This is a genomic window from Pseudomonas sp. MTM4 (assembly GCF_019355055.1).
Taxonomy (GTDB): Bacteria; Pseudomonadota; Gammaproteobacteria; order Pseudomonadales; family Pseudomonadaceae; genus Stutzerimonas.
Genome location: NZ_CP048411.1, coordinates 4585816 through 4642692, shown reverse-complemented (window position 1 = coordinate 4642692; position 56877 = coordinate 4585816). Strand labels below are relative to the sequence as shown.

Sequence of the window (56877 nt, the reverse complement as noted above, 5' to 3'; positions counted from 1 at the left end):
CAAGCGCGACCTACTGCTCAGCACCGCCGAGCGGCTGTTTTACACAGAGGGCTACCACGCCACGGGCATCGACCGGATTCTCAATGAGTCCGGCGTGGCCAAGATGACGCTGTACAAGCACTTCAAGTCGAAGGAAGAACTGATCCTGGCGGTGCTCGACGCACGCCAGCAGCCGATGCTCGAGCGTCTGCGCGAAGCGCGCGACAAGCTGCCGCCGCGCAAGGCGCTGCTCGGCGTTTTCGATGGGTTGAACAATATGATTCACAGCCCGAACGCGTTCTGTGGCTGCTTGTTCATCAACGCCGCGGCTGAATATCACGACCGCGATCATCCGATTCATCAGCGCTCGGCGACTTACAAGGCTCAGTTTCAGACGCATCTGCGCGAACTGCTCGAAGCGCTCGACGCACCGCAGCCGAAGCAACTTGCGCGGCAACTACAATTTTTGATCGAGGGTGCGCTGAGCATGGCGCACATCGAGGGGCCAGCTGATCAGGCGCTGCTGGCCAAGGCGGCGGCCGATCAGTTGCTGCAGGCTGCCGGCGTCTGAATAAACGCCGGTGATGCGCCCTTACGTCGTGCGCTCTTCCTTCACGCGGAACCAGGCCGCGTAAAGTGCCGGCAGGAACAGCAGCGTCAGTGCGGTCGCGACGATCAAGCCACCCATGATCGCCACCGCCATCGGTCCAAAGAACACGCTGCGTGACAGCGGAATCATCGCCAGCACCGAGGCCAGCGCGGTCAACACGATGGGACGGAAACGGCGCACCGTCGCGTCGATGATCGCATTGAAGCGATCTTGGCCGGCGCCGATGTCCTGTTCGATCTGGTCCACCAGAATCACCGAGTTGCGCATGATCATCCCCGACAGCGCGATGGTGCCGAGCATCGCGACGAAGCCGAACGGCTTACCGAACAACAGCAGGAACAGCGCAACGCCGATCAGCCCTAGCGGCGCGGTGAGGAACACCATGGCCGAGCGCGAGAAGCTCTTGAGCTGGATCATCAACAGGCTGACCACGACGATGATGAACAGCGGCATACCGGCATTCACCGACGCTTGCCCACGGCTGGAATCTTCCACCGTGCCGCCAACTTCCAGCAGATAACCGCTGGGGAGCGCATCGCGAATCTCACTCAACGTCGGTTCGATCTGCTGCACCAACGAAGCCGGCTGCTGTTCTCCGTAGACATCGGCACGCACCGTCACAGTCGGCAGGCGATTGCGGTGCCAGATCACGCCTTCCTCGAAGCCATATTCCAGCGTGGCGACCTGTGACAAAGGCACGCTGAGGCCGCTGGCGGTAGGAATCGCCAGGCTGGGCAGCATCGACAACATCTCGCGCTCACGTTCGGTGCCGCGCAGCAGAATCTCGATCAGCTCGTTGTCCTCGCGGAACTGGCCGGCGGTGGTACCGGTGAAGGTGCGCTTGAGGAAACTCGATAGCTCGACCGTGCTCACCCCAAGGGCGCGGGCGCGATCCTGGTCGACATTCAGCCAAACCACCTTACTCGGCTCTTGCCAATCCAGGTGTACGTTGGCCACGCGGGGGTTCTCACGCACCTTGGCTGCGACCTGACGCGCCAACTTGCGCACCGCATCAATGTGCTCGCCGGTCACTCGGAACTGCACCGGATACCCCACGGGCGGGCCATTTTCCAGCCGGCTGACGCGCCCACGCAGGGTCGGGAAATCTTCGCGCAGGCGATCGATCAACCAGCTGCGCAGGGCTTCGCGTTCCTCAATGCTTTCGGCCAGCACCACGATCTGGGCGAAGCTCGTAGCGGGCAGCTGCTGATCGAGCGGTAGATAGAAACGCGGTGACCCGTTGCCGACATAGGCCACGTAGTTATCGATACCTGCACGATCCTTGAGCATTTCTTCGAGGCGGTGCACCTCGGCTTCAGTGGCCTTGAGCGAAGCGCCTTCGGCCAGCTTGAGATCGACCATAAGCTCCAGACGCCCAGACGCCGGAAAGAACTGCTGCGGGACGATGCGGAACAGGCCGATCGCACCGACAAAGAGCAACAGCGTCAGCACGATCACCGTTTTGCGCCGACGCACGCAGAACTGGATGAGGCGCCTGACCCGCTGGTAGAACGGCGTCGAATAGGGATCGTGCCCTTCGTCGCTACCGCCGTGTTTCTGCGCGTGACGCTTGGCCAGATCCGGCAGCAGTTTCGCACCCAATAGAGGGACGAATACCACCGCGGCGATCCACGAGGCAACCAGTGCGATAGTCACCACTTGAAAGATTGAACGGGTGTATTCACCGGTACTCGACTGCGCCGTGGCAATCGGCAAGAAACCCGCCGCGGTGATCAGGGTGCCGGTCAGCATCGGAAAAGCCGTGCTGGTCCAGGCGTAGCTCGCCGCCTTGAGCCGGTCGAAGCCCTGCTCCATTTTGATTGCCATCATCTCTACCGCAATGATCGCGTCGTCCACCATCAGCCCGAGCGCCAGCACCAGCGCGCCGAGCGATATCTTGTGCAGACCGATGTTGAGGTAATTCATGGTCGCGAAGGTCATCGCCAAGACCAGCGGGATCGATAGCGCCACCACCAGACCGGTGCGCACGCCGAGCGAGAAGAAGCTCACCAGCAGCACGATCACCAGCGCCTCGATGAGCACCTGAACGAACTCGCCAACACCAGTCTTCACCGCCGCCGGTTGGTCGGACACCTTGCGCAGCTCCATGCCGGCCGGCAATTCCTGCTGCAATCGCGCGAATTCGCCCTGCAGTGCCTCGCCCAGCATGAGGATGTCGCCACCGTCCTTCATCGACACCGCCAGACCGATCGCCGGCTCGCCCATGAAGCGCATACGGGGCGCCGGCGGATCGTTGAAGCCACGATAGACGTCAGCCACATCGCCGATACGGAAGGTGCTGCCAGCCACGCGGATGGGGAAGTCGCGAATTTCCTTGACCGTCTCGAAGCTGCCCGTCACACGTAGTTGGACGCGGTCGCTCGAGGTCTCGACGAAGCCCGCCGACAACACTGTATTCTGCGCTTCGAGCGCCTGTTGCACGGCTTCCAGCGGTACTCCCAGGTTGGCCAGTTTGACGTTGGAAAGCTCGATCCAGATCTTTTCGTCCTGCAGGCCGATCAGCTCGACCTTGCCGACATTCGTCACGCGCTGCAGCTGCAGCTGGATGCGGTCGGCATAATCCTTGAGCACCGCATAGTCGAAGCCCTTGCCGGTCAGCGCATAGATGTTGCCGAAGGTGGTGCCGAACTCGTCATTGAAGAAAGGGCCCTGCACGCCGGCCGGGAAGGTATGGCGGATATCGCCGATCTTCTTGCGAATCTGGTACCAGAGTTCGGGAATCTCCCCGGAGCCCATCGAATCGCGCGCCATGAAGGTCACGTTGGATTCGCCCGGTCGCGAGAAGGAAACGATGCGCTCGTAATCGCCCGTCTCCATCAGCTTCTTCTCGATGCGCTCGGTGACCTGACGGGAGACTTCCTCGGCCGTGGCGCCGGGCCATTGAGTCTGGATCACCATCGCCTTGAAGGTAAAAGGCGGGTCTTCGCTCTGGCCGAGTTTGCTGTAGGAAAGTACCCCGACGACAGCCACCAACAGCATCAGATAGATCACGATCTGCCGGTTACCCAGCGCCCAGGCGGAGAGATTGAAGCGCATCGCGATTACTCCTGGGCCGCCAGCACGACCGGTCGGTTGTCGCGGTCCACCGCCCTTACCTCTTGATTTTCGTGCAGCATCTGAACGCCGGCTAGCACGACCCAGTCGTCAGCTTGCAAGCCATCCAATATGGGTACCAGGGTTTCGCCGAAGGCACCGGTGCGCACAGCGACTCGCTCCAAGGTGGCGCCCTTCGTCACTCGCCAGACATAGGCCTTGCCCTGCTCGGCCGTGACAGCCGAAAGCGGCACGGCCAGCGGCACCTCGCCGTTTTTGCGGATCGACACCAGGGCGCTCTGACCCAGATCGGCCGGCACCTCGGCATCGGCGAACGCGACGCGCGCCGAGTAGGTACGCGATTGCTGATCGGCCGCCGGCGATAACTCACGAATGTGTCCGGGGTACTGCTTGCCGGGATGCGACCAGATTTCCACAGAGACCTTCTGCCCCACCGCATAACGATCCAGCGCCTGCTCCGGCAAATGGATCGCCACCTCACGCTCGCCATCAGCGGCCAACACGAACGCGGTCTGCCCTGCCGCGACCACCTGGCCGACCTCGACCCGACGTTGCGCGATCACTCCATCGCGGGTCGCCCGCAGAACGGCGTAGTCGACCTGGTTGCGCGCCACGTCGAACTCAGCGCGCGCCTGCTGCAGACGCGCCTGGGCCGAGCGAAAGGCGTTTTCGGAAGAATCGAACTGCGAGCGGCTGACCAGTTGGCGATCCATGAGCGTCTTGTAGCGCTCGTGCTCGGCGCGCGCGACGCGAAGGTTGGCCTCGGCGGCGGCTACCTGGGCGCGCAGACCTTCCAACTGCAATTGCACGTCGCGCGGATCGAGCTTGGCCAACGGCTGATCCTTGCGCACCCGTTCACCGGCTTCGACCAGACGCTCGGTCACCTTTCCGCCGATTCGGAACGACAATTCAGGCTCGTAACGCGCATGCACCTCGCCCGGATAGCTTTCAACCGCCTCGCTGGCCGGCTGCGGTTGAACCACCATGACCGGCCTTGCCGAGAGCTGCTCGGGCTCACCATTGCCGCAACCGGATAACAAGGCGAGACCAATGACACCAAGGAAAGGCAAGGCATGTCGGAACACGTTTGGTTCTCTCTCTGTCGCAAGGCGGGCTTTAATACCTATACTGGCCGGCATAGTAAAAATACCGAACTCACCAGTCTAGTATTAAAAACACTTATGACAGAAAAACCATCCGTGCCCTCTGGCCCGGGCCGCCCGAAGGATCCAGCCAAGCGCGAAGCGATTCTCGCCGCCGCTCAGGTGTTGTTTCTGAGCAACGGCTATGAAGGCAGCAGCATGGACGCTATCGCCGCCGAGGCGGGCGTCTCGAAGCTCACGCTGTATAGCCACTTCAAGGATAAGGAGGCGTTGTTTGGCGAGGCGATAAAGACCACCTGTGAGACGCGCCTGCCGCGCACGCTGTTCGTACTCGAAGACGGTTGTTCGATCCGGCAGGTGCTGCTGGATCTGGGCCGCGCATTCCATGCGCTGGTCAACAGCCCGGAATCCATCGGACTGCACCGTGTCATGGTCGCCTTGGCCACGCAGAATTCCGCGCTGTCACGCATGTTTTTCGATGCGGGACCGCAGCGCTTGCTGGTGGATCTGGAGCATCTGCTGATTCAGGCCAACCAGCGCGGACTGCTGCAGGTAAGCGAGCCTATGCGCGCCGCCGAACACTTCTGCTCGTTGATAAAAGGCGTTGCGCACTTCCGCTTGCTGATCGGCTACACGGATGCGCCCGATTCGGAAGAGGCCGACGAACATGTGCAGGACTGCGTCGCGCTGTTCATCCGCGCCTATGACTGCGCGCAGTCTGCGGAGGGCTGAGCCGGCACGAACATCCCGGCTCGAACAATCACGACGCAGCGGGAGCAGCCGTAGGATCTACAGCGCGGAAAGCGTTCGAAATTCGTCCTGCGCCAGCTGATCGGTCATACCACTGACGAAATCCTGCAGCATTCGGCAGCGGTAGTAGAACTCCCACAACGGCTGGTCAGGCGACTCCATGGGGTGGGCTTTCATGGCCTCGTGGTAGGCCTTGATCAGTTGGCTTGGCAATCGCCGCGCCAGCATCTGCAGATGTGGTTCGCTGCGGCAGCCGCCCTCGGTCAAGGCCTGGAAGGTTTCCGGGGCGACACGTAGCAGTGGTGCATAGGCGTCGAGCAAGCCCTGCAGTATCCGATAGCCCTGCAATTGCAAGGTTTCCACTTCTCGATGGCAGAACACGCGGTCCATCGCAACGTCCTTGAAGGTCTGCACGATGGCGTTGGCCAGACTGGAATCTTCCAGCAGTGCTCGGTCCAGCGTGCCGTGGTAGACGGATTCGATGTTGTCGACGAACTGCTGAGCCGCATGCTGCACCAGCGGATGGACCATGTTCACCCGCAACCAGATGAAGAACTCGCCAACCTTGTTGATCGGCTCCTTCCGCGCCCGCGACTCGGCATAGGCGACCATGCTGCGGAAGCTGCGCCCAGCTGCCGCGATCGGCTCGTCCGGCGACCCGTGCTCGGCGAACTTGGCCACCAGCAGATCTGCCAGCTGTTCGATGGTGAAGATGCCCTTCTCCACCGAGTCCTCGATATCGGCCAGGCAATAGGCGATGTCGTCCGCTGCTTCCATGATGTAGGCGACGGGATGGCGCGTGCCGGATTGCAGACCCAGCGCGGTGCGCAAATCATCCACGAACGGCTCTTCGGATAGATAGAAACCCGGCTTCTTGTGCAGATAGGCGCCAGGCGTGCCCTTCTCAGGCTTGGGCGCGTAGGCAGCCCGCACGTACTTGAGCAGGCCGGCCGTCTGGGTATAGGTCAGATTGAGCCGCAACAGGCTCACCACCAGACGAATCGCCTGAGCGTTGCCTTCGAACTGTTTGAGATCGAGCAGCATGCGTGCGCGCAGCTCGATACCGCCCTGCTCCACCGGCACGGCCGAGTCGAAAAGCGTCTCGAGATGGCGAGCAAACCACTCACTGATGGCGAACTCGCCGAAGTGCCCAAAGGGCGGATTACCGATGTCGTGCATCAGGCAGGCCATTTCCACCAAGCTTTCCAGTGCCCCTTCCAGATCATCGAGGCCATACAGGCTGGCCTTGTTGCCAAGCTGCTTATATAGCGTACGGACGATGAAACGACCGGTCTGTTGGACCTCCAACGAATGCGTCAGCCGGCTACGCACCGCCGCGTTGCGCTCCAGCGGGAACACCTGCGTTTTCTGCTGCAGGCGACGCACCGCCGCCGAATTTATGATGCGGCCGCGGTCGCTCTCCAGCTGATCGATGACCGCCTGCAGGTTGCCGTCCGAGGCGCGCATCCCCTGCTCCATCTGGCCATAGGGCCGTTGACGGGTGATCTTGTCCTTGAAGTTCAGGGGCACTGGCATGGATCGCACTCGATAAATAAGAAAGCCGAGCCTAGCGCGGCATGACGGCTTTACCAAGACCGCTGCCCCGCCCTAGCCCTGCTGGACTAGAATCGCCCGCTCAGCCAGGAGCGAAGCATCATGAGCAGAGCGGATTTCATCGCCAACATGCCGAGCGGGCGACCGCCGAAGCACGGCGGCTGCTCGACAAGCGACCCGAACTGGGAGCTCGCTGGCTGTCCTGGGTCGCCTCGGAACTCTACCAACTCACCCCACCGGAATACGCGGCGATGGTTCGCCATGAGCTTGCTCGCCTGAACGAAGGCTGAAGCGCAGCCAGTCCGGCACCAACGCCTTCAACCAGACCTCAATCGCCTCGCCTCAACGGCAGGCGATGCGTTGTGAGCAGAAAAAACCTTTGTAGTCATCAGACGACATACTCAAGTAAAGGCTTATTCTGCCGATGTCATATTACGACTAACTTCAGTGGCATCCTGCCTTGAGGAAACAACAATGAAAAATCTGAAGGTCAGCTACAAGCTGGCTCTGGGTTTCGCAGCCGTACTGCTGTTGACCGTCTGCGTCGCCGTTATCGGCGTGTTCAGCATGGACGCGCTGATCTCCCGCAGCGACAAGGCACAGACGGCTGAGAGCCTGCTCAACGAAGCCAACGAAATTCGCTACGCGCAGGTGCGCTTCGAGGAGCGCAGCGATCCCAGCCACGTCGCTCACGTCACGGATTCGGTGGCCAACATCGTTCAGATCATCGAAAGGGAAAGGGCCAGCTTCTCCGAGCCGCAAGACCTTGAGTATCTGGAAACCATCGCCAGTGAAGCCCGCCATTACCAGGACGCGTTCGAAAAACTGGTAGCCCTCCACGCGCAGAAAACGCAAACCCGCGCCAACTGGGTCGAAACTGGAAACAACACTGACAAACTGATCGGCGACCTGGAGCGACGCTGGAACGGCGTCCAGGGCAACCCGGTACTGCATCCAGCCAGCGATACCGCCAACATCGCCCTGCTCACCAGCGAACTGTCCAAGCAGAACCGGCTGCTGCGCTACACGGTGCGTGGCTACCTGATGGAAGAGTCCGAGGCCGCCCTGCAGGCGCTCAATCAGCAGTTCGACAGCCTCAACGCGGCCATCACATCCCTGGAAAGCGAGCTGATCGGGCCTCAGGCCGAACGCCTGAAGATACTCAAGGCCAGCGCGAACGAATACGTCGAGCTGGTCAAGAAGTTACCGCCCATCGTCGCTCTGCAACAACAGGCGCACCAGGACATGGAGGCGATCTTCGCCAGGCTCTATGAACAGGCTCAGGGCATCATCGCCAGTCAAACCAGCAAACGCGCCGAGGAAGCCCAGACCAAGAAGGTGCAAGTCATTGGCATCACGTTGCTGGCTATTGCCCTAGGTGTGCTGATCAGCGCCTTGATCGTTCGGCAGATTACCCAGCCGCTGAATCAGGCCGTGCGAATGGCCGAGCGTATCGGCGCCGGCGACATGACCGGACAGGATGTGGATAAACGCCACGACGAGTTCGGTCAGCTGCTCGATGGGCTGGGCAAAACCCGCAGCAACCTGCAATCGCTCATCGGCCATATTGGCGGTATCACCACGCAGCTGGCGGCCGCCTCGGAAGAACTGTCGGCGGTCACCGCCCAGGCCAGCGCAGGCGTGAACAGCCAACGTCAGGAAACCGATCAGGTCGCCACCGCCATGCATGAAATGACCGCCACGGTGCAGGAAGTGGCGCGCAACGCCGAAGAAGCATCCGGCGCTGCCAGGCGCGCGGACCAACAGGCAACCAAGGGCAACGCCGTGGTGCAACGGGCGCTGGCACAGGTCGATCGATTGTCCGCGGAAGTTACGCTTTCCGCCGAAGCCATGACCCAGCTGAACCAGGAAACAGATGGCATCAGCACCGTGCTGACGGTGATCAACGGCATCGCCGAACAAACCAATCTGCTGGCACTCAACGCGGCAATCGAGGCGGCACGTGCAGGCGAGGCGGGTCGTGGTTTCGCCGTGGTCGCCGACGAAGTCCGCGGCCTGGCACAGCGCACCCAGCAATCCACCGCGCAGATCGAGGAGCTGATCAGCAACCTGCAGAAAGACGCGCGTACCGCCTCGGGGATGATGGACAGCAGTAGCAGTCTCGCCAAGGACACGGTCAGCCTGGCGCGTGATGTCGGTGAGGAACTGCAGGCGATCACCGAGACAGTGTCGATCATTCAGGCGATGAATCAGCAGATTGCCACCGCTGCAGAGCAGCAAAGTTCAGTGGCCGAAGAGATCAATCGCAGTGTGCTCAACGTGCGCGACGTAGCCGACCAATCCGCCGAAGCGGCGCAGGAAACGGCCGCGTCCACGGCGCAACTGGCCCAACTGGGCAGCGAGTTGCAGACGCTGATTGGCCGCTTCAAGGTCTGATGTGAAATCTGCAGAACCGGATCGGGCATGGAAGTCGCGATCCGGTTTCTTCAGGCAGCCGAACCGCCCAGCGCCATGCGCACCCGGCCCAGCAGCCAGCCGCCGCCTACGTTGATCATCAGCCCCAGCATTACCAGCAGCGCTCCGATCGCCTGCATCACACCAAGATGCTCATCGAGCAGCAGCGCTGCGGAGGTAAGCCCCACCACCGGTACCAGCAGCGAGAAAGGCGCCACGGTGTTGGCCGGGTAGCGCGACAACAGCCGGCTCCACAGGCTGTAGCCGAGGATAGTCGCACCGAAGGCCAGATAGAGAAGCACCAGAACCGAACTCCAGCCGATGCCGCGCAACGCGCTTTCGATCACTTGCGGGCCTTCCAGCATCCATGAAAGCGCAAAGAATGGGATCGGTGGAAACAGGCTGCCCCACACCACCAATCCGACCAGATTCACTTTGCCCACCTTGCGCGTCACGATATTGCCCAGCGCCCACATCGACGCCGCACAGATGGTCAGCACGAAGCCGGCCAAGGTCATGCTGCGATCGCCCTGCATGCCGATCAGCAGCAGCCCGCCCGCCGCGATCAACAAGCCGATGAAATTGGTCGCCCGCAGGCGCTCGCCAAGAAACAGCGCGGCGAAGAACAGCGTGAAAAATGCCTGCGATTGCAGCACCAACGAGGCCAGCCCGGCCGGCATGCCGACATTCATGGCCGAGAACAAAAAAGCGAACTGCCCAAGCGAGATAGTCGCGCCATAGGCCAGCAGCCAGCGCAGCGGCAGTTGCGGACGTTTGATGAACAGAATCGCCGGGAAGGCGGCAAGCAGGAAACGCAACGCGCCCAGCAGCATCGGCGGAATATCGTCCAGACCGACTTTGATCACTACGAAGTTCATGCCCCAGACAACGATTACCACGAGGGCCAGCAGGAGGTCTTTGGGTGCCATGGCGCACTTCCCAAGTTAAAAAATCATTAAAGCCCTCCACAGCGATCGTGCACTCATACAGCGAGCAAAGGATTCGGCAATACAGTCGCAGCGCGGCAAACCTGCGCCGCGAATGGCTCTTTCCGGCATGGGTCGATGCCATGCACTCCGTGCCAGCTTCGGGTGCAAAGAGCTAGAATCGCTAGCGAACGAATCAACCCGCACGAGAGCAAGCATGGGCGCACAGTGGAAAGCGAAGCATAAAGAAGCGGCAGCCAACGCCAAGGGACGCACCTTCGGCAAGCTATCGAAGGAGATCATGATCGCAGCCCGCAGCGGCGCCGATCCGGATATGAATCCCCGCTTGCGCCTGGTGGTGGAACAGGCCAAGAAAGCCTCGATGCCGCGAGAAACCCTGGAGCGCGCAATCAAGAAAGGCGCCGGCCTGCTCGGTGAAAGCGTCAACTACGAGCGCACCACCTATGAAGGTTTCGCCCCGCATCAGGTGCCGGTGATCGTCGAGTGCCTGACCGACAACGTCAACCGCACCGTCGCTGAAATCCGCGTACTGTTCCGCAAGGGTCAGCTCGGTTCGTCCGGCTCGGTCGCTTGGGATTTCGACCACTGCGGCCTGATCGAAGCGGCGCCGGACACAGCTGATGCCGATCCGGAACTGGCCGCCATCGAAGCCGGCGCGCAGGATTTCGAAGCCGCCGAAGACGGGGCCACGCTATTCATCAGTGACCCTAGCGATATGGATGTGGTCTGCCGTGCGCTGCCCGAACAGGGCTTCACCGTACAGTCGGCACAGCTCGGCTATCGACCCAAGAACCCAGTCACCAGCCTGTCGGACGCGGAACTCGAAGAGGTCGAAGCCTTCCTCGCGGCCATCGATGCCCATGACGATGTGCAGAACGTTTATGTCGGCTTGGCGGGCTGACTCTGGATTCAATGGAGGGCAAAGGTCATGAGCACGAACAAACCGAATACGCCGTATGCCCAGCGCGAACAGGGTTACCGCGAGAAGGCGCTGAAAATGTACCCCTGGGTCTGTGGACGCTGTGCGCGGGAGTTCTCAGGCAAGCGGCTGAGCGAGCTGACGGTCCACCATAAGGACCACAACCACGACAACAACCCCGAGGATGGCTCCAACTGGGAGCTTCTCTGCCTGTACTGCCACGACAACGAGCATTCCCGCTATACGGACAATCAGTATCAGGCCGAAGCCAGGCCAGGCAGCGATCTGGGCCCGAAGGAAACCTTCAAGGCCTTCGCCAACCTGGGTGACCTGCTCAAGGGCAAGTCGGATTGATTCAGTGACTTCGGGATTTGTTCCCGTTTCGCCGTGAGCCGCGACGAAACGGGCGCAGCTCACACGTCCCGGTTACTTGACCAGCAGGACCGGCACCGAAACCTCATGGACCACACGGTTGGCAACCGAGCCCAGCAACATGCCGGTGAAACTGCCCAGGCCGCGTGTGCCCATGACCACGGTGTCGCACCCGAATTGCTGCACCGCCGTATTCACCTGCGCTGCGACATCGCCTAGAACGGCATGGGTCTGGTGCGGTATGCCGGCGGCCTGTAGCTCCGTAGCGGCTTCCTCCAGAGTACGGTGAGATTTTTCGAGAAAGCTCTTGTTCAGATCTTCAACCGTACTTGCAGTGACGAATTCGCCATAGATAACCGGTTCCTGCTGCGCATTCAGGACGTGCACCTGAAGCGGTATAGGCGCATCGGCGGCGAAGTCGACGATGTATCGCAGCGCCCGTTTAGCGTTGTCCGAACCGTCGAAAGCTAAAAGAATATTGCGCATGGCGGGTCTCCATTGAACATTTGAAAACAGCATAGACCACCGCCCAATGCACCCGAGCGCCAGGAACATATCCATTGCGCTGGATCAATTCCGGCACCGGAAACAATCAACTCCTTTGCGAGACAGTCGATGAGTACAACCTCCAACGCTCCGTTCGGCGTCGGCGACGCCTCTTTCAAGGCAGCCGGCGGCGAAGCCGGCATCCAACAGTTGGTCACGGACTTCTACCGGATCATGGACGAGCACGAAGCCGCCCATTGCGTACGTCGTTTATATCCGCAGGATCTGAGCGAGGCGCGCGAACGTCTGGCGGCGTTTCTCTGTGGCTGGCTGGGTGGGCCGCGCCGTTACGCCGAAAAATTCGGCAGCATCAGCATCCCGCAATTCCATAGACGCTGGACTGTGGGCGAAGCTGAGCGGGACGCCTGGCTCGAATGCATGGCGCTCGCCATTGCCAGGCAGGGCTACTCAGCGGGCTTCGCCGACTACCTGTTGGTGCAGTTGCGGGTACCGGCGGAACGCATCCTGCAAGCCGGACTACAGCCGTGTCCGGCGCACCCGCACTCGCCGCTCCCATAGCCGACGCGGATCGACAGGCCGAACCCTGGGCACATCGCTGCGTCATAACTCTGTGGGATAACGATGCTCGGATGCGGCATCCGCAGCTTCGAACAGCAGTCAGGGTGATTTAGATGAAGATCCGCTTTGCCTCGGTCAACGAGCAGAAGATTCGCGACGCACGAGAATTCCTCGAGCAGAGCGGCATCGAGATCATCAGCTTCCCGGTGCGCATCGTCGAACAGCAAACCGAAGATCTGCATCAGTTGGTCAGTGACAAGCTGATGGACGCCTTCAAAATGATTGGCAAACCGGTCTTCGTCGAGCACTCGGGCCTGTTCATCAATAGCCTGAACGGCTTTCCCGGCGGGCTGACCCAGACATTCTGGGATCGCTTGCACGCTGTGCGCTTCTCCGAACTGATCGGCAATCTGGACGACCCTTCCGCGGTGGCACGTTCGCTGATCGGCTACTGCGACGGTCGCAAGCGGCATTTCTTCGAGGGAGAAGTTACCGGCAGGATTTCCCGCGAACCGGCGGGTGCAGAGGGCTTCGAGTGGGACAACGTGTTCATTCCCGACGGTTATTCCTGCACGTTCGCCGAGTTGGGTGGCGTCCATAACGAGCTTTCCATGCGTAAGCGGGCACTGGATGCCTTCATCAATCACTTGCGCCGGGTCTGAGAGGTATCGATGCAGAAGCTTCTGGAGGCGTACCGGCATAACCGCCTGATTCTTTTCGTAGGCTCCGGCGTGTCGGCCAATATCGGATTACCGCCCTGGCGCGACCTGATCAACGAAATTGCCCAGCAACTCGATTACGACCCCGATGTCTTCGATACCTATGGAAACTTCCTCTCGCTTGCCGAGTACTACCGCATCAGGAAAGGCAACATCGGGCCACTGCGCAGCTGGATGGACCGAGAGTGGCACAAGAGCATCGAGATCCGCGATTCGGAGATTCACCGGCTGATCGTTCAGGGCCGGTTTCCAGCCATCTACACGACCAACTACGACCGCTGGCTGGAAAATGCCCATGACGCTCATGGCGTCGGTTACATCAAAATCGCCAATGCCAGTGACCTGGTAAAGGCCCGTGATGGCGTCAGGCAGATCGTCAAATTCCACGGCGACTTCGATGACGATGACTCGATCGTGCTCGACGAAACGAGCTATTACGAACGCCTGCAATTCGAAACGCCGCTGGATATCAAGTTACGCGCCGACACATTGAGCAAAGCCGTTCTGTTTATTGGCTACAGCCTTTCGGATACCAACATTCGATTATTGTTCTACAAACTATCGAAGATCTGGAACGAACACGAAACCCTTGGCGTCCGGCCGATATCCTATGTCTTTTCGCACAAACCCAACCCGGTGCAGGAAGAAATTCTCAGCCAATGGGGAATTCAGATGATTACTTCGGAAGATGACGAACCGGGGTTGGCCTTGCAGAACTTTTTGCGAAATCTGGTTGAAGGCTAACGGGCAATGGTTATATCAAGCGAAGCGAAAGAATAAACAAACGAAGCGATAAAAGTGCGATGCCGTCTGGCATCGCACTCGCATGCATCAGTAGTTGTAACCAATACCGACGCTATAGAAGAACGCTCCATCGTCATAACGATCTCGCGCATCGCTTCCGCTCTTGAACAGGAACTGATACTCAGCCATCGCGGTGATGAACGTCTTGTCCTGAACCCAGTATTTGATGCCGAGTTCCGGTCCACCCATGAAGGTCTCGTCCACTTCTTCGCCGTAGACCCCACCCACGCTCAGGCCAATGAATGGGCGAGTGTTTCCACTACCGAAGTGGTAGTCATAAAACACGCGGGTCGAGCCGTCGAACTGGACGCTTTCATCTTCCGAGTCTCTGGCATTCACCGTTTGCCGGATGCCCCACATGGATCGCTCATCAAGATAAGTACCCCAACTACCCTGTACCGAGAACACTGTATCGTCGAAATCCTTATCGCTACTTCCCGCACCACTCAAGGTAACTTCACGATCACCCGCCACCGGAGCGGCAACTGTGATAGCGGGAAGCATGGCGGCAACCAGGAGAGAAGTTTTGAAAAGTCGTTTCATGACAACACCCTCTTGTTCTTACTATGGCGGAATACGCAGTAACGCTCACGCGATGCGTATTTTAATGACAAGAGGGCACAACCACTGTTCATTTTATTTTAGGTATGTCAAGCAACCCGTTATTTTAATTGATTATTTATTTTTTATCGCCGCTTCGCTAATTAGGCCTGACCGGCTGATCCCCCTAACAACAAACGGAACGAATCTATGCAACCGGTCCGCCGACATGAATCCGAACTTAAAATGGATGGTTAATATCACGCCGAGCCACTTTTTCGTGCCGACACGTCTTCCGGCAGTGGTTCATCTTCTGGGTCCGTATCGAACTGTCGCCCCATGGCGATTCGTAGCCAGACCGGTATCAGCAATAACCCAACCGCCAGGCACAGCCAACTGATGAGGGAGCTTCCCTGTGGTGGAGGGAACATCAAGCGGCCAACACCAATCAGCAATGTAAAAAGCGAAACGGCGGTTACCACCACGGCGAACAGCCGAGTCCCCAACGCCTTGACCGACACCGCAGCCCCAATGCCGTTGAGCATCGCTGCGTGCCGCCAGAAGCCGAAGGGGCGAACACGGCGATAGAAGCGTTTGAGCGTGGCGTCGTCGGTCGCCGGAGTGATGAAGGTAACCAGGATCGCGGCGGATGTAGTGGTCAAGGCCATGATCCCGAGACGTATCCATTCGCGCTCCGGATCGGTGCCCAGGTAATAGAGAAGCAAAGGCGCCGTAATCAGCGATACCGCCATGGCGGTTAGCTCCGAGTACAGATTGATTCGCTCCCAGAGCCAACGCAGCACTAGTACCGAACCCATCCCCGCGCCAAACAGCAGCGAAATGAACCAGGCGGTCTGGATCGAACCGAGATTGGCCATGATGATCATCGCGATCACCAGAATCAGCACGTTGGACAACCGCGCCACCAGCACCAATTCGCGGTCCCTTGGCTTGCGCTTGAGCACATGTGGTGCGAATACGCCGCCATAGACGTCATTGCTCCAATAAGACGCGCCCCAGTTGAGGTGTGTATCGACGGTAGAAGCCAGCGCGGCCAGCAATCCGACGAGCATCAGGCCGCGCACACCGGGCGGTAACAAATCTTCGATACCTTGCACGAACAGTGCTTCTCGCCCGGCCGTGAAACCATCGCCGGCCATTTCGGCTGGAGTGAACGGATACAGCACCAGCAGCCCAACCGCGATCGCCAGCCAGAATAGGCTGCGCAAAAAGATCTGTAGCCAGGCGAAGACCAGACCGGCGATTCGAGCGTCGCGGTCGGTCGGGCACGCCATGCTTCGCTGCGCAAGATAGCCAGTACCATCGGAGTTCATCTGGAAGAACCACTGCAGACCGATGATGACCAGGAACGGCATCAGCGCCTCACCCGCATCGGCTGGAGGGGCGAAGGACAACATTCTGCTTGCCTGCTCGGCTCCGTAGATTTCCACGATGCGATCCGTCAATCCGCCTAACCCACCGGCGGCGTCGACGACGAACCAGGCATAAAACAGCGTGCCGATCATCGCCAGGCTGAATTGCACCACATCGGTCTGGACGACAGCGCGTAGCCCCCCGGTTATCGAATACATCGCGGTGAACGCGAGAATCAGCAGGATCGATATCAGGTTATTGGCGCTCATCATCGCCGGCTCCAGCCCGGTAATACTTTCGCCGAGCTGTATGCCTGTAGTGGCGATGAAATCCACGATGGGCTCGTAGACTCCGGAGGGCAGCCACAGGTGCCATGGCAAGAACACCTCGGCGATACGAATGGCAGCCACCAGCACCATCGCCAGCACCACGCAATTGATCACCGTGCCGTAGTAGATCGCCTTGAGCAAACGTAGCGGAGTGACGCCCTTGCCGCTGTATCGCACTCGGGTCAGCTCGGCATCGGTCAACACGCCGGCCCTGCGCCAGCCAACCGCGAAAACGAACGCCATGAGCAGAAACGCAAGGCCGTAAATCCACAATCGCCAAAGCGCGAAGATGCCAGCCGTCGCAACGAGACCGGTAACGAGCAGCGGCGTATCGGCAGCGAACTGAGTCGCCCCCATGGAAAAGCCGGCCTTCCAACCCTTGATCGTCTTGCCGGCGAGAAAATACTCATCGAGGCTCTGAGAAGCCTTTCCGCGCGCACGGAGGCCCGAACCCAGACCGTACAGGATGAAAACCACCACTATCAGGAGATCTATCATTGTTATGGCCCTGTGGAGTAGTTCTCTTCAGAGCCTTCACTGCAGCGAAAAATTGCGGCCATCGGATAAACGGATCGGACGGGCCGGCTAGCCAGCTGACGGCGCTCATCGGGTACCATGCGCTGCGTCATCGGATACCACTCATGTTCGAACTCCAACCGCGCCAATTACCTGCCGAATGTCAGCCGCTACTCGACAAGTTCTACCGAGCCCATCGCAGCCACATGCGGGTACCGGCCGGTGCGCATTGCTGGGTCGTCGGGCACACCGATATCGTTGCCGGTCTCTGCTTGAGCGGCATTGCCGATGGTCACTGGTTGACCGGATTGCTGGTCGCGCCAAGTCAGCGCAACCAGGGTCTGGCGACGCGGTTGGTAACCCGGGCACTGGCCGCAAATCACGGACCTGTCTGGCTGTTTTGTGAGCTCAAGGTAATTGCCTTCTACCGACAGCTGAACTTCACCGAGGCCACCGTTCTGCCTGAAGTGCTGGCATCCCGTCTGCAGCGTTACAACCGAAACAAGAAGCTCGTGGCGCTATGGCACGATAACGAGAATTCCCATGTCACATAACGTTTTGAAGATCGCTACAGCCTGCCTGCTCAACGAAGCCGGTCACATATTGGTTGTCCGCAAGCGCGGTACGCGGATGTTCATGTTGCCGGGCGGCAAGATCGAGGCGGGAGAAACGCCGTTGCAGGCGTTGCGGCGCGAGCTTCACGAGGAGCTGGGTTTACGGGTCGAGGAATCGCAACTGCAGGCGCTTGGACATTTCCAGTCGCGCGCAGCCAACGAGCCAGATCATTGGGTTGAAGCAGACGTTTTCGTGAGCCGTGTTGAAGGCGAGGTACAGGTACAGGCAGAAATCGAAGCGCTGGACTGGCTGGTACCTCGTACGCAGCAGCAGGAACATCTCGCCCCGCTGTTGCGCGAACAGGTACTCCCCGCTCTGCTCCAGCGACTAGCAGCGAAAGAAAGTTGACACCATCATCTGGTGCTGGCGCTAGGCTATGGAGAGATGGGATCACTTGCCGGAAAAGTTTCTTCTAGCGCCTCGTCCAGCTTATCTTCATCGGCCTCGTCTGGACGGCGTTCGATGTGGTCTTCTTGATCTGATCCCGGCTGGGTAGGTTGATTCGAGTCTTTGCCGTTCATGGTGAGCTCCTCTGAGTTTGAATCAGAACGTTAGGCCACCCAGCAATGCAGTCGTTCGGCGGGATCGAATACCTATTCGCAGGCAAAAAAAAGGGGCGGGGTTTAATCCCCGCCCGCCTCCTTCCCTGCTTCCTTTATTCCCAGCTCGTCTTCCTGACGCACCGCATCCAGCGATTAATCCTGACCAACATCCTTGCCGGCCTGCACTTGTCCTTAAGCACAGGTGCGATATTAAAGTTTTGGACGACAACTACAACTCCCAAAAATTCGTAATGGCTTTTTGATAGGAATATGAGATTTCACTTTTCCCCTTTAAAATCAATCAGTTAAAAAATATCTTTTAGTAAAGAGAGTATAGCCAGCAAAGCTCTTCACTCTTTTCTTACACGCCGTGTAAGTAAATGCGTACATAGCAAAGAGCTTTCGAGGAAGTACGACGAAACCAGGACTAACCCTGTTGGTTAGCCCGACATGTAGAAAAAATAGAAAGCCTGGGAACGCCCCTTACGTTGCCGGTAAGGGGCGCCGTTCCTTAGTGGAACAGGGACTCGCTCGATAAACCGTTACGCTCGAAGATCTCGCGTAACCGCTTAAGCGCTTCGACCTGAATCTGCCTTACCCGCTCGCGGGTCAGCCCGATTTCCTGGCCGACCTCTTCCAGCGTGCAGCTTTCATGGCCACGCAAACCGAAGCGCCGGATGACCACCTCGCGCTGCTTCTCGGTCAGGTCAGACAGCCATTGGTCGATGCTTTCCGACAAGTCGTCGTCAAGCAGCAGATCGCAGGGATCGCTGGGCCGGTCATCGGTCAGGGTATCTAGCAATGTTTTGTCGGTGTCCGGTCCGAGAGACACGTCCACGGAGGTCACTCGCTCATTCAGCCCCAGCATCCGCTTGACCTCCGCAACCGGCTTCTCGAGCAGGTTGGCGATTTCCTCCGGGCTGGGTTCGTGGTCGAGCTTCTGGGTAAGCTCGCGCGCGGCACGCAAGTAAACGTTCAGCTCCTTGACCACGTGGATCGGCAGCCGAATGGTGCGGGTCTGGTTCATGATCGCCCGCTCGATGGTCTGCCGGATCCACCAGGTGGCGTAGGTAGAAAATCGGAAGCCACGCTCGGGGTCGAACTTCTCGACAGCCCGTATCAGCCCCAGGTTGCCCTCTTCGACCAGGTCCAGCAAAGACAGCCCACGGTTGACGTAGCGCCGGGCGATTTTCACCACCAGCCGCAGATTGCTTTCGATCATGCGCTTACGCCCTGCCGGGTCACCCTTCTGAGCCAGACGCGCGAAATGCACCTCTTGCTCGGGAGTCAGCAGGGGAGAAAATCCGATTTCGTTGAGATACAGCTGTGTGGCGTCGAGCGCACGGGTGTAGTCGATGAACTTGTGTTGCTTGAGGGTCGCGGTCTTGGATCGGGTGCCCGTTGAACCGGCGCGGGAGATATCGCTGATTGGATCGGCGTCCGCGGACGGTTCCATGAGTAGAACGGCATCGTCTACGTCAAACTCCGGCACTTCTTTTTTGAGAGCCATTATTGTTTTCCTGTTCTGAGTTCGACAACAGGCTCGGGCGGCACGCACTCCCTGGTAACGCTCAAGCCCCTCCTAGTGCCGGAACAGGTAGTAGCAAATCAGCGCTTTGGCAGGTATTGCAACGGATCTACCGGTTTGCCTTGACGGCGAATCTCAAAATGCAGCTTCACCCGGTCGGTTCCAGTCGATCCCATCTCGGCAATGGTCTGCCCAGCTTTGACTTGTTGACCCTCCTGAACCAGCAGCCTGCGGTTGTGGCCGTAGGCACTTACATAGGTATCGCTGTGCTTGATGATCACAAGTTCGCCGTAACCCCGTAAACCACTGCCGGCGTACACAACAGCCCCATCAGAAGCAGCTAAAACAGGCTGTCCTAATTCCCCAGCGATATCAATGCCTTTATTCAAACTGCCGTTTGAGGAAAAACGACCGATTACAGCGCCGTTCGTAGGCCAAGCCCAACCGCTTGCAGAGCGCGCTACAGGCTTGACCGGCGTAGTCGCAGCGGGAGGCTTGGCCGCCGGTACGCTGGGCCTCGTCAGCGGTGGCGGAATGGGCACAGGCGTAGTCACCACGGATGGCGATGTGCTTGCTGGCGGGACGGGAACAGGAGTCGGACGAGCGGCTACCGTCCGGGATTGAGTATGCCGAGTGAAGCGAATCGTCTGTCCCGGATGGATGACGTGCGGCGGGGGAATATTGTTGACTTGAGCCAGCTCGCGCCAATCCCAACCGAAGCGAAAGGCGATCGACCAAAGGGAGTCACCCCGCTGGACAATATAGTGACCGCTAGTGACACGGTCGCGGCTATTGCGATCGACGACATGCACGCCTCCCGACGGAGGACTGGCGCAGCCAGCAAGTAATGCACCCGCGAGCAGCGCGACAAGCGCACAACGGAAAGGCGGAATGCTCATCCACCGCATGCTGGCTGTGGCCTTCACGGCGCGCTCCTTTTGATCAACAAGGCCGTTCAGACCGTTTGCACCGATGGCTGGCGCCGCCCGGCAAACCATTCGAGTCCAAGGACGAGAACGACACCAGCTACTGCCAGTACTATTGCCAGCGCAAGTTGCGGGTCCTGTCCGGTCAGCTCGCCATAGGCGCCCGGTAGCAGGTTCTGCTCCAGCATCGGGATACGTGCGCCATGCGAGTCAATGCGCCAAGTCAGCGCCTCCTTCCATGGCCAAACCTTGTTCAGCGAACCCAGCATCAGGCCCGTCAGGAAGGCCAGCGTGAGGTCGCGCCAACGGACGAGCATCCAGCTCAACACACGGGCGAAACTGAGAATGCCCACCAGACAACCTGCCGCAAAAATCGCCATGACAGCTAGATCTAGATCCTTCACCGCGCCGAGTACGACCGGATACAGTCCCAGCAGCACAAGAATGAAGCTACCGGAGATACCCGGCAGGATCATCGCGCAGACCGCAATGGCACCGGCGAAAAACAAACTCAAACTACTGCTGCTCCACTGCATCGGAGCGGCCACGGTTATCACGTAGGCAAAGACGACACCGAGTATCAGACCGACGATGCGTGACAGATCCCAGCGCTGGATGTCTTTGCCGACAAGATGCACCGAAACCAGGATCAGGCCGAAGAAGAACGACCACACCGGGATTGGGTGTGCTTCCAATAGATAGGTGATCAGTTTCGCGAGGCTGAACACGCTGGTAAGAATGCCGCCGAATAGAACCAGAAGGAAATTCGCATTTGCCGTCGCCCATGCTTCCCGAATGCGGCCACGAAACAACAGCATCGCAGCGCCGGGTATAGCGCCAATCGATCGCAGCAATTCGTCATAGATGCCGGTAATAAAAGCGATGGTACCGCCAGAAACTCCCGGCACCACATCCGCCGCGCCCATCGCGATGCCCTTGGCGTACAACAACAACGTGTTTTTCATGCTTCCTTCCGCTGAGATCAAACTACAGGTCCATTGAGCAGCGGCACGAAGCGTACGGTATCCAGCAGATGGCGGGAAAAACCGTCTTCCTCTCGAATGATCAGCATCAGTTGCTGGACTTCGCCGACCCCGACCGGAATCACCAGCCGCCCGCCGGGAGCCAGTTGATCGAGCAAGGCTTGTGGCACGTCGGCTGCCGCCGCGGTAACGATGATGCCGTTATAAGGCGCCAATGCAGGCCAACCTTCCCAACCATCACCCCAGCGAAAGACCACATTACGCAATTTGAGTTCGACCAGACGCTCTTTTGCACGATCCTGCAGCGCCTGGATGCGCTCGACCGAGAACACCCGCTCGACCAGTTGTGCCAGCACAGCGGTCTGATAACCGGAGCCGGTACCGATTTCCAAGACCTTATCCAGCGGGCCGTCCGCAAGCAGCAGCTCGCTCATGCGCGCGACCATGAACGGCTGCGAGATGGTCTGGTTATGACCGATTGGCAGCGCGGTGTCTTCGTAAGCGCGATGCGACAGCGCCTCGTCGACGAACAGATGACGCGGCGTGCGTCGAATGACCTCGAGCACGCGAGGATCGGACAGGCCCTCCTCATACAACCGCTGAATCAGGCGATCGCGGGTGCGCTGCGAAGTCATGCCGGTGCCGTGGCGCAGCAGATCATCTTGTCCACGGTGATTCACAGTACGTCCTCCAGCCAGTTATCGAGCCCCTTGAACGCTTCATGGAACGTCCGATCGAGCTGCAAAGGAGTAATCGACACGTAGCCCTGCATCACTGCATGAAAATCGGTCCCTGGCCCACCATCTTCGACGTCGCCGGCAACCGAGATCCAGTAGCCGTCCTTGCCGCGCGGGTTGGCCTGCTTAACCGGCGGTTTGGCCCGGCTACGGTGACCAAGGCGGGTCAACTGAATGCCGCGGATATGATCCAGGGGCAGATTGGGCACGTTGATGCTGAGCACAGTCCGTGGCGGCAGGTCGAGCTGATCGTGTTTCTCGACCAGCTTGCGAGCGATGTAGGCAGCCGTGGGCAGATTGTCCGGAGCGCGCGAGATCAGCGAAAACGCAAATGCCGGTTTGCCAGTGAAGCGGCCTTCGATTGCTGCAGCGACGGTGCCTGAGTACAGGACGTCGTCCCCCAGATTGGCGCCCAGATTAATACCGGAAACCACCATATCGGGTGCTTCGTCTAGCAGCCCGTTCATGCCCAGGTGAACGCAATCGGTAGGTGTGCCGTTCACACCGATGAAACCGTTCGGCATGGTCGTAGGATGAAGCGGGCGATCCAACGTCAGCGCGCTGCTGGCGCCGCTCATGTCTTGGATGGGGGCGACTACGCGGCACTCGGCATAGTCGGCCAGCGCGTCATAAAGCGCGGCGAGCCCGGGTGCATACACCCCGTCGTCGTTGGCGATCAGAATACGCATCAGATGTCCGTCTGCCCTGCCAGGCTGACCAGCTCGCGCACCACAGCTGTGGCAAAGCAGCCGGTCGGCAGGACGAATTCAAGTTGCAGAATGTCAGGCTCGGGATAATGCCACGACAAGCCGCCAATGGGGAGGCGAAGAATGCGCCGTTCATGCTTCATTCCAGCTTCTGCGAGCCACTTGGCGATTGCCGGTTCTGCCCCCGCGACATTCGATTCCAGCGCAGGTATTCCGCCGCCTGCGGGCGACTCACCAACGCCCCACAAGGGGCCGGTAGGGTGCAGGTCGAGAATGCTCAGACGCGGGTCGCTGCATTCGGCCTCGCCTGCTGGGAAGAAGCTGCGGCTGTCGGTAAAGGCCAGTAGATCGCCCACCTGCGCCTTATCCCAGGTCCCGCTTGCGACACGCTCGGCCAAGACCCGATTGAACAAATAGCTGCGCCCCGCCGAGAGCAGCCGCGAGCGCAGGTTGCGCTGCACGGGAAGCTCCTGTCGCTCGGCATATTCGCGTGCGCCAAGAACGTTGCCGCCTTCGAAGCCGAAGCGTTGCAGGCCGAAATAATTGGGCACGCCGTGCGTCATGATTCGCTCTAGGCGCGCGTCCAGTTCAGCGTGTTCGGCCTGCAGTTGGGTCAGGCGCAGGGTGAAGCCGTTTGCCGAGTGGGCGCCGCGCTGCAGTTTGCGCTGGTGACGACAGGTCTTGAGAATCTTCAGCGTTTCGTCTTCAGCTCTATCCAAATTGGGATCGGCCTTGCCCGGCAGATGCAAGCTGAACCACTGACGGGTCAGCGCTTGGCGATCCTTCAGACCGGCGTAGCTGATATTGCGCACCGGAACTCCGGCGGCGCGGGAGATGCGGCGCGCCGCTTCCTCGGTATTGAGGTTGCGCTTCTCGACCCAGAGCCAGAGGTGCTCGCCTTCACCGGACAACGGAATGTCCAGCACTTCATCGACTTGAAAGTCCTCGGCCACGGCCTTGAGCACCGCGCGGCCACATGGCCCGCCGTGCGCCTGCGACCCGAGCAACTGATCTTCGGTCATGCGCGGACCAGCAGAGCGACGGCGTGCACGGCGATACCCTCTTCCCGCCCGACGAAACCCAGCTTCTCGGTAGTGGTGGCCTTGACGTTGACCTGATCCAACTCGACCTGCAGGTCCTCGGCGATCAGGCCGCGCATGGCCTCGATATGCGGCGCCATCTTCGGTGCCTGGGCAATGATGGTGGCGTCGACATTACCGACCTCCCAGCCCTTGCTCTTTACCTGTTCCAGGACATGGCGCAGCAGTACACGGCTGTCGGCGCCCTTGAATTGCGGGTCGGTATCCGGGAAATGCTTGCCGATATCGCCCAGCGCGGCGGCACCGAGCAGCGCATCGCTGAGCGCATGCAGCAGCACGTCACCATCGGAATGCGCCAGCAGACCGAACCTGTGAGGAATCCGTACACCACCGAGGGTGATGAAGTCGCCCTCGCCGAAGCGGTGCACGTCATAGCCGTGGCCAATACGCATAGTCAGAACACCCTTGAAAGATCAGCGGCGGATTCTACAGGAGACGTCATGGCTTGGCTCATCGGCTCCGGCGCCGCATCAACGAGCACGATAGTCACCATCAACCGAAACGATCTCATATCGTGATTCGACGATATATAGTTCGCTCCATTGCGATATACCGAACCAGACGAACACATGCCCGACAATTTCGACGACATCATCAAGGCCCTCGCCCACCCGCTGCGCCGGGACATCCTGCAGTGGCTGAAGGAGCCGCAACGGTACTTTTCCGAGCAGCATCACTCCCTGGAGAACGGCGTCTGCGCCGGACAGATCGACCAGCGGGCCGGTCTTTCGCAATCGACGGTATCGGCCCACTTGGCCACCCTGCAGCGAGCCGGGTTGATTACCAGCCGCAAAGTCGGCCAGTGGCATTTCTTTCAACGCAATGAGCCGGTCATCCAGGACTTTCTGGCCCGCATCGGCCAGGAACTCTGAATCCCTATATAAGGAGCAACACCACCATGCCCACACTTTTCGATCCGATCCGCATTGGCGAGCTGGAACTGGCCAACCGCGTCATCATGGCGCCCCTGACCCGCTGCCGCGCCGAGCCCGGCCGCGTACCGGGCGAGCTGATGGTCGAATACTACGCCCAGCGCGCCGATGCTGGCCTGATCATCAGCGAAGCCACCTCGGTAACGCCCATGGGCGTCGGTTACCCGGACACGCCCGGCATCTGGTCCGCCGAGCAGGTGCAGGGCTGGAAGAAGATCACCGATGCCGTGCATGCCAAGGGTGGCAAGATCGTGCTGCAGCTCTGGCATGTCGGCCGCATCTCCGACCCGCTCTACCTCGACGGCCAGCTGCCGGTCGCCCCTAGCGCCATCAAGCCGGCCGGGCATGTGAGCCTGGTACGGCCGATGAAGGATTACGAGACCCCGCGCGCGCTGGAAACCGAAGAAATAGCAGGCATCGTCGAGGCCTACCGCAAAGGCGCCGAGAATGCCAAGGAGGCGGGCTTCGACGGCGTGGAAATCCACGGCGCCAATGGCTATCTGCTCGACCAGTTCCTGCAGGACAGCACCAACCAGCGTACCGACCAGTACGGCGGCTCGCTGGAAAACCGCGCACGCCTGATGTTGGAAGTCACCGATGCCGCGATCAGCGTTTGGGGTGCCGGCCGCGTCGGCATGCACTTGGCACCGCGCGCAGACTCCCACGATATGGGCGACTCCAACCGCGCCGAGACCTTTGGCTACGTGGCTCGCGAGCTTGGCAAGCGCGGCATCGCATTCATCTGCACGCGTGAAAAAGCCGGCGAAGACAGCCTCGGCCCGCAGTTGAAGCAGATCTTCGGCGGCAACTACATCGCCAATGAGCGTTTCACTGGCGAACAGGCCAACGCCTGGCTGGGCGACGGGAAAGCCGACGCGGTGGCCTTCGGCATTCCTTATATCGCCAACCCGGACCTGGTCAAGCGCCTGCGCCAGGATGCGCCGCTCAACGAGCCCAAGCCTGAGCTGTTCTACGCCCAGGGCGCAGAGGGCTACACCGATTATCCATCGCTCTAGCTCCCAGCGGTGGAAAGGCCCGGCCGGTTATTCCGGTCGGGCCTTTTTTCGTGTTGATCGTTCCCACTCCCGCGGGGGAACGCCCTCCTGTCAGGATCTCAACGCCTCGGCATGATGTCGCAGATGATCATCAATGAAGCTGGCGATGAAGTAGTAGCTGTGGTCGTAGCCCGGCTGTATCCGTAGCGTCAGCGGATGTCCTGCCGCTTTGGCCGCAGCCTCCAGCGCCTCGGGCTTGAGCTGGCTTTCCATGAAGTCGTCGCGGTCGCCCTGATCCACCAGCAGCGGTAGCTTCTCGCCGGCTTCGGCCAACAGCGCGCAGGCATCCCATTCGCACCAGCGCGAGCGGCCCTCGCCCAAATAGCGGGAAAACGCCTTCTCGCCCCAGGGGCAACTGGCGGGATTGGTGATGGGCGCGAAGGCCGAAACCGATTGATAACGTCCCGGATTCTTCAGCGCACAGACCAGCGCACCGTGGCCGCCCATGGAGTGCCCACTGATGCCGCGCCTGTCGGACACCGGAAAATTCGCCTCAATCAGCGCCGGCAGCTCGCCGACCACGTAGTCGTACATGCGGTAGTGCTGCGCCCAGGGCTGCTGGGTGGCGTTCAGATAGAAGCCTGCGCCCAGGCCGAAATCCCAGGCACCGTCCGGGTCGTCCGGCACGTCCGGCCCACGCGGGCTGGTATCGGGTGCGACGATGATCAGCCCCAGCTCGGCAGCCAATTGCTGCGCACCGGCCTTCTGCATGAAGTTCTCGTCGGTGCAGGTCAGGCCCGACAGCCAGTACAGCACCGGCAGCTTCTCGCCCTGTTCCGCCTGCGGCGGCAGGTACACGGCGAACACCATGTCGCAGTTCAGGCTGCTGGAGCGGTGACGGTAGCGTTTGTGCCAGCCGCCGAAGCTTTTCTGGCAGGAAATGTTTTCAAGGGTCATGGCTATGCCTCGCGTAGGGTGGAAAACCGCGAAGCGTTTTCCACCAGTCGAGGTGAATAAACCGTCTGACGACGGCGTTATCCACCCCTACGATCAGAAATGAATGACGGTGCGGATGCTCTTGCCTTCATGCATTAGGTCGAACGCCTGGTTGATCTCATCCAGCCCCATGTTGTGGGTGATGAAGGTATCCAGCGGGATTTCGCCGCTCTGGGACTTTTCGACGTAGCTGGGCAGTTCGGTGCGGCCCTTGACGCCACCGAAGGCGCTGCCGCGCCAGACGCGACCAGTGACCAGCTGGAACGGACGGGTGCTGATCTCCTGCCCCGCACCGGCGACGCCGATGATGATCGACTCGCCCCAGCCCTTGTGCGCGCATTCCAGCGCGGCGCGCATCAGCTGCACGTTGCCGACGCACTCGAAACTGTAGTCCACACCGCCGTCAGTCATCTCGACGATGACTTCCTGAATCGGCCTGTCGTGATCCTTCGGATTGACGAAGTCGGTCGCGCCCAGCTCTTCGGCGATGGGGAACTTGGAGGGGTTGATGTCGATGGCGATGATACGGCTGGCGCCAGCCATCTTCGCGCCGATGATTGCCGCCAGGCCGATGCCACCGAGACCGAAGATGGCCACCGTCGCGCCCGCCTCCACCTTGGCGGTGTTAAGCACCGCACCGATGCCGGTAGTGACGCCGCAGCCCAGCAGGCAGACCTTGTCCAGCGGCGCTTCCTTGGGAATCTTCGCGACCGAGACTTCAGGCAGCACCGTGTACTCGGAAAAGGTCGAGGTGCCCATGTAGTGGTAGATCGGCTGGCCCTGGTAGCTGAAACGGGTGGTGCCGTCCGGCATCAGGCCCTTGCCCTGGGTGGCGCGTACCGAGCTGCAGAGGTTGGTCTTGCCGGAGGTGCAGAACTTGCACTGGCGGCACTCGGCGGTATACAGCGGGATCACGTGGTCACCCACCGCCACCGAAGTCACGCCCTCGCCCACGGCCTCGACGATGCCACCACCTTCGTGGCCGAGAATGCAGGGAAACACACCTTCGGAATCCTCACCGGACAGGGTGTAAGCGTCGGTATGGCAAACGCCGGTGGCAACGATGCGCACCAGTACCTCGCCAGCCTTGGGCGGCTCGACATCTACTTCGACGATCTGCAGAGGCTGGTTGGGGGCGAAGGCGACGGCGGCGCGAGATTTGATGGTCATGAAGGACTCCTCTTGGTGAATGAAGCAAAGTGTAGTTTCATCCTTACGCTGGGTTAATGAGCTAAACGCGAAAACATTGTTGCCGCACAGGGATAATCAAGTTCTTCAAACAGGAGCCCGACATGAACCGCTGGGAAGGTCTCGACGAGTTCGCCGCCGTAGCCGAATGTGGCAGCTTCATGCGCGCCGCCGAGCAGTTGCGAGTGTCTTCTTCGCATGTCAGCCGCCAAGTGGCGCGCCTGGAAGAGCGCTTGCAGGCCCGCCTGCTCTACCGCACCACGCGTCGCGTCTCGCTGACCGAAGCCGGCCACACCTTCCTGGCGCGCTGCCAGCGCTTGATCGAAGAACGCGACGAAGCCTTCCATGCCATCAGCGATCTGCACACGGCGCCCACCGGTCTGTTGCGCATGACCGCAGCCGTGGCATACGGCGAGCGCTTCATCGTGCCGCTGGTGAACGACTTCATGGCGCAGCATCCACAGTTGCGGGTGGAGATAGAACTGTCCAACCGCACTTTGGACATGGTGCAGGAAGGCTTCGATCTGGCCATCCGCCTGGGCCGCCTCGGCGAGTCGCGGCTGGTGGCGACCCGCATCGCGCCACGCGCCATGTACCTGTGCGCCGCACCGGCCTACCTCGAACGCTACGGACGCCCGCACACGCTTTCCGAGCTGGCGCGACACAACTGCCTGGTGGGCACGGGCGATACCTGGATGCTGCAGGTCGACGGCCGCGAACAGCCGTTCAAGCCCAGCGGCAACTGGCGCTGCAACAGCGGTCAGGCGGTGCTGGACGCCGCTCTGCGCGGCTTCGGCCTGTGCCAGTTGCCGGACTATTACGTGCAGGAGCCGCTGCGCCGAGGTGAGCTGGTGTCGCTGCTGGAAGCCAATCAGCCACCCAATACCGCCGTCTGGGCCGTCTACCCGCAGCGCCGCTATCCGCTACCGAAGGTGCGCCTGCTGATCCAGGCATTGAAGGAAGGCCTGGCCAATCGCCCGGAATACCGCAGCGGACGCAACTGAGGTGCTACGGCGCCGCGCGTCTGACTGCCTATTTCGGGAGGAACCCGCTTCCGTAGGCCACGTCGATATTGTGTAGCCGGTGCCCTTTGCGTTTTGCCTGGAGCTACCCGGCGATTCAATCAGGAGGACATCATGCAGATTCTGGTGAACAGCAATCACAGCGTCAGCGTAACCAGCAACCTCGAGGAACACGTGAAGGCAACCGTGGAGAGCGAACTGGAGCGTTTCGATGATCAGCTGACCCGAGTCGAAGTTCATCTCAACGATGAGAACAGCGGTAAAAGCGGCCCTCAGGACAAGCGTTGCCAGATGGAAGCCCGAGTGAAAGGCCATGAGCCGATTTCGGCCACCCACAAGGCGGACTCCATGACGCTCGCAATCGACGGAGCCGCGGAAAAGCTCAACCATGCCCTGGCGCATGCCCTGGACAAACTCAACCATCACTGACCCGTCTTGCCGAACCAGGCCATCAATGCCCGAGGGACCGAACCACCCGATTACGAAAGAGGCCATGCATGAACAGATTGCTCGATCGTGAAACCATGTCCCAGCTGCTGGCGAAGCGCGAGGCACCCTGCCTGTCGCTGTACCAGCCCACCCACCGTAGCTTTCCCGAGCGCCAGCAAGACCCGATCCGCTTCAAGCATCTAGTGCGACAGCTGGAAGACTCCCTCAAACAGCAAGGCCGAGGCGATCAGGCCAAATCGCTGCTCGAGCCGTTTTATGCGCTGATCGATGATGTCGATTTCTGGAATTCCAACCGCGACGGACTGGCTGTGTTCGGCGCCAAGGACTATTTCGAGGTGTTCCGCCTCCAGCGCAACGTACCGGAGCTGGCGGTCGCCAACGATCGTATGCACCTTAAGCCGCTGCTGCGCATCGCCCAATCCGCCGATCGCTACCAGATCCTCGCGATAACACTGGATTCGGTGCGCCTGTTCGAAGGCAACCGTGACGGTGTCGATGAAGTTCCGCTTGCCGAGGGTGTACCAAAAACCGTGGAAGAGGCGCTTGGGCGCGAACTAACCGAGAAGGGTCAGACCGGATTCGCTCAAGGCTATGGCCGCGCCAGCGAACGCGGCGATGCGATGCAGGTCGAGAGCGGCGGAGCCGGTCGGCAGGACGAGATCGATCGGGATCGCGAGCGCTTCTTCCGTGAGGTGGATCGCGCCATCCTCGAACACCATAGCCGCAAGACCCGCCTACCGTTGATTCTTGCCGCACTCCCCGAGCATCAGTCCCATTTCCGCAAGCACAGTCACAACGATCTACTGCTACCTGAGGGCATCGAGAGCGATGTTTCGCTGCTCAGCCAGAAAGAGCTGCGGGAAAAAAGCTGGATGGTCATGCAGCCGCGTTACATCAAACGCCTCGAAGGCTTTATCAACCAGTACGGCGAATCGCATGGTCAGGGCCTGGCCACCGATCAGCTCGAACAGATCGGCCAGGCGACCCTGGAAGGACGGGTGGCGACGTTGCTGGTCGAAGCTGATCGGCAGATACCAGGGATGGCGGACAAGCAGGAAGGCAAAGCGATGGCGGTCGACGATGAGTCCGCCACCACGCCCGATCTGCTCGACGAGTTGACGATCTGGACGCTGGAGCAAGGCGGCGAAGTGATCTCGGTACCCACCGAGCGTATGCCAACCGCGAGCGGCGCGGCGGCGATATACCGCTACTAGTAAGCCATCTGCCACGAAGTTGCGAAAGAATCGCGTTTCAGGATGCACAGCGCTGCGCAATCACGATTGCCAGCGCTGTTGCAGCCATTGCAGATCTTCCGGACGCGTAATCTTCAAATTATCCGAGCGCCCTTCTACCAGTCGCGGACTGAATCCCGCCCATTCCAGCGCGGACGCTTCATCAGTAACGGCTGCGCCAGCTTCGAGCACATTGGCAAGCGCATCGCGTAACGCCCCGAGGCGAAACATTTGCGGTGTGAAAGCCTGCCATATCACGCTGCGATCGATGGTTTCCACGACCCGTCCGTCGGTACCCGCTCGTTTCAATGTGTCCCGGGCCGGTACGGCGAGTAGCCCACCGACTGGATCGTCGCCCAGTTCGACCAGCAGTTTGTCGAGATCCTGACGCGAGAGATTGGGCCGAGCGGCATCATGCACCAGCACCCAATCGCCGTATCGTGCGCCCTGCTCGGACAGACGGTGCAACCCAGCCAGTACCGAGTCGGCGCGCTCGGCGCCGCCGTCAGCGCGTTGAATGCGAGGGTCCTTGGCGCAGTCCAGATTCGCCCAGTACGGATCATCGGCCGCCAGGCTGACGACCAACCCAAGCAAACCGGGATGGTCGAGAAAACAGCTGAGTGTATGTTCGATGACGCTCTTGCCGGCCAAGGGCAGGTATTGCTTAGGCCGATCGGCGCGCATGCGGCTGCCGACACCGGCGGCCGGTATCACGGTCCAGAACTCCGGGAACATGGCCGTCTTTACTCCGTGAGCTGGAATAGCGTCTCGCCTTCCTTGACCATCCCAAGCTCCTGTCGAGCACGCTCTTCGACAGTTTCCATACCTTGCTTGAGCTCCATCACCTCAGCCTCGAGGATGCGATTGCGCTCGAGCAGGCGCTGGTTCTCGCCCTGCTGTTCAGCGATCTGCTTGTTCAGTCCACTGACCTGAGCGAGGCTCCCCTCGCCCACCCACAGACGGTACTGAAGACCGCCCAACAACAGGATCAAAACGACGAACAACCAGTAGGGGCTACGCATGGACGGCATGGAACGGCTTCGGTTGGTTTCAGATGACGAGATATAGGCAGCGGTCAGCGACATGGCCTGGCTTTCCTTTGCTGGCGGGCGCATCGCCTCATTTCGGCGACGACCTTATCAGTGCTAAACGTTATCCACAAAAAAGGGCGACTAACGCCGCCCCTTTCTAGCATGCGAAGTATTAGCCGCGAAACTCGGCACGCCCCTTATAGGCCGCTTTTCCGCCGAGCTGCTCTTCGATACGCAGCAGCTGGTTGTACTTGGACACGCGGTCCGAGCGGCACAGCGAGCCAGTCTTGATCTGACCTGCGGCAGTACCAACAGCCAGGTCAGCGATGGTGTGGTCTTCGGTTTCGCCGGAACGGTGCGAGATCACCGCGGTGTAGCCGGCGGCCTTGGCCATCTGGATGGCTTCGAGAGTCTCGGTCAGCGAGCCGATCTGGTTGAACTTGATCAGGATCGAGTTACCGATGCCTTTCTCGATACCTTCTTTGAGGATCTTGGTGTTGGTCACGAACAGATCATCGCCGACCAGCTGAACCTTGCTGCCGATCTTGTCGGTCAGGACCTTCCAGCCGTCCCAGTCGGACTCATCCATGCCGTCTTCGATGGAGATGATCGGATAGCGCTCGGACAGACCAGCCAGGTAGTCGGCGAAACCTGCGGCGTCGAATGCCTTGCCTTCGCCAGCCAGGTCGTACTTGCCGTCCTTGTAGAACTCACTCGATGCGCAGTCCAGCGCCAGGGTCACGTCGGTACCCAGCTTGTAGCCGGCTTTCTCGACGGCTTCAGCGATAGCTGCCAGGGCATCTTCGTTGGACGCCAGGTTCGGCGCGAAGCCACCTTCGTCACCTACGGAAGTGCTCAGGCCACGGGCTTTCAGCACGGCCTTGAGGTTATGGAAGATTTCAGTACCCATGCGCAGGGCATCGGCAAATGTCTTGGCGCCGACCGGCTGCACCATGAATTCCTGGATGTCGACGTTGTTGTCGGCATGCTCGCCGCCGTTGATGATGTTCATCATCGGCACCGGCATGGAGTACTGGCCCGGCGTGCCGTTGAGGTTGGCGATGTGCGCGTAGAGCGGCAGGTCCTGATCCTGGGCAGCAGCCTTGGCGGCAGCCAGGGACACGGCGAGGATGGCGTTGGCGCCCAGCTTGGCCTTGTTGTCGGTGCCGTCCAGCTCGATCATCGCGCGATCCAGGGCTTTCTGGTCGACAGGGTCCTTGCCCAGCAGCAGATCGCGAATCGGACCATTGATGTTGCCGATAGCCTTCAGCACGCCTTTGCCCATATAACGGCTGTTGTCGCCATCACGCAGTTCCAGCGCTTCGCGCGAACCAGTGGACGCACCGGACGGCGCACAGGCGCTACCGATGATGCCGTTATCGAGGATAACGTCCGCTTCCACGGTGGGATTGCCACGGGAGTCGAGAACTTCACGCCCTTTGATGTCGACGATCTTTGCCATTTTTATTAACACTCCGTAGATAGCTTCAAGGCTTCAAGCAGTTTCGATTGGCGAAAAATTCTTGATCAGATCATCCAACTGTTTGAGTTGGGTGAGGAAAGGTTCGAGCTTATCGAGGCGCAAGGCGCACGGGCCGTCGCACTTGGCATTGTCTGGATCGGGATGCGCTTCGAGGAACAATCCGGCAAGTCCCTGGCTGAGTCCAGCCTTGGCCAGATCGGTAACCTGGGCACGACGACCGCCGGCAGAATCGGAACGACCGCCAGGCATCTGCAACGCATGAGTGACATCGAAGATCACCGGATACTGCATCCGCTTCATGATGTCGAAGCCGAGCATGTCGACGACCAGATTGTTGTAGCCGAAGGACGAGCCACGCTCGCAGAGAATCAATTGATCGTTACCGGCTTCCTCGCATTTGGCGAGGATGTGCTTCATTTCCTGGGGTGCGAGAAACTGAGCCTTCTTGATGTTGATCACCGCACCGGTCTTGGCCATGGCGACGACCAGATCGGTCTGCCGCGACAGGAAAGCCGGCAGCTGGATGATGTCGCAGACCTCAGCCACCGGCTGCGCCTGATGCGGCTCATGCACGTCGGTGATTACCGGCACGCCGAACGTCTTTTTGACGTCCTCAAAGATACGCATGCCTTCTTCCAGGCCTGGACCACGGAAGGAGTTGATCGAGGAGCGATTGGCTTTGTCGAAACTTGCCTTGAAGATGTACGGAATACCGAGTTTCTCCGTCACCTTCACATAGGCTTCGCAAATCTGCAGCGCCAGGTCGCGGGACTCCAGCACGTTCATGCCGCCGAACAGCACGAACGGCTTGTCGTTGGCGATCTCGATGTTGCCGACGCGGATGGTCTTCTGACTCATGCCTTGCCCGCCTTGTAATCCAGCGCTGCCTGGACGAATCCGCTGAACAGCGGATGACCGTCACGGGGCGTGGAGGTGAATTCGGGGTGGAACTGGCAGGCCACGAACCAGGGATGGTCTGGCGCCTCGACAACCTCCACCAGCGCACCGTCGCCGGAGCGACCGGTGATCTTCAGGCCAGCCTCCTGCAACTGCGGCAGCAGGTTGTTGTTCACTTCGTAGCGATGGCGGTGACGCTCGACGATGCGCTCCGCGCCATAGCAGGCAAAAACGTTCGAGCCGGCTTCGAGACCGCACTCCTGGGCGCCCAGGCGCATGGTGCCGCCCAGGTCGGAAGCATCGGTGCGAGTTTCCACGGCGCCGGTGGCATCAGCCCACTCAGTGATCAAGCCCACCACCGGGTGGGTGCTGTCCTTGTCGAATTCCGTAGAGTTGGCGTCGGTCCAGCCGAGTACGTCCCGGGCGAATTCGATTACCGCAACCTGCATGCCGAGACAGATGCCCAGATAGGGAATCTTGTTCTCGCGAGCGTACTTGACGGTGGCGATCTTGCCTTCCACGCCGCGCAGACCGAAGCCGCCCGGCACCAGAATCGCGTCCATGCCTTCCAGCAGACCGGTGCCCTGATTTTCGATATCTTCGGAGTCGATGTAACGGAGATTCACTTTGGTACGGCTCTGGATGCCAGCGTGGCTCATTGCCTCGATCAGAGATTTGTAGGCGTCCAGAAGTTCCATGTACTTGCCGACCATGGCGATGGTGACTTCTTTTTCCGGGTTCAGCTTGGCATCGACCACTCGATCCCACTCGGAGAGGTCGGCGCCGCCGCATTCCAGCCCGAAGCGCTCGACGACGAAATCATCCAGCCCCTGCGCATGCAGCATGCCGGGAATCTTGTAGATGGTGTCGGCGTCCGGCAGGCTGATCACCGCGCGCTCTTCGACGTTGGTGAACAGGGCGATCTTGCGGCGCGAGGACAGATCGATCGGCACTTCCGAACGGCAGACCAGCACATCCGGCTGCAGGCCGATGGAGCGTAATTCTTTTACCGAATGCTGGGTCGGCTTGGTCTTGGTTTCGCCGGCAGTGGCGATGTAAGGCACCAACGTCAGATGCATCAGCATGGCGCGCTTGGCGCCGACTTCCACACGCAACTGGCGAATCGCCTCGAGGAAGGGTTGCGACTCGATGTCGCCCACGGTGCCGCCCACTTCCACCAAAGCCACGTCGGCATCGCCGGCGCCCTTGATGACGCGACGCTTGATTTCGTCGGTGATGTGCGGAATGACCTGAATGGTCGCGCCCAGATAATCACCACGGCGCTCACGGCGCAGCACGTCTTCGTAGACGCGGCCGGTGGTGAAGTTGTTGTTCTGGGTCATGCGGGTACGAATGAAGCGTTCGTAGTGACCTAGGTCGAGGTCGGTCTCGGCGCCGTCATGGGTGACGAACACTTCACCGTGCTGGAACGGGCTCATGGTGCCCGGATCGACGTTGATGTAAGGGTCCAGCTTGAGCATCGTGACCTTCAGGCCCCGCGCCTCCAGGATGGCCGCCAATGAAGCCGAGGCGATGCCTTTCCCCAATGAAGAAACAACACCACCCGTGACGAAGATGTAGCGCGTCATGAAAAACCCTAGAAGTCTGCGTTAAGCGGCTGGCGCCGCCGGGGGAAAGCGAAGGTGCCATTGCGCATCGAGCGGCAATAGCGCAACTGCCACGGATTCGAAGAAACCGTAGAAGCTGTATTGAGACGGGAGCGTAGTCTACTGGAAAGACCCCATCAGCTCAAACGCGCATCACACTGGTGGCGTCCAGACGAGTGACACCTGGGCGGTATCGAATTGCGGCAGATTGGCAACGGCAACCAGCTCGCCATCGAGATAGAGCAGCGGCAGGCGTGAGCGGACGAACCCCGGCACCTGGACTTCGTTGAGCAGGCGCTTCAGATCGCGTCTGCCACGTCCGGACAGTGCCATGCTCTCGCCGCCTTGCCGATAACGAATCTCGAACGCGCCCTGCATCGCTCCTCCGAGGCTCACCGCGCCATTACCGGGCAATGCCAGCGTGGTGACTCTTCGCTCCCACGGAAACGCACCTTCGACCGCTTCGAGCCAGGGCCCGGAAAGCCACCACAGCCGGTTTCCGGCACGATGAAGCTCGCCGCCCTCCAAACGCCAGCGGGGCGTAGCATCCACAGCGGCATCGCGCAGCGCCTCCCAGCCGGCCCAGTGGTCGGTATCCGGCAACAGCGTGAACTCAGCCAGCCAGTGGCGTAGCGCATTGCGCTGTCTAGCCGAACTCAGTGAGCGCAGTACCGATAAGTCCAGGCTCGGCAGGGGCAGCCATGACCAGTTTTCCGGCGTTCGAGCCGCCAGTAGATCCATCTCGGCGAGCTCATCGAGCAGCGACTGCGCTTCGGCCAGATGCCCAGCGGTTCGAGCCATACTGGACGGCGCGCGCGGCCAGCGCTGTTTCAGCACCGGCATCACCTGATAGCGAAGGTAGTTGCGTGAATGCACAAGGCTTGCGTTGGAGGGATCTTCGATCCACTCCAACTGTTGCGTGCGAGCGTAGGATTCCAAATCGGCCCGATCGATCGCGAGTAACGGTCGCACCAGCTTGCCCTGCCCTAGCTCGCGACTCACTCGCATCGCGCCAAGGCCGCGCACGCCGGCGCCACGCAGCACACGAAACAGCAGTGTTTCGGCTTGGTCATCCTGGTGCTGAGCCATGAGCAGCACCTCATCCTCGCCAAGTCTGTCGGCGAAAGCTTTGTAGCGAGCCACTCGGGCGGCGCGCTCGATACTCGCGCCTGCCGCTACCTGCACCGGCACGACTTCAAGCGGAACACCCAAGCCATCGCAGATCTTCGCGCAGTGTGCAGGCCAGCTATCGGCCACCGCCTGCAAGCCATGATGAACATGAATGGCACTGAGCGGCGGCAACCGGTGCTGCCGCCGCAGATAGACCAATGCAGTGAGCAGCACGGTCGAATCCAGCCCTCCAGAAAAGGCAACACGCCATGCCGGCGCATTGAGCCACGGTTTCAGAAAGCAAAGAAGATGAGATTCAAGTGCCATGCGCATACGCTCGGAAAGGCGAAACGCCAAGGATGGGCTGAAAACGCGCGAAGCAGCGCCGCCTGACCTGCAAAAAGAAACGGCGGGCCTATGCCCGCCGTTTTTGTCATGCCGTCACGCTCAAGCGATACCGTAGCTCATCAGACGGTCATAGCGACGGGCCAGCAGCGCGTCGGTATCGAGGCCCTTGAGCATTTCAAGCTGCGAAGTCAGCTCGTCACGCAACGATGCGGCCGTAACCGCAGGATTCCGATGCGCGCCACCCAATGGCTCAGGGATGACCTTGTCGACGATGCCCAGATCTTTCAAACGCTCGGCGGTAACGCCCATGGCCTCGGCTGCTTCCGGCGCCTTTTCGGCGGTACGCCAGAGAATCGAGGCACAGCCTTCCGGAGAGATGACCGCATAGGTGGAATACTGAAGCATGTTCAACTGATCGCAGACACCAATGGCCAACGCGCCACCGGAACCGCCTTCACCAATGACAGTCGCGATGATCGGCGTCTTCAAGCGGGACATCACGCGAAGGTTCCAAGCGATCGCCTCGCTCTGATTGCGCTCTTCTGCATCGATGCCCGGATAAGCACCCGGCGTATCGATGAAGGTGAGGATCGGCATCTTGAAACGCTCGGCCATTTCCATCAAACGGCAGGCCTTGCGGTAGCCTTCAGGACGCGGCATGCCGAAGTTGCGGCGCACTTTCTCGCGGACTTCGCGGCCCTTCTGATGCCCGATGATCATCACCGGCTCACCGTTCAGGCGAGCCGTACCGCCAACAATCGCGGCGTCATCGGAGAAATGCCGGTCGCCGTGCAGTTCCTCGAACTCGGTGAACAGATGTTTGACGTAATCGAGGGTATAGGGGCGCTGCGGGTGACGAGCCAGACGAGCGATCTGCCAGCTGGTGAGATTGCCGAAAATGCTCTCAGTGAGCGACTCGCTCTTGTCCTGCAGTCTGGCAATCTCATCGCCAATATTCAGCGAGTTGTCGTTACCAACCAGGCGCAATTCTTCGATCTTGGCTTGCAGGTCGGCGATCGGCTGTTCGAAATCGAGAAAATTCGGGTTCATAGTCATCCGTCATGCGTCGACGGCCAGGCGGCCGGGAAGCTGTTCCGTTTTTTGCGCCCTACCTTACGGGACGGACGCATTCAGGTCGAACAAAAAATGTTCGCAATTTGACCGATTCAGGATCGGATCATATCGGCGGTCATCCGGACCGGCAGCCAGCATTGGCACGCCGATCCGTTACGTTCCGCTATCGGTATTGCAAAAAGACGTTGTCGCGCCCGAACTGGTCACGCAATGCCTGAATCAAGTTGTCTGCTGGGTCGATCCGCCAGCTCTCGCCGAACTGCAACAACGCTCGCGCGTCGCTCCCGGTGTACTCCATTGTGATTGGGCAGGCGCCGCGGTGACGTCCGCAGACATCGGCCAGCCAGCGCACCCGGTCGCCTTTCAGCGCATCGCCAGCGACTTTGACACGCAAGCTCTCAGCGAGCCCGGTACGTGCCTCCTCAAGACTCATGACTCGCTTGGCACGCAGACGTAGACCGCCGGAAAAATCATCATTACTGACCTCGCCCTCGACTACTACCAGGGCGTCAGTCTGCAGCAGCGCGTGAGCGCTGTTGAAAGCTTCGGCGAACAGCGAGGCCTCGATCCGCCCCGAACGATCATCGAGGGTGATGAAGCCCATCTTGTCGCCCTTCTTGTTCTTCATTACCCGCAGGTTGACGATCAAGCCGGCAATAGTCTGCTCACCACGTGCAGGGCGCAGATCGACGATCCGCTGCCGGGCGAAGCGGCGAACTTCGCCCTCGTATTCATCGATCGGATGGCCGGTCAGATACAACCCCAGCGTGTCTTTCTCACCCTTCAGACGTTCCTTCAGTGATAGTTCGCGCGCATTGCGATGGTTGGCATAAACATCTGCCTCAGGCTCGGCAAACAGGCCGCCGAAGAGGTCCATGTGGCCACTCTCCGCGCTACGTGCCGTCTGCTCGGCCGCCTGAATAGCTTCTTCCATGGCCGACAACAGCACCGCACGGTTGCGGTCGATATTGGCTTGATATGCCTTGGGCTCATCGGAGAAGTACGGACCGAGGCGATCCAGCGCGCCGCCCCGGATCAGCGCTTCCAGGGTGCGCTTGTTGATTCGCTTGAGGTCGACGCGACTGCAGAAATCGAACAGATCCTTGAATGAACCGCCCTCGTTACGGCACTCGCAAATCGCTTCTACCGGACCCTCGCCGACACCCTTGATCGCTCCGAGACCGTAGATGATCCGTCCATCGTCGCTGACCGTGAACTTGAACTCGGAATTGTTCACGTCCGGCGCATCGATGCGCAGCTTCATGCTGCGACATTCTTCGATCAGCGTGACCACCTTGTCAGTGTTGTGCATATCCGCCGACAAAACCGCGGCCATGAACGGCGACGGGTGATGCGCCTTAAGCCAGGCGGTTTGGTACGAAACCAGACCGTAGGCAGCCGAATGCGACTTGTTGAAACCATAGCCCGCAAACTTTTCCACCAAGTCGAAGATGTTGCCGGCCAGATCGGCATCAATACTGTTATTGGCACACCCCTCGATGAAGCCGCCGCGCTGCTTGGCCATCTCCTCGGGTTTCTTCTTACCCATGGCACGGCGCAGCATGTCAGCCTGGCCGAGCGTGTAGCCGCCCATCACCTGGGCGATCTGCATCACCTGTTCCTGGTACAGGATGATGCCGTAGGTGGGCGCCAGCACCGGCTTGAGGCCTTCGTACTGGTAATCCGAGTGCGGGTAGGAAATCTCCGCACGACCGTGCTTACGGTTGATGAAGTCATCGACCATGCCCGATTGCAGCGGCCCCGGACGGAACAGCGCAACCAGAGCGATCAGATCTTCCAGGCAGTCCGGCTTGAGCTTCTTGATCAGCTCCTTCATGCCGCGTGATTCGAGCTGGAACACCGCGGTGGTCTCGGCCTTCTGCAGCAGCGAGAAGGTGGGTTTGTCGTCCAGCGGGATGAAGTCGATGTTCAGCGGTTCAAGGCCTTTCTTCGCCTGCTCGCGGTTGATCGTCTCCATGGCCCATTTGATGATGGTCAGGGTACGCAAGCCGAGGAAGTCGAACTTGACCAGGCCGGCTTGTTCGACGTCATCCTTGTCGAACTGGGTGACCAGACTGCCGCCCTCGTCATCGCAAGCAATAGGCGCGAAATCCGTGAGTTTGGTCGGCGCGATCACCACCCCGCCCGCGTGTTTACCCGTGCCGCGCGTGATGCCTTCGAGCTTGAGCGCCATGTCCCAGATCTCTCGGGCGTCCTCATCGACGGCAAGGAAATCGCGCAGCGGCTCTTCCATCTCGTAGGCTTTTTCCAGCGTCATGCCTACTTCGAAGGGAATCATCTTCGACAGCCGATCGGCCAGACCATAGGACTTGCCTTGTACCCGTGCCACGTCGCGCACTACCGCCTTCGCCGCCATGGTACCGAAGGTGATGATCTGGCTGACCGCGTTGCGGCCGTACTTTTCCGCCACGTAGTCGATGACGCGGTCGCGGCCATCCATGCAGAAGTCGACGTCGAAGTCGGGCATGGAAACCCGCTCGGGATTGAGGAAGCGTTCGAACAGCAGGTCGTAGGCCAGCGGATCGAGGTCGGTAATCTTCTGCACGTAGGCAACCAGCGAGCCCGCGCCCGATCCACGTCCGGGGCCCACCGGCACGCCGTTGTTCTTGGCCCACTGGATGAAGTCCATGACGATCAGGAAGTAACCTGGAAAGCCCATCTGGATGATGATGTCGAGCTCGAAATTCAGCCGGTCTATATAGACCTGCTTCTTCGCTTCGTAGTCCGGCGTATCCTTGGGCAGCAGCACTTCAAGGCGTTCTTCGAGCCCTTCGAACGAGACCTTGCGGAAATACTCGTCCATGGTCATCCCATCCGGCACGGGGAAGTCCGGCAGGAAGTAGGTGCCCAGCTGTACTTCGATGTTGCAGCGCCTGGCGATCTCGACCGTGTTTTCCAACGCCTCGGGCAGATCACTGAACAGTTCCCACATTTCCTCGGGCGTTTTCAGGTACTGCTGATCGGAGTAATTTCGCGGCCGCCGTGAGTCATCCAGGATGCGGCTCTCGCCGATACAGACACGGGTTTCGTGGGCTTCGAAATCTTCCTGTTTGAGAAAACGCACGTCGTTGGTAGCCACCAACGGAACGTCACAACGCTGAGCCAGAGCGACCGCCGCGTGCAGATGCTCCTCATCATTGACGCGACTGGTGCGCTGCACCTCGAGATAAAAGCGCTGGGGGAAAACCGCTTGCCACTCGGCCAGCAATGTCTCGGCTGCCGCCTCTTCACCGGCGAGCAGGGCATGGCCAATTTCCCCTTCCTTTGCGCCGGAGAGCGCGATCAATCCTTCGGCTGCGGCCTTTACCCAATCACGCTCGATGATGATCTGATCGTTGCGCTGCCCCTCGGTCCAGCCGCGAGATACCAACTCGGTGAGGTTCCGATAACCTTTGCCGTTCATCGCCAGCAACGTCAGCCGACTGAGTGGGCCGTCTTCGTCGCGACCGGCAAGCCAGATATCGGCACCACAGATCGGCTTGATCCCGGCTCCTTGAGCAGCTTTGTAGAACTTGACCAGCGAGCACATGTTGCTCTGGTCGGTGACGGCCACCGCCGGCATGCCCGCGCCAGCAACCGACTTGACCAGCGGTTTGACCCGCACCAGACCATCGACCAGAGAATATTCAGTGTGCAGGCGAAGATGGACGAAGGAGACGGGCATGAAAGAACCTTGGACTGGTGAAACGACAGGCCGCAAATTGTACCGGAAAGCCTGAACGATGAAGGCGACGGGTGATCACCAGTCGCGTAACGCGCCGGCTCAGACCGGTAAGGCAACCATGACGCTGGAAGACTCTGCGAGGGCGGCCTGCTCCAGCAGATTGCGTACCGGTGCAAACGAGCGCCGATGGATGACGGTCGGACCGAGCCGTTGCAGCGCTTCCAGATGATGCGGCGTCGGGTACCCCTTGTGAGCCGACAGGCCGTAGCCCGGATAGCATAGATCCAGCGCACACATCTCCCGGTCACGGCTGACTTTCGCCAGAATCGAAGCGGCTGCGATGGAAGGCACTTGGGCGTCGCCCTGAATCACCGGGGCACTGGGCACCGCCAGCTGGGGACAGCGATTGCCGTCGATGAGGGCCAACCGCGGCGTGACACTCAGCCCCTCGACCGCTCGCTGCATCGCCAGCATGGTAGCGTGCAGGATGTTCAGCTGGTCGATCTCGTGTACCTCGGCGCGGGCGATGCACCAAGCGAGCGCCTTCGCGCATATCTCGTCGAAAAGCGCTTCACGCCTTGCTTCGGTGAGTTTCTTCGAATCATTGAGCCCTTCGATCGGCCGCGCGGGATCGAGGATCACCGCAGCCGTCACGACAGGTCCGCACAGGGGGCCGCGGCCGACCTCGTCGACGCCAGCCACCAGCTCTTCGACGAGGTTGAAGTCGAGACCGATCTGCATCAGCTTGCCTCGGCCAGTTCGAGTACCGCACTGGCGGCCTGACTCGACGCATCGCAGCGCAGCGTCCGATGGATGGCGTCGAAGCCTTCGGTTTGTATATCGCCGTTATCCAGCAGGGGCGACAGCAGTTGCGCCATGGCATCCGGGGTCGCGGCGTCCTGCAGAAGCTCTGGCACCAGCAGGCGCTGGGCAAGAAGATTGGGTAATGACACGTACGGACTTTTCACCATGCGTTTGAGAATGCGAAAGGTCAACGGCGCAACGCTATAGGCCACGACCATCGGGCGCTTGAATAACAAGGCCTCGAGCGTCGCGGTACCAGAGGCAATCAGTACCGCATTGCACGCCGCCAGCGCCTCATGGGACCGCCCATCGAGCAGTGTCAGCGGCAGGTCACGCCTAGCCAGCATTTGTTCCAGCTGTGCACGACGCTCAGGACTGGCGCAGGGAACGACGAAGCGGATACCAGGGCGCATCGAACGCAGTCGGTCAGCGGCGTCGAGGAAAAGCTCACCAAGACGACCCACTTCGCCACCTCGGCTGCCCGGCATCAGCGCAACGATCATTCCTTCCTGCGGGAGGTTCAACGCAGCTCGTGCCACGGCGCGATCGGGTTCCAGCGGGATGGTATCGGCCAACGGATGACCGACGAAACGCACCGCAACCTGGTGCGCGTCGTAGAACTTCGCCTCGAACGGAAAAAGGGTAAGCATCAGGTCGCAGGCGTCTCGGATCTTCATCACGCGTTTCTGCCGCCACGCCCAGACCGAGGGGCTGACGTAGTGCACAGTCCTGATACCGTTGCGCCGCAGCTTGAGGGCCAGATCCAAGTTGAAATCCGGTGCGTCTATACCAATGAACACGTCGGGGCGGATTTCGAGCAGCGTTTTCAGCAAACGCTTGCGGCGTGCAAGAAGTTCGGGCAGCCGACCGAGCACCTCCACCAATCCCATCACCGCCAGACGTTCCAGCGGGAAATAGGATTTAAGCCCTTGCGCCTCCATGAGAGGACCGCCCACGCCAATGAATTCGACCTCAGGGTGCTGCGCTCTGAGCGCCTGCATCAGACCCGAACCAAGAATGTCGCCAGAGGCCTCACCGGCCACCAGCGCGACTGTCAGCGGCCTGGACATATCAGCGCGTGATGCCACGTTTCGAGGCTTGCACCGAATCACGGAACAGCGCCACTTCGGGAAACGTCTGCGCATCGGCGGTGAGCGCGGTCAACGCAGCGTCGACCGTCAGCCCTTTGCGGTAGACGACCTTGTAGGCGTTGCGCAGGGCTGTGATGGCCTCGGCGCTGAAACCGCGGCGGCGCATGCCCTCGAAATTCATGCTGCGTGCCTCGGCGGGATTACCGAATACAGTGACGAACGCCGGAACGTCTTTGCCAATGGCGGTACCCATGCCCGAAAAGCTGTACGCGCCGATATGGCAATACTGATGAACCAAGGTGTATCCCGACAGAATCGCCCAATCACCGACGTGCACATGTCCCGCCAGCGCGGTGTTGTTCACCAGGATGCAATGGTTGGCGATCACGCTGTCATGACCGATGTGCGCGTAAGCCATGATGAGGTTATGGTCGCCGATGGTGGTTTCGCTTCGATCCTGCACGGTACCGCGGTGAATGGTCACGCCTTCGCGGATCACGTTGTGGTCACCGATCACCAGACGCGTCGGCTCGCCTTTGTATTTAAGGTCGGGCGTGTCCTCGCCAATCGAAGAAAACTGAAAAATACGATTATGGCGGCCGATGCGGGTCGGCCCCTTAATGACCACATGCGACGCGATCACCGTCCCCTCGCCTACTTCGACGTCCGGGCCGATGATCGACCATGGCCCGACCTGGACGTCATCAGCCAGCTTGGCCGAAGGATCGACGATAGCGCGAGGGTCGATCAAATTCATATCTTCTGTTCCGCGCAAATGATTTCGGCGGAGCAGACGAGCTTGCCTTCAACACTCGCGCGGCAATCAAACTTCCAGATTCCGCGCTTGGCACTGATGAAAGACGCTTCAAGGCTCAACTGATCGCCCGGCACGACCGGCTGGCGGAAGCGCAGCTTATCCGAGCCGACGAAGTAATACAGCGTACCGTCAGCCGGCTTGGTGCCCATCATCTTGAAACCAAGCAGTCCGGCCGCCTGCGCCATGGCTTCGATAATCAGCACTCCCGGCATGATGGGATGCTGTGGAAAGTGACCATTGAAGAACGGTTCGTTGACGGAGACGTTCTTGTATGCGCGAACACGCTTGGCGTCCGTATCCAGCTCCGTCACCCGATCAACCAACAAAAAGGGATAACGGTGAGGAAGGTATTCGCGAATCTCGTTGATATCCATCATATGAAGAAAATGCCCGTAAGAATTATGGGAGCCAGCACGGCCAGGGCCGTGAACCCGCGGTGAAAGCCTCTAGCAGGGACGATCAGGCGATAGGGTCAGGCATCAGAAGCCGCATCCCCGCGCGGGGTCACGGAAGCCAGGCGTTTTTCCACTTGCTGCAGGCGACGAGCCATATCGTCGAGATGACGAATCCGGGCGGCACTCTTACGCCATTCCGCAGCGGGTTGCATGGCCGTCCCAGAAGAATAACTTCCCGGCTCGGTGATTGACCGGGTGACCATGGTCATGCCGGTAATGAACACGTTGTCGCAAATCTCGATATGCCCGACGAGCCCGACGCCCCCGGCGAGCATACAGTTACGACCGATCTTGGTACTTCCGGAAATCCCGGCACAACCTGCTACGGCAGTGTTTTCGCCGATCTGTACGTTGTGCGCGATCATGATCTGGTTATCCAGCTTTACGCCATTCCCGATGATCGTGTCGGAGAGCGCACCGCGATCGATCGTGGTATTTGCACCAATCTCGACGTCGTCGCCAATGCGTACGCCGCCGAGCTGAGCGATCTTTTCCCAACTGCCCTTTTCGTTGGCGAAACCGAAACCTTCGCCACCGATCACCGCACCCGGCTGAATCACGACCCTCTCACCGATACGGACGTCGTGGCAGAGGGTGACGCGCGAAGCCAGACGCCCTCCGGCACCCACACGACTGCGAGCACCGATGAACGATTGAGCACCAATCACCACATCCGCACCGATCCAGGCATCCGCCTCGATCACGACCTGGGCGCCAATGCTGGCGCTGGAGTCGACCTGTGCACTTGGATCAATGATTGCGCTTGGGTGAATGCCGCTGGCAGCCTTCGGCCGTGTCTCGAACAGGTGCGAGACACGTGCATACGCCAGATAGGGATTGTCGATAAGCAGCGCGTTGCCGCTGTAATCCTCGGCGTCCTTCGGCGTAAGCAGTACGGCTCCGGCGCAAGTATTTTCGAGAAACTTGCGGTACTGGGCGTTGGCCAGAAAGCTCAGCTGTTGCGGACCGGCGTCCTGCAGTGTAGCCAGGCCCGACACCGGTTGTGCCGCATCGCCACGCAGCGTGGCGCCCAGCTGCTCGGCGAGTTCGCCGAGCGTATAGACGACCGTATTCATTAGCGCAGCTGATTCATGCGCTCGATGACTTGGCGGGTGATGTCGTACTGCGGCTTGACATCAACCACCGCACCGCGTTCGAGCACCAGATCGTAGTCACCCTTTTTGATGACTTCTTCCACAGCTTTATCCAGCTTCGGCTTGAGCTGCTTGAGCATGTCGCGATCGGCAGCGGCCTTGGATTCGTTCAGTTCCTTGGAGAGGAACTGGAAATCACGCGCCTTCTGTTTGAATTCCAGCTCGAGGCGCTCACGCTCCGCCTGCTGCATCTTGTCCCCATCCTTGCCTAGACGGTCCTGGATGCGCTTGGCATCGCTTTCCAAACCTTTGAGCTTGTCCAGTTGCGGACCGAACTTCTTTTCCGCATCGACGGAGTAACGCTTGGCAGCGTCCGACTCGAGCAGCGCCATCTGATAGTTCATCACCGCAATCTTCATGTCGGCGAATGCAGGCGTCGCCGCTAGAGCAGCAGCCACAAGGAGCAATTGAGTCAACTTACGCACGGTATATACCACTCTTCAGGAAACACTGGAGCAACGCTCCGGATGATTAAAAGGTTTGGCCCAGCGAGAACTGGAAAACCTGGGTATCTGCATCGTCGGGCTTCACGACTGGCATCGCCAAGCTGAAACTCAAGGGCCCCATCGCGGTGATCCAGGTCAGTCCTACGCCGACCGAGCTGGCCACATCGCCGAAATCGATATCGCTGCATTTGGCTGATTCCGACGGGCAATTGGTATCGTAGACGTTACCGACGTCCCAGAACACCGAAGTACGCAGCGAACGCTGATCCTTGACGAAGGGCATCGGGAATAGAACTTCCATGCCCCCTTGAATCAGCACGTTACCACCAAAGGGCAGCTCATCCTGATCGGGATCTCTGATGGTGCCTGGGTTCGAGCCATCACTCGGCGTACTACGCGGCCCAAGACTGCTGTCTTCAAAACCGCGAACCGAGTTGAAACCGCCGGCATAGTAGTGCTCATAGAACGGCAGACGCGATGTCGAGCCGTAAGCATCGCCATACCCTAGTTGAGTATGCAGACGCATGGTGTAGCTCTCGCTCAACGGCACGAAAAGCTGACCGTTGTAGTCGATCTTGTAGAACGACAGGTCGCTGCCTGGAATGGTGGTTTCCAGCGAGAGACTTTGCGAGTGACCGCGCGTCGCCAGTACGCCGCGGTTCAGTGTGGATTCGGACCAGCCAACGGACGCCTTGAAGTTGAGGTAGCTGTCACCCTCCTCCTCCATGAAATCGAAAATCTCGTCGACGGTGTAGCGACCACTGTCGATGGTGTCCTGTTGCGCGGACAGACCAAACGACAACCGCGACGTCTCGCTGATCGGATAACCGATATTGACCCCGCCGCCCAGACTGTCGACCGAGTAGCTGGACACGTCATAGTCCAGCTCGTCGTAGTCGGTGGTCCGGTAGAAGGCGTTATAGCCAAGACTGACACCGTCTTCGGTCCAGTAGGGATCGACGAAGCCGAAGTTGTAACGCGACTGGTATTCGCTGCGGGTCAAACCGATGCTGACCCGGTTACCGGTACCCAGGAAGTTGTTCTGGCTGATCGAACCACCCAGAATCAGACCAGCATTCTGAGCGAAGCCAATGCTCGCCATGATCGAACCGGAAGGCTGCTCTTCGACACTGTAATTCACATCGATCTGGTCATCGGTGCCAGGCACCTGCGGGGTTTCGACGTTTACTTCCTTGAAGAATCCCAAGCGCTCCAGACGGGTCTTGGACTGATCGATCAAGTAGGTCGAGGCCCAGCCGCCTTCCATCTGGCGCATTTCGCGACGCAGTACTTCGTCTTCAGTTTTGGTGTTGCCACGGAAATTGATGCGATTGACGTAAGCCCGCTTACCTGGATCGACGACGAAAGTAATCGATACGGTGTTGTCTTCATCGTTGGCTTGCGGCACGCCGTTGACGTTGGCGAAGGTATAACCTTCATTCCCCAGTCGTCGCGTGATCAATTCGGAGGTGGTGGTCATCACCTTTCGTGAGAAAACCTGGCCTTCTTTCGCCAACAGCAGAGACTGTAATTCCTCCTGCGGAACCTTGAGATCACCGCTCAGTTTTACGTCGCTAACCGTGTAGCGATCGCCTTCGGCGATATTTACAGTGACGTAAACGTCTTTCTTGTCAGGCGTGATGGATACCTGGGTGGAGGTGATATCCATATTGATATAGCCGCGATCCAGATAGTAGGAACGCAGGCGCTCAAGGTCACCGGAGAGCTTTTCCCGAGCGTATTTGTCGTCGTTACGGAAGAACGACAGCCAATTGCTGGTCTTCAACTCGAACAGATCGGTAAGGTCCTCATCGGGGAAGACCGAATTGCCAACGACGTTGATGTGTTTGATCGCAGCGACCGAGCCTTCGTTGATGTTGATCTTCAGCGCGACGCGATTACGCGGTTGCGGGACGACCTCGGTCTCGATGGTGGCCGAGTAACGGCCCTGCGCAACGTATTGGCGCTGCAACTCGTTGCGTACGCCTTCGAGCGTCGCGCGCTGAAAGATCTCACCCTCGGCGAGGCCAGACTGCTGCAAACCGGAAAGCAAATCCTCGGTTTTGATGGCCTTGTTGCCGTCGATTTCGATACCGGAAATCGATGGTCGCTCGACCACATTGATTACCAGCACATCGCCTTCGCGACCAAGCTGGATATCCTCGAAGAAGCCGGTACGGAACAGTGCGCGGGTTGCGTCTACCAGACGACTGTCATCGGCAGCCTGACCGACGTTCAACGGCAACGCGCCAAAGACACTGCCTGCGGAAACGCGTTGCAGGCCATTGACACGTATATCGGAGATGGTGAAGGACTCGGCGTGAACTTCGGCAATCATCAGTGCGGAAATAACCGCAGGTAGCAGCAGACGTTTCATGAAGTCCTTTCTTTTCAAACCTGATAATTGAACCTGCGCTTTGCGCGGCGACATCAAGGTATATGGCAATTAAAGGCGGCCAAGGTCGTTGACCAGCGCAAGTAGCATCACCCCAACAACCAGGCTGATACCGATCTGTACTCCCCAGCCCTGGACCCTGTCCGACAAGGGACGTCCACGGACCCACTCAACCAGATAGAAGAGCAAATGCCCCCCATCCAGGACCGGGATAGGCAATAGATTGAGTACCCCAAGGCTAATACTCAGGTAGGCGAGGAAGTTCAGAAAGTCGCCCACGCCCGACTGTGCAGAAGCGCCCGCCACTTTAGCAATGGTTATCGGGCCGCTCAAGTTTTTTACCGAGAGCTCCCCGAAGAGCATTTTTTTCAAAGAATCGAGCGTCAGAACGCTCATCGTCCAGGTCCGCCGGAGTCCTTCGACCACCGCCTCAAGCGGCCCGTAACTGACGTTTCGCAGCATTTCCGCCGGCCACTCACCGGCTGCGACTCCTGCACCAAGATACCCACGACGGCTACCGTCTTCACCCCGCTCGGCTAGCGTTAGAGGCAACTCCAACCGCTGCCCATCACGCTCGATTTCGAGCTGAACAGCCTGACCGTACAGCGGCTTGACACGATCGATAACGTCCTGCCATTCATTAAGCGCCTCACCATCGAGGCTGAGCAGCCGATCGCCAAGACGCATGCCGGCCGCTTGAGCAGGTCCTTGCGGATCGAGCTGAGCGACTACCGGGGCGATTTCCGGACGCCAGGGACGTATACCCAGCGAACCGATCGGGTCCGGTTCCTCGGCGCCTTTCAGCCAATCGTTCAACTCCAACTGCAGTCGCTGCGACTGACTGCTATTACTATCGCGCACAAGCAATTCGAGCGAGCCGCTTTCACCCAGCCGCCTGATCAGTTGAAGATTCACCTCTGACCAGCCCGAGGTAGCTTTGCCGTTGACCTCTACGATTTCATGCGCGGCCATCAGCCCGGCGCGGTCGGCGAGGCTGCCCGCTTCAACAGCACCGACTACCGGTCGAATCTGCTCGGTTCCAAGCATTGCCAGCGCCCAGAAAAACACCAGCGCAAGGAGGAAGTTCGCCAACGGCCCGGCCGATACGATGGCGAAGCGTTGTTTCACTGACTTGCGGTTGAATGTCTGATTCAGCAATGCGGGCGGGACATCACCTTCACGTTCATCGAGCATCTTCACATAGCCGCCGAGCGGAATCGCCGCTATGACGAACTCGGTACCCTGGCGATCGTGCCAACGCAACAGTGGACGACCGAAGCCTACCGAAAAACGCAGAACTTTGACGCCGCAACGACGTGCGACCCAGAAATGCCCGTACTCGTGAAAGGTTACCAGCACACCCAGCGCCACGAGGGTGCCGATGATCATGTACAGCGCGCTCATATTTTCCTCTGCCTCGAAAGGCCTGGTTAGCTACCGACTCCGATGAAGTCAATTCCGCGCATCGCCGCTGCTGGCACGGGTTCAGCCACTAGCGATCTCGATTATGCAACCAGCGCGAAGCCAATGTGCGAGCCTGGGCATCGGCAGCAAGCACATCTGCCAAGCAGCGAGCCGGAACCGATGCTTCCTGGTCGAGTACGGCCTCGATGATACTCGCGATTTCAGTGAAGCGAATGCGACCCTCGAGGAACGCGTCCACCGCCACCTCGTTCGCGGCATTGAGCATGGCCGGCGCCGTTCCGCCGTCCTGAGCAGCCTGCCGAGCAATGCGAAGGCACGGGAACCGCTGCAGATCTGGAGCTTCGAAATTCAGACTTCCTGTCTGCAACAGGTCCAGCGCCGAAACACCTGAGTCGATTCGCTCCGGCCAGGCCAGCGCGTGCGCTATGGGAGTACGCATGTCGGGGTTACCGAGCTGCGCCAGCACAGAGCCGTCAACATAGTCGACCATAGAATGAATGACGCTTTGCGGGTGAATGATCACTTCGACCTGCTCAGGACGTGCGTCGAACAGCCAGCACGCCTCGATGAGCTCGAGCCCCTTGTTCATCATGCTTGCCGAATCTACGGAGATCTTGCGCCCCATGGACCAGTTCGGATGCGCACATGCCTGCTCGGCGGTCACGGCTGAAAGCTGTTCTAGCGGCAGCTGGCGGAACGGTCCTCCGGACGCGGTTAGCAGTATCCGCCGCACCCCGACGCTGCTGAGCCCTTGCGAATAGTTGCCCGGGAGGCATTGGAAGATAGCGTTGTGTTCGCTGTCGATTGGCAGCAAAACGGCCTCACTGTCCCGAAGCGCCTGCATGAACAGCGCGCCGGACATTACCAGCGCCTCCTTGTTCGCCAACAGCACGCGCTTGCTGGCCTGCACGGCTGCGAGCGTGGGACGCAAGCCAGCCGCACCGACAATAGCGGCCATCACCACATCAACCTCGGGATGCGCCGCAACCTCGCTCAGCCCGCCCTCGCCGACCAGCACGCGAGTCTTTACACCGTCGCTGTCGAGCTGACTCTGCAGCTCGCGCCTTTTGTCGCTGTCAGCCACCACGGCATAACGTGGAAGATGTATGCGGCACAGCTCGCGCAGTTCAGCGACACGGCTGAACGCAGTCAATGCGAACGCCCTGTAGCGCTCCGGATGACGAGAGATGACGTCCAGCGTGCTCAAGCCGATCGAACCGGTCGCCCCCAGCACCGTTACCTGCAAGGGTCGACTCACCAAGCACCCCAGCCAGCAAGCCACAACAAAACGGTAAACACCGGTACCGCCGCGGTCAGACTGTCGATGCGATCCATCACACCACCATGTCCGGGCAGCAGTTGGCTGCTGTCTTTGATGCCGGAGCTACGTTTGAACATGCTTTCGGTCAGATCGCCCACAACGGAGATCACAACCACCAGGGCAGCGCCGAGGAGCGCCAATACCAGCGCCCGTGGCGACCAGCCCTGATACAGGCCGACACCGAGCGTGATCAGCAGGCTCGTGACCAGCCCGCCGATCAAGCCTTCCCAGCTCTTACCCGGGCTAACCTGAGGCGCCAATTTGCGACGACCAAAGGTCTTGCCTGAAAAATAGGCACCGATGTCGGCCGCCCAAACCAGCATCATCACCGCTACGATCAGCCAATTTCCTTGCGGCCATTGCTTGAGCACGACGAGGGCTTGCCAAGCCGGAAGCAAAATCAACAAACCGATCACTAGACTGCCAATGCGCCCTCCCCAGTGGCGCTGGCTGCCTGGATATCCAAGCACCAATGCCGTTGCGATCAGCCACCAGACGACGCTGATCGAGAGTAACCAAGGAGTCAGTGATGGCAACCGGTACAGCGCAACAAGCAGCAGGGCAACGACCAACGCATAGCCGATTCTCGCAAACTGACCGGAAAACCCCGCCAGACGCGCCCATTCCCAGCTACCCAATATCACCACCACACCAATGAACAGCGCGAATGCGAGACCGTCGAGGAGAAAGAAGCCGATCAGTGCAATTGGCAGCAGGATGGCGGCGGTGATGATGCGTTGTTTCAACATTCTGCACGGACCTCTGTCTCGACCTGATCGCCGGTCTTACCGAAACGCCGTTGCCGCTTGGCGAAATCGGCCAGAGCGGCGCGCATTGCATCGTGTTTGAAATCCGGCCAGAACAGGTCGGAGAAATACAGCTCAGCGTATGCCAGCTGCCACAGCAGAAAATTGCTGATGCGTCGTTCGCCGCCGGTGCGAATGCATAGATCCGGCAGGGGCATATCGCCGGTAGCGAGATAGCTCTGGAAAAGCGCCGGAGTAACCGACTCTGGATCTAGACGACCACTCTGTGCTTCACGAGCCATCCGTTGAGCCGCCTGCAGGATGTCCCACTGACCGCCATAATTGGCTGCGACCTGAAGAACGAAACGGCCGGCACCAGCCGTTATCTCTTCGGCCTCGAGCATTGCGGTCTGCAACTCAGGATGAAAGCGCGAGCGATCACCGATGACTCGCAGGCTGATGCCGTTCTCATTGAGCTTGCGCGCCTCTCGGCGCAGCGCAGTTAGAAACAGCTCCATCAACGCACCAACCTCATCAGCCGGCCGTTGCCAGTTCTCGCTGGAGAAGGCGAATAGCGTCAGCACCTCGACACCCGCCTCGGCACAGACTTCGATGACGGCTCGCACCGCATCGACACCCGCTTTGTGCCCGGCCACGCCCGGCAAGAGACGGCGCTTGGCCCAGCGATTGTTGCCATCCATGATGACTGCGACATGACGGGGTACATTCCGCCCGGCAATCTGCCTGACCTTTTCCATGAAACGACTCTACCTGCGCTCAATCACGTTGCGAACAGTGGGAGGAACTGACGAAGGCAATTCCTGGGGCACATCCCCCTCGCGCTTAGAATCCTGGACGGATCGCGCGCTCCGACGCGAGCAATACGGACGAAGTCCTGTACCGCCCATCAAACGGCCATCAGGTCGCTTTCCTTGCTTTCAAGTGCCTTGTCGATTTCCGCAACATACTTGTCGGTCAGTTTTTGAACGTCGTCCTGAGCCCGCCGATCTTCGTCTTCGCTGATTTCCTTTTCTTTCAGCAAATCCTTGAACTGCGCGATGGCATCGCGACGGATATTACGCACCGCAACACGAGCGTTCTCGGCTTCGGCACGCGCCTGCTTGGTATAACCCTTACGAGTCTCCTCGGTGAGCGCAGGCATCGGAACGCGAATAGTGGTACCGGCAGTAGCGGGATTCAATCCCAGGTCAGAGGTCATGATGGCCTTCTCAACGGCCTGAATCATGCTCTTGTCGAAAACGGTCAGGGCCAAGGTACGGGAATCTTCGGCAACCACGTTTGCAACCTGACGCAACGGGGTATCGCTGCCGTAGTAAGACACCATCACGCTATCGAGGATGCTCGGGTGAGCACGGCCGGTACGGATCTTGGCGAATGCATGCCCCAGAGATTCCAGGGTCTTCGTCATACGCTCCTGGGCGTCTTGCTTGATCTCGTTGATCATTGGTTCTGTTCCTCGATCAGTGTTCCTTCAGCGCCGCCGAGCACGATATTGAGCAGGGCACCGGGCTTGTTCATGTTGAACACTCGCAGCGGCATATTGTGGTCGCGGCATAGGCAGATGGCAGTCAGATCCATGACGCCCAGCTTGCGGTCGAGCACGTCATCATAAGTCAGTTGCTCGAATTTCTCGGCATTCGGATCCTTGAAAGGATCAGCGGTGTAAACGCCGTCAACCTTGGTAGCCTTGAGCACGACATCAGCATGGATCTCGATAGCGCGCAGACAGGCGGCCGAATCAGTGGTGAAGAAAGGATTGCCGGTGCCGGCCGAGAAGATCACCACCTCGCCGCTTTTGAGATGGCGCATCGCCTTGCGACGATCGTAATGATCGGTCACACCGACCATGGAAATCGACGACATGACCAAGGCGGGAATGTTCGAGCGTTCCAGAGCGTCGCGCATGGCCAACGAGTTCATCACCGTTGCCAGCATTCCCATGTGATCGCCGGTTACCCGATCCATACCGGCTGCCGAAAGGGCGGCGCCACGGAACAGGTTGCCGCCGCCGATGACCAGACCCACCTCTACGCCGATGCCTACCAATTGCCCGACTTCCAAGGCCATGCGATCAAGCACCTTGGGATCAATGCCGAAGTCTTCCGAACCCATCAGGGCTTCGCCGCTTAATTTGAGCAGAATGCGTTTATAGCGAGGATTGCGTGCACTCATCTGCTGAGCCATTGGCGTTGTCTCTCCTGCGGCGTTTGTATGACTAAGCTGGCTCTACTGCCAGAAAATATCTGCGCTATGACAGCGCAATGACGGGTTGGTGCCAGCGCTGACTATAGCGCGGCAGAAAACATTTCCACCCTCCAGTCTGACGAAGAGGCCGCGCGCGTGAGCGGGCAGCCTCTTCGAGGACAGCAGAAGCGTCTTATTGCTTAGTGGCAGCTACCTGAGCCGCAACTTCAGCAGCGAAGTCGACTTCAGCACGCTCGATGCCTTCGCCCACTTCGTAACGGACGAAGGAAACGATCTCTGCACCGACTTTCTTCGCCAGCTCGCCAACCTTGACGTCAGGATCTTTGACAAAGGCCTGCTCGACCAGACTGGCTTCAGCAAGGAACTTGCTGATGCGACCGGCAACCATCTTCTCGACGATTTCGGCGGGCTTGCCCTTGATCTTATCTTCGTTCAGCGCCAGGAAAATTTCCTTTTCCTTCGCAACGGCCTCTTCGGAAACCTGCGACGGATCCAGGAACTGAGGGTTGCTGGCCGCGACGTGCATGGCAATTTCTTTAGCCAACTCGACGTTACCACCCTTCAGGGCTACCAGAACGCCGATGCGATGGCCATGCAGATAGGAACCAACCAGATCAGCTTCAACAGTGGTCAGACGGCGAATATTGACGTTCTCGCCGCACTTGGCAACCAGCGCCTCACGATCAGTTTCCTGAGCGGCAATCAGCGGAGCTGCATCGACCATCTTCTCGGCGAAGGCCTTCTCGACGCTGTTGCTTACGAAATTCTTAAAGTCGTCCTGCAGAGCCAGGAAGTCGGTCTGCGAGTTAACTTCGATAATTACGGCACGCTTGTTGTCATCGGCGACTTTGACCGCAATGGAACCTTCAGCGGCGATGTTGCCCGCCTTCTTGGCGGCCTTGATGGCACCAGCGGCACGCATGTCGTCGATGGCTTTCTCGATGTCGCCGCCGGCAGCGGTGAGTGCCTTTTTGCAATCCATCATGCCTTGGCCAGTGCGCTCGCGCAGTTCTTTAACCAGGGCTGCAGTGATCTCTGCCATGTTCGCAAATCCTCTCGATTCGATTTTCGATCATGCCCTCTAACTCGGGCGATCAATTCGTGATTGGCAAAAAGGGGGCATAGCCCCCTTTCTGTTCAACGGGTATCAGCTATGCGACCGCGTGCTCAGCCTTGAGCGGCCTCGGGGGCGGCTTCTTCGACGAACTCGTCAGCACCACCGGCGCCATTCTGACGGCCACGCAGCACAGCATCTGCCATGGAGCCCAGATACAGTTGCACGGCACGGATGGCATCGTCATTACCAGGAATGATGTAGTCGACGCCTTCCGGGCTGCTGTTGGTATCGACGATACCGATAACCGGAATGCCCAGCTTGTTGGCTTCGGAAATGGCAATGCGCTCGTGATCGACGTCAACGACGAACATCGCGTCCGGCAGACCGCCCATGTCCTTGATACCACCCAGGCTACGATCCAGCTTTTCCAGATCACGGGTACGCATCAGGGCTTCTTTCTTGGTCAGCTTGTCGAAAGTACCGTCCTGGGACTGGGCTTCCAGCTCGCGCAGGCGCTTGATCGACGCACGGATGGTCTTGTAGTTGGTCAGCATGCCGCCCAACCAGCGATGATCGACATACGGCGAGCCACAACGAGCGGCTTCTTCGCGAACGATCTTGCCAGCTGAACGCTTAGTGCCGACAAACAGAATTTTGTTCTTGCCCGCAGCCAGCTTTTCA

Annotated in this window: 54 protein-coding genes and 2 pseudogenes (2 of these 56 cut by a window edge); 16 read left to right on the top strand and 40 right to left on the bottom strand. The window is 59.6% G+C overall.

Annotated features, from left to right (window positions below; genetic code table 11):
- Window positions 1–550, top strand: partial view of a TetR/AcrR family transcriptional regulator gene (locus GYM54_RS21435; RefSeq protein ID WP_181102593.1) — the 3' portion only. The gene continues 11 nt to the left of window position 1, outside the view; only the last 550 of its 561 coding nucleotides appear in the window; its start codon lies off the left edge, out of view; the stop codon is at window positions 548–550.
- 21 nt (window positions 551–571) lie between these two features.
- Here GYM54_RS21435 and GYM54_RS21430 read toward each other — a convergent pair whose 3' ends face one another.
- Together GYM54_RS21430 and GYM54_RS21425 are read right to left on the bottom strand one after the other, a co-directional pair.
- On the bottom strand, window positions 572–3646 hold the full coding sequence (locus tag GYM54_RS21430) for an efflux RND transporter permease subunit (RefSeq protein WP_197444539.1): 3075 nt from the start codon (window positions 3644–3646) through the stop codon (window positions 572–574).
- A 5-nt stretch (window positions 3647–3651) separates the two neighbouring features.
- Window positions 3652–4749 (bottom strand): efflux RND transporter periplasmic adaptor subunit, encoded by a 1098-nt coding sequence (locus GYM54_RS21425; protein WP_181102597.1) that lies wholly within the window; start codon window positions 4747–4749, stop codon window positions 3652–3654.
- A gap of 96 nt (window positions 4750–4845) precedes the next feature.
- Here GYM54_RS21425 and GYM54_RS21420 point away from each other — a divergent pair, with 96 nt between their 5' ends.
- Window positions 4846–5499: a TetR/AcrR family transcriptional regulator gene (locus GYM54_RS21420; protein ID WP_181102600.1), complete on the top strand. Its 654-nt coding sequence runs from the start codon at window positions 4846–4848 to the stop codon at window positions 5497–5499.
- Between the two features lie 57 nt (window positions 5500–5556).
- On the opposite strand, the gene dgt is transcribed toward GYM54_RS21420, so the two are convergent.
- Window positions 5557–7053 (bottom strand): dGTPase, encoded by a 1497-nt coding sequence (gene dgt / locus GYM54_RS21415; RefSeq protein ID WP_181102602.1) that lies wholly within the window; start codon window positions 7051–7053, stop codon window positions 5557–5559.
- Window positions 7054–7545: 492 nt separating this feature from the next.
- On the opposite strand from dgt, the pseudogene GYM54_RS22185 reads away from it, so the two are divergent.
- Together GYM54_RS22185 and GYM54_RS22180 are read left to right on the top strand one after the other, a co-directional pair.
- Window positions 7546–8610: pseudogene (locus tag GYM54_RS22185) on the top strand (methyl-accepting chemotaxis protein); the annotation flags it as partial.
- Window positions 8611–8754: 144 nt separating this feature from the next.
- Window positions 8755–9468, top strand: coding sequence for a methyl-accepting chemotaxis protein (locus GYM54_RS22180; RefSeq protein ID WP_374105203.1), 714 nt, complete (start codon window positions 8755–8757; stop codon window positions 9466–9468).
- Window positions 9469–9518: 50 nt separating this feature from the next.
- Here GYM54_RS22180 and GYM54_RS21405 read toward each other — a convergent pair whose 3' ends face one another.
- Window positions 9519–10415, bottom strand: a complete 897-nt coding sequence (locus tag GYM54_RS21405) for an EamA family transporter (protein ID WP_181102612.1) — start codon at window positions 10413–10415, stop codon at window positions 9519–9521.
- 214 nt (window positions 10416–10629) lie between these two features.
- Here GYM54_RS21405 and GYM54_RS21400 point away from each other — a divergent pair, with 214 nt between their 5' ends.
- Window positions 10630–11334, top strand: a complete 705-nt coding sequence (locus tag GYM54_RS21400) for a YebC/PmpR family DNA-binding transcriptional regulator (RefSeq protein WP_181102614.1) — start codon at window positions 10630–10632, stop codon at window positions 11332–11334.
- Window positions 11335–11361: 27 nt separating this feature from the next.
- Entirely contained in the window at window positions 11362–11706 is a 345-nt protein-coding gene (locus tag GYM54_RS21395; RefSeq protein WP_131648279.1) for a YajD family HNH nuclease, read from the top strand.
- 72 nt (window positions 11707–11778) lie between these two features.
- Here GYM54_RS21395 and GYM54_RS21390 read toward each other — a convergent pair whose 3' ends face one another.
- Window positions 11779–12210: a universal stress protein gene (locus GYM54_RS21390; RefSeq protein WP_181102616.1), complete on the bottom strand. Its 432-nt coding sequence runs from the start codon at window positions 12208–12210 to the stop codon at window positions 11779–11781.
- Window positions 12211–12339: 129 nt separating this feature from the next.
- Between GYM54_RS21390 and GYM54_RS21385 the strand changes: the two genes are divergently transcribed.
- From GYM54_RS21385 to GYM54_RS21375, 3 genes are all read left to right on the top strand, one after another.
- Entirely contained in the window at window positions 12340–12789 is a 450-nt protein-coding gene (locus GYM54_RS21385) for a group II truncated hemoglobin (RefSeq protein WP_181102618.1), read from the top strand.
- Between the two features lie 113 nt (window positions 12790–12902).
- Complete coding sequence (locus tag GYM54_RS21380) at window positions 12903–13451, top strand: non-canonical purine NTP pyrophosphatase (RefSeq protein ID WP_131648276.1); 549 nt, start codon at window positions 12903–12905, stop codon at window positions 13449–13451.
- Window positions 13452–13460: 9 nt separating this feature from the next.
- Window positions 13461–14252, top strand: a complete 792-nt coding sequence (locus tag GYM54_RS21375; protein WP_131648275.1) for an SIR2 family protein — start codon at window positions 13461–13463, stop codon at window positions 14250–14252.
- A gap of 87 nt (window positions 14253–14339) precedes the next feature.
- Here the strand turns inward: GYM54_RS21375 and GYM54_RS21370 are convergent, their stop codons facing one another.
- Both GYM54_RS21370 and GYM54_RS21365 read right to left on the bottom strand, forming a co-directional pair.
- Window positions 14340–14855 (bottom strand): hypothetical protein, encoded by a 516-nt coding sequence (locus GYM54_RS21370; protein WP_197444538.1) that lies wholly within the window; start codon window positions 14853–14855, stop codon window positions 14340–14342.
- Window positions 14856–15112: 257 nt separating this feature from the next.
- Window positions 15113–17053: a sodium:solute symporter family protein gene (locus GYM54_RS21365; protein ID WP_181102623.1), complete on the bottom strand. Its 1941-nt coding sequence runs from the start codon at window positions 17051–17053 to the stop codon at window positions 15113–15115.
- A gap of 143 nt (window positions 17054–17196) precedes the next feature.
- Here GYM54_RS21365 and GYM54_RS21910 point away from each other — a divergent pair, with 143 nt between their 5' ends.
- The gene (locus GYM54_RS21910) at window positions 17197–17625 is read left to right on the top strand and encodes a GNAT family N-acetyltransferase (protein WP_165914194.1); all 429 of its coding nucleotides are present in this window, start codon (window positions 17197–17199) and stop codon (window positions 17623–17625) included.
- Window positions 17615–18034 carry an NUDIX domain-containing protein gene (locus tag GYM54_RS21905; RefSeq protein ID WP_181102625.1) on the top strand — a complete coding sequence of 140 codons (420 nt, stop codon included), beginning with the start codon at window positions 17615–17617 and terminating at the stop codon, window positions 18032–18034. Before GYM54_RS21910 ends, GYM54_RS21905 begins: the two co-directional genes overlap by 11 nt.
- A 26-nt stretch (window positions 18035–18060) precedes the next feature.
- Here GYM54_RS21905 and GYM54_RS21350 read toward each other — a convergent pair whose 3' ends face one another.
- From GYM54_RS21350 to ispF, 8 genes are all read right to left on the bottom strand, one after another.
- Window positions 18061–18207, bottom strand: a complete 147-nt coding sequence (locus tag GYM54_RS21350) for a hypothetical protein (RefSeq protein ID WP_165914192.1) — start codon at window positions 18205–18207, stop codon at window positions 18061–18063.
- Window positions 18208–18739: 532 nt separating this feature from the next.
- Window positions 18740–19738, bottom strand: a complete 999-nt coding sequence (gene rpoS / locus GYM54_RS21345; protein ID WP_131648273.1) for an RNA polymerase sigma factor RpoS — start codon at window positions 19736–19738, stop codon at window positions 18740–18742.
- Window positions 19739–19836: 98 nt separating this feature from the next.
- The gene (locus tag GYM54_RS21340; RefSeq protein WP_131648952.1) at window positions 19837–20655 is read right to left on the bottom strand and encodes a peptidoglycan DD-metalloendopeptidase family protein; all 819 of its coding nucleotides are present in this window, start codon (window positions 20653–20655) and stop codon (window positions 19837–19839) included.
- 56 nt (window positions 20656–20711) lie between these two features.
- Window positions 20712–21647, bottom strand: coding sequence for a DUF368 domain-containing protein (locus GYM54_RS21335; protein ID WP_197444537.1), 936 nt, complete (start codon window positions 21645–21647; stop codon window positions 20712–20714).
- A 17-nt stretch (window positions 21648–21664) separates the two neighbouring features.
- The gene (locus GYM54_RS21330) at window positions 21665–22300 is read right to left on the bottom strand and encodes a protein-L-isoaspartate(D-aspartate) O-methyltransferase (protein ID WP_029404859.1); all 636 of its coding nucleotides are present in this window, start codon (window positions 22298–22300) and stop codon (window positions 21665–21667) included.
- 41 nt (window positions 22301–22341) lie between these two features.
- Window positions 22342–23091, bottom strand: coding sequence for a 5'/3'-nucleotidase SurE (surE, locus tag GYM54_RS21325; RefSeq protein WP_181102627.1), 750 nt, complete (start codon window positions 23089–23091; stop codon window positions 22342–22344).
- Window positions 23091–24131 (bottom strand): tRNA pseudouridine(13) synthase TruD, encoded by a 1041-nt coding sequence (gene truD, locus GYM54_RS21320; RefSeq protein WP_197444536.1) that lies wholly within the window; start codon window positions 24129–24131, stop codon window positions 23091–23093. The genes surE and truD overlap by 1 nt, the downstream gene beginning before the upstream one ends.
- On the bottom strand, window positions 24128–24601 hold the full coding sequence (gene ispF / locus GYM54_RS21315) for a 2-C-methyl-D-erythritol 2,4-cyclodiphosphate synthase (protein WP_131648269.1): 474 nt from the start codon (window positions 24599–24601) through the stop codon (window positions 24128–24130). The genes truD and ispF overlap by 4 nt, the downstream gene beginning before the upstream one ends.
- Before the next feature lie 177 nt (window positions 24602–24778).
- Between ispF and GYM54_RS21310 the strand changes: the two genes are divergently transcribed.
- Both GYM54_RS21310 and GYM54_RS21305 read left to right on the top strand, forming a co-directional pair.
- The gene (locus GYM54_RS21310) at window positions 24779–25081 is read left to right on the top strand and encodes a helix-turn-helix transcriptional regulator (RefSeq protein ID WP_131648268.1); all 303 of its coding nucleotides are present in this window, start codon (window positions 24779–24781) and stop codon (window positions 25079–25081) included.
- A gap of 26 nt (window positions 25082–25107) precedes the next feature.
- The gene (locus tag GYM54_RS21305; RefSeq protein ID WP_131648267.1) at window positions 25108–26157 is read left to right on the top strand and encodes an alkene reductase; all 1050 of its coding nucleotides are present in this window, start codon (window positions 25108–25110) and stop codon (window positions 26155–26157) included.
- A gap of 90 nt (window positions 26158–26247) precedes the next feature.
- Here GYM54_RS21305 and fghA read toward each other — a convergent pair whose 3' ends face one another.
- Together fghA and GYM54_RS21295 are read right to left on the bottom strand one after the other, a co-directional pair.
- Window positions 26248–27093 carry an S-formylglutathione hydrolase gene (gene fghA, locus GYM54_RS21300; RefSeq protein WP_131648266.1) on the bottom strand — a complete coding sequence of 282 codons (846 nt, stop codon included), beginning with the start codon at window positions 27091–27093 and terminating at the stop codon, window positions 26248–26250.
- A gap of 93 nt (window positions 27094–27186) precedes the next feature.
- The gene (locus GYM54_RS21295) at window positions 27187–28302 is read right to left on the bottom strand and encodes an S-(hydroxymethyl)glutathione dehydrogenase/class III alcohol dehydrogenase (RefSeq protein WP_131648265.1); all 1116 of its coding nucleotides are present in this window, start codon (window positions 28300–28302) and stop codon (window positions 27187–27189) included.
- A 122-nt stretch (window positions 28303–28424) separates the two neighbouring features.
- On the opposite strand from GYM54_RS21295, the gene GYM54_RS21290 reads away from it, so the two are divergent.
- The 3 genes and pseudogenes from GYM54_RS21290 to GYM54_RS21280 all read left to right on the top strand — a co-directional run bounded on the left by GYM54_RS21290 (window position 28425) and on the right by GYM54_RS21280 (window position 31006).
- Window positions 28425–29324 (top strand): LysR family transcriptional regulator, encoded by a 900-nt coding sequence (locus GYM54_RS21290; protein WP_131648264.1) that lies wholly within the window; start codon window positions 28425–28427, stop codon window positions 29322–29324.
- A 132-nt stretch (window positions 29325–29456) separates the two neighbouring features.
- Window positions 29457–29759, top strand: a pseudogene (gene hpf, locus GYM54_RS21285) (ribosome hibernation-promoting factor, HPF/YfiA family); the annotation flags it as partial.
- An 80-nt stretch (window positions 29760–29839) separates the two neighbouring features.
- A complete protein-coding gene (locus GYM54_RS21280; protein WP_131648262.1) occupies window positions 29840–31006 on the top strand; it encodes a hypothetical protein in 1167 nt (388 codons plus the stop codon).
- 60 nt (window positions 31007–31066) lie between these two features.
- Here the strand turns inward: GYM54_RS21280 and ispD are convergent, their stop codons facing one another.
- From ispD to rpsB, 23 genes are all read right to left on the bottom strand, one after another.
- On the bottom strand, window positions 31067–31759 hold the full coding sequence (ispD, locus tag GYM54_RS21275; protein ID WP_181102639.1) for a 2-C-methyl-D-erythritol 4-phosphate cytidylyltransferase: 693 nt from the start codon (window positions 31757–31759) through the stop codon (window positions 31067–31069).
- A gap of 8 nt (window positions 31760–31767) precedes the next feature.
- Window positions 31768–32046 carry a cell division protein FtsB gene (gene ftsB, locus GYM54_RS21270; protein WP_131648951.1) on the bottom strand — a complete coding sequence of 93 codons (279 nt, stop codon included), beginning with the start codon at window positions 32044–32046 and terminating at the stop codon, window positions 31768–31770.
- Window positions 32047–32227: 181 nt separating this feature from the next.
- Window positions 32228–33517 carry a phosphopyruvate hydratase gene (gene eno, locus GYM54_RS21265; protein WP_197444535.1) on the bottom strand — a complete coding sequence of 430 codons (1290 nt, stop codon included), beginning with the start codon at window positions 33515–33517 and terminating at the stop codon, window positions 32228–32230.
- A 33-nt stretch (window positions 33518–33550) separates the two neighbouring features.
- Complete coding sequence (gene kdsA, locus GYM54_RS21260; protein ID WP_197444534.1) at window positions 33551–34396, bottom strand: 3-deoxy-8-phosphooctulonate synthase; 846 nt, start codon at window positions 34394–34396, stop codon at window positions 33551–33553.
- Complete coding sequence (locus tag GYM54_RS21255) at window positions 34393–36024, bottom strand: CTP synthase (RefSeq protein ID WP_131648258.1); 1632 nt, start codon at window positions 36022–36024, stop codon at window positions 34393–34395. The genes kdsA and GYM54_RS21255 overlap by 4 nt, the downstream gene beginning before the upstream one ends.
- Before the next feature lie 171 nt (window positions 36025–36195).
- On the bottom strand, window positions 36196–37479 hold the full coding sequence (gene tilS, locus GYM54_RS21250) for a tRNA lysidine(34) synthetase TilS (RefSeq protein ID WP_197444533.1): 1284 nt from the start codon (window positions 37477–37479) through the stop codon (window positions 36196–36198).
- Between the two features lie 120 nt (window positions 37480–37599).
- Entirely contained in the window at window positions 37600–38550 is a 951-nt protein-coding gene (locus GYM54_RS21245) for an acetyl-CoA carboxylase carboxyltransferase subunit alpha (RefSeq protein WP_131648950.1), read from the bottom strand.
- 187 nt (window positions 38551–38737) lie between these two features.
- The gene (gene dnaE / locus GYM54_RS21240) at window positions 38738–42259 is read right to left on the bottom strand and encodes a DNA polymerase III subunit alpha (protein ID WP_181102656.1); all 3522 of its coding nucleotides are present in this window, start codon (window positions 42257–42259) and stop codon (window positions 38738–38740) included.
- Window positions 42260–42358: 99 nt separating this feature from the next.
- Window positions 42359–43000 (bottom strand): ribonuclease HII, encoded by a 642-nt coding sequence (rnhB, locus tag GYM54_RS21235; protein WP_181102658.1) that lies wholly within the window; start codon window positions 42998–43000, stop codon window positions 42359–42361.
- Complete coding sequence (gene lpxB / locus GYM54_RS21230) at window positions 43000–44133, bottom strand: lipid-A-disaccharide synthase (RefSeq protein WP_181102660.1); 1134 nt, start codon at window positions 44131–44133, stop codon at window positions 43000–43002. The genes rnhB and lpxB overlap by 1 nt, the downstream gene beginning before the upstream one ends.
- A 1-nt stretch (window position 44134) precedes the next feature.
- Entirely contained in the window at window positions 44135–44911 is a 777-nt protein-coding gene (gene lpxA / locus GYM54_RS21225; protein WP_131648253.1) for an acyl-ACP--UDP-N-acetylglucosamine O-acyltransferase, read from the bottom strand.
- Window positions 44908–45348, bottom strand: a complete 441-nt coding sequence (gene fabZ, locus GYM54_RS21220) for a 3-hydroxyacyl-ACP dehydratase FabZ (RefSeq protein WP_131648252.1) — start codon at window positions 45346–45348, stop codon at window positions 44908–44910. The genes lpxA and fabZ overlap by 4 nt, the downstream gene beginning before the upstream one ends.
- A gap of 95 nt (window positions 45349–45443) precedes the next feature.
- A complete protein-coding gene (lpxD, locus tag GYM54_RS21215; RefSeq protein ID WP_181102662.1) occupies window positions 45444–46502 on the bottom strand; it encodes a UDP-3-O-(3-hydroxymyristoyl)glucosamine N-acyltransferase in 1059 nt (352 codons plus the stop codon).
- Window positions 46502–47005, bottom strand: a complete 504-nt coding sequence (locus GYM54_RS21210; protein ID WP_131648250.1) for an OmpH family outer membrane protein — start codon at window positions 47003–47005, stop codon at window positions 46502–46504. Before GYM54_RS21210 ends, lpxD begins: the two co-directional genes overlap by 1 nt.
- 46 nt (window positions 47006–47051) lie before the next feature.
- Window positions 47052–49403: an outer membrane protein assembly factor BamA gene (gene bamA / locus GYM54_RS21205; RefSeq protein WP_197444532.1), complete on the bottom strand. Its 2352-nt coding sequence runs from the start codon at window positions 49401–49403 to the stop codon at window positions 47052–47054.
- A gap of 69 nt (window positions 49404–49472) precedes the next feature.
- On the bottom strand, window positions 49473–50825 hold the full coding sequence (gene rseP, locus GYM54_RS21200; protein WP_197444531.1) for an RIP metalloprotease RseP: 1353 nt from the start codon (window positions 50823–50825) through the stop codon (window positions 49473–49475).
- A gap of 88 nt (window positions 50826–50913) precedes the next feature.
- Window positions 50914–52104 (bottom strand): 1-deoxy-D-xylulose-5-phosphate reductoisomerase, encoded by a 1191-nt coding sequence (gene ispC, locus GYM54_RS21195; RefSeq protein ID WP_197444530.1) that lies wholly within the window; start codon window positions 52102–52104, stop codon window positions 50914–50916.
- The gene (locus GYM54_RS21190) at window positions 52101–52916 is read right to left on the bottom strand and encodes a phosphatidate cytidylyltransferase (protein ID WP_197444529.1); all 816 of its coding nucleotides are present in this window, start codon (window positions 52914–52916) and stop codon (window positions 52101–52103) included. The genes ispC and GYM54_RS21190 overlap by 4 nt, the downstream gene beginning before the upstream one ends.
- On the bottom strand, window positions 52910–53671 hold the full coding sequence (uppS, locus tag GYM54_RS21185; protein ID WP_131648245.1) for a polyprenyl diphosphate synthase: 762 nt from the start codon (window positions 53669–53671) through the stop codon (window positions 52910–52912). Before uppS ends, GYM54_RS21190 begins: the two co-directional genes overlap by 7 nt.
- Window positions 53672–53820: 149 nt before the next feature.
- Window positions 53821–54378 carry a ribosome recycling factor gene (gene frr, locus GYM54_RS21180; protein ID WP_131648244.1) on the bottom strand — a complete coding sequence of 186 codons (558 nt, stop codon included), beginning with the start codon at window positions 54376–54378 and terminating at the stop codon, window positions 53821–53823.
- Window positions 54375–55118, bottom strand: coding sequence for a UMP kinase (gene pyrH / locus GYM54_RS21175; RefSeq protein ID WP_131648243.1), 744 nt, complete (start codon window positions 55116–55118; stop codon window positions 54375–54377). Before pyrH ends, frr begins: the two co-directional genes overlap by 4 nt.
- Before the next feature lie 193 nt (window positions 55119–55311).
- A complete protein-coding gene (gene tsf / locus GYM54_RS21170; protein WP_181102684.1) occupies window positions 55312–56181 on the bottom strand; it encodes a translation elongation factor Ts in 870 nt (289 codons plus the stop codon).
- A 125-nt stretch (window positions 56182–56306) separates the two neighbouring features.
- Window positions 56307–56877, bottom strand: the 3' portion of a protein-coding gene (gene rpsB, locus GYM54_RS21165) for a 30S ribosomal protein S2 (RefSeq protein ID WP_131648241.1). 170 nt of this gene lie beyond the right edge of the window; 571 of the gene's 741 nt are visible here — the last part of the coding sequence; its start codon lies off the right edge, out of view; the stop codon is at window positions 56307–56309.

Bases quoted from the DNA above. Each gene is read 5' to 3' on its own strand.
- ispF (WP_131648269.1), bottom strand. From the start codon at position 24,601: ATGCGTATTGGCCACGGCTATGACGTGCACCGCTTCGGCGAGGGCGAC.
- GYM54_RS21350 (WP_165914192.1), bottom strand. From the start codon at position 18,207: ATGAACGGCAAAGACTCGAATCAACCTACCCAGCCGGGATCAGATCAA.
- GYM54_RS21290 (WP_131648264.1), top strand. From the start codon at position 28,425: ATGAACCGCTGGGAAGGTCTCGACGAGTTCGCCGCCGTAGCCGAATGT.
- GYM54_RS21370 (WP_197444538.1), bottom strand. From the start codon at position 14,855: ATGAAACGACTTTTCAAAACTTCTCTCCTGGTTGCCGCCATGCTTCCC.
- GYM54_RS22180 (WP_374105203.1), top strand. From the start codon at position 8,755: ATGCATGAAATGACCGCCACGGTGCAGGAAGTGGCGCGCAACGCCGAA.
- GYM54_RS21190 (WP_197444529.1), bottom strand. From the start codon at position 52,916: ATGTTGAAACAACGCATCATCACCGCCGCCATCCTGCTGCCAATTGCA.
- rpoS (WP_131648273.1), bottom strand. From the start codon at position 19,738: ATGGCTCTCAAAAAAGAAGTGCCGGAGTTTGACGTAGACGATGCCGTT.
- truD (WP_197444536.1), bottom strand. From the start codon at position 24,131: ATGACCGAAGATCAGTTGCTCGGGTCGCAGGCGCACGGCGGGCCATGT.
- GYM54_RS21330 (WP_029404859.1), bottom strand. From the start codon at position 22,300: ATGACTTCGCAGCGCACCCGCGATCGCCTGATTCAGCGGTTGTATGAG.
- GYM54_RS21310 (WP_131648268.1), top strand. From the start codon at position 24,779: ATGCCCGACAATTTCGACGACATCATCAAGGCCCTCGCCCACCCGCTG.
- GYM54_RS21255 (WP_131648258.1), bottom strand. From the start codon at position 36,024: ATGACGCGCTACATCTTCGTCACGGGTGGTGTTGTTTCTTCATTGGGG.
- GYM54_RS21245 (WP_131648950.1), bottom strand. From the start codon at position 38,550: ATGAACCCGAATTTTCTCGATTTCGAACAGCCGATCGCCGACCTGCAA.
- frr (WP_131648244.1), bottom strand. From the start codon at position 54,378: ATGATCAACGAGATCAAGCAAGACGCCCAGGAGCGTATGACGAAGACC.
- dnaE (WP_181102656.1), bottom strand. From the start codon at position 42,259: ATGCCCGTCTCCTTCGTCCATCTTCGCCTGCACACTGAATATTCTCTG.
- ftsB (WP_131648951.1), bottom strand. From the start codon at position 32,046: ATGCGTAGCCCCTACTGGTTGTTCGTCGTTTTGATCCTGTTGTTGGGC.
- GYM54_RS21385 (WP_181102618.1), top strand. From the start codon at position 12,340: ATGAGTACAACCTCCAACGCTCCGTTCGGCGTCGGCGACGCCTCTTTC.
- eno (WP_197444535.1), bottom strand. From the start codon at position 33,517: ATGGCAAAGATCGTCGACATCAAAGGGCGTGAAGTTCTCGACTCCCGT.
- GYM54_RS21380 (WP_131648276.1), top strand. From the start codon at position 12,903: ATGAAGATCCGCTTTGCCTCGGTCAACGAGCAGAAGATTCGCGACGCA.
- rnhB (WP_181102658.1), bottom strand. From the start codon at position 43,000: ATGCAGATCGGTCTCGACTTCAACCTCGTCGAAGAGCTGGTGGCTGGC.
- GYM54_RS21395 (WP_131648279.1), top strand. From the start codon at position 11,362: ATGAGCACGAACAAACCGAATACGCCGTATGCCCAGCGCGAACAGGGT.
- rseP (WP_197444531.1), bottom strand. From the start codon at position 50,825: ATGAGCGCGCTGTACATGATCATCGGCACCCTCGTGGCGCTGGGTGTG.
- GYM54_RS21340 (WP_131648952.1), bottom strand. From the start codon at position 20,655: ATGAGCATTCCGCCTTTCCGTTGTGCGCTTGTCGCGCTGCTCGCGGGT.
- bamA (WP_197444532.1), bottom strand. From the start codon at position 49,403: ATGAAACGTCTGCTGCTACCTGCGGTTATTTCCGCACTGATGATTGCC.
- GYM54_RS21335 (WP_197444537.1), bottom strand. From the start codon at position 21,647: ATGAAAAACACGTTGTTGTTGTACGCCAAGGGCATCGCGATGGGCGCG.
- uppS (WP_131648245.1), bottom strand. From the start codon at position 53,671: ATGGAAAAGGTCAGGCAGATTGCCGGGCGGAATGTACCCCGTCATGTC.
- GYM54_RS21365 (WP_181102623.1), bottom strand. From the start codon at position 17,053: ATGATAGATCTCCTGATAGTGGTGGTTTTCATCCTGTACGGTCTGGGT.
- dgt (WP_181102602.1), bottom strand. From the start codon at position 7,053: ATGCCAGTGCCCCTGAACTTCAAGGACAAGATCACCCGTCAACGGCCC.
- lpxA (WP_131648253.1), bottom strand. From the start codon at position 44,911: ATGAATTTGATCGACCCTCGCGCTATCGTCGATCCTTCGGCCAAGCTG.
- GYM54_RS21305 (WP_131648267.1), top strand. From the start codon at position 25,108: ATGCCCACACTTTTCGATCCGATCCGCATTGGCGAGCTGGAACTGGCC.
- GYM54_RS21375 (WP_131648275.1), top strand. From the start codon at position 13,461: ATGCAGAAGCTTCTGGAGGCGTACCGGCATAACCGCCTGATTCTTTTC.
- tilS (WP_197444533.1), bottom strand. From the start codon at position 37,479: ATGGCACTTGAATCTCATCTTCTTTGCTTTCTGAAACCGTGGCTCAAT.
- GYM54_RS21295 (WP_131648265.1), bottom strand. From the start codon at position 28,302: ATGACCATCAAATCTCGCGCCGCCGTCGCCTTCGCCCCCAACCAGCCT.
- GYM54_RS21405 (WP_181102612.1), bottom strand. From the start codon at position 10,415: ATGGCACCCAAAGACCTCCTGCTGGCCCTCGTGGTAATCGTTGTCTGG.
- tsf (WP_181102684.1), bottom strand. From the start codon at position 56,181: ATGGCAGAGATCACTGCAGCCCTGGTTAAAGAACTGCGCGAGCGCACT.
- pyrH (WP_131648243.1), bottom strand. From the start codon at position 55,118: ATGGCTCAGCAGATGAGTGCACGCAATCCTCGCTATAAACGCATTCTG.
- surE (WP_181102627.1), bottom strand. From the start codon at position 23,091: ATGCGTATTCTGATCGCCAACGACGACGGGGTGTATGCACCCGGGCTC.
- GYM54_RS21400 (WP_181102614.1), top strand. From the start codon at position 10,630: ATGGGCGCACAGTGGAAAGCGAAGCATAAAGAAGCGGCAGCCAACGCC.
- lpxB (WP_181102660.1), bottom strand. From the start codon at position 44,133: ATGTCCAGGCCGCTGACAGTCGCGCTGGTGGCCGGTGAGGCCTCTGGC.
- lpxD (WP_181102662.1), bottom strand. From the start codon at position 46,502: ATGAATACGGTCGTCTATACGCTCGGCGAACTCGCCGAGCAGCTGGGC.
- GYM54_RS21390 (WP_181102616.1), bottom strand. From the start codon at position 12,210: ATGCGCAATATTCTTTTAGCTTTCGACGGTTCGGACAACGCTAAACGG.
- GYM54_RS21420 (WP_181102600.1), top strand. From the start codon at position 4,846: ATGACAGAAAAACCATCCGTGCCCTCTGGCCCGGGCCGCCCGAAGGAT.
- kdsA (WP_197444534.1), bottom strand. From the start codon at position 34,396: ATGAGTCAGAAGACCATCCGCGTCGGCAACATCGAGATCGCCAACGAC.
- fghA (WP_131648266.1), bottom strand. From the start codon at position 27,093: ATGACCCTTGAAAACATTTCCTGCCAGAAAAGCTTCGGCGGCTGGCAC.
- GYM54_RS21280 (WP_131648262.1), top strand. From the start codon at position 29,840: ATGAACAGATTGCTCGATCGTGAAACCATGTCCCAGCTGCTGGCGAAG.
- GYM54_RS21430 (WP_197444539.1), bottom strand. From the start codon at position 3,646: ATGCGCTTCAATCTCTCCGCCTGGGCGCTGGGTAACCGGCAGATCGTG.
- ispD (WP_181102639.1), bottom strand. From the start codon at position 31,759: ATGTTCCCGGAGTTCTGGACCGTGATACCGGCCGCCGGTGTCGGCAGC.
- GYM54_RS21905 (WP_181102625.1), top strand. From the start codon at position 17,615: ATGTCACATAACGTTTTGAAGATCGCTACAGCCTGCCTGCTCAACGAA.
- GYM54_RS21910 (WP_165914194.1), top strand. From the start codon at position 17,197: ATGTTCGAACTCCAACCGCGCCAATTACCTGCCGAATGTCAGCCGCTA.
- fabZ (WP_131648252.1), bottom strand. From the start codon at position 45,348: ATGATGGATATCAACGAGATTCGCGAATACCTTCCTCACCGTTATCCC.